Genomic DNA, 57,671 nt, shown 5'->3' on the forward strand with positions numbered 1-57,671 from the left:
GGGGCGGGCTTGCCGAGCTTCTCGGCCCAGTCGCGGGCGATGGGCAGCAGCCGAGGGTAGAACGCCTCACGCAACTCACGTACTACATCGGGGAGTTCATGGGTGAAGTAGCGGTACCGGCCGGAGCCGAAGCGGTAGCGGCCCATGTCGATGGTCGCGCGGAAGCGGTCGGCCTCGTCGTACAGGGCGGCGATGTCGCGGCAGACGCCGGGGGCCAGCAGCCGGCCGGTGAGGGCGTGGCCGTGCTCGTCGAGCTCGGCGGTCAGCGCGTCCCAGTTCCCGGCGGCGACGCGTTCGCCGACGCGGGTGTCCGCCACCTGAGTGGTGTCGATCATGATCAGGGCCCTTCGTGGTCGTGCGGGTCGCAGGAGGGCGGGTCGGGCGAGGGCGGGTCAGACGAGGGTGGGCTGCAGAGCGCCTTCGTGGGTGAGGAGTTGGACCTTGCGTTCCACGCCGCCCGCGTAGCCGCGCAGGGAGCCGTCCGCGCCGATCACGCGGTGACACGGGCGCACAAGGAGCAGCGGGTTCGCGCCGATCGCGGCGCCCAGGGCCTGGACCCGCGCACGGTCCACGCCGAGCCGCTCGGCGAGTGCGCCGTAGGTGGTCGCTGTGCCGTACGGGATCTCCTCAAGGGCACTCCAGACGTGCTGCTGAAAGTCGGTGCCGCTCGGGGTGAACTCCACGTCGAACTGGGTGAGTTCACTGGTGAAGTAGGCGGCAATCTGTCGGGCGACCTCCGAGAACCGGCCGGGATCGCGGACCCAACCGCGCCGCACAGCCGGTGTGTTCTTCTGGCCGGGCATGGACAGCGACGTCAGCGAGACGCCGTCCGGTGTCGGCTCTCCCACCAGAAGCAGCTCGCCGAGCGGGCTGGTGATGGTCGTGTAGGCGGTCATCGTGGTCTCCTCGTCCTGCCTTGTCCTGCTTTCCTTCCGCTTCCACCATGAGGTGTCGAGATCACGCGTGCTGGCGGCATTCGGACACGATCTTCTGTCGGCGGGTCATGCCGACTCCGACAAGTACGACCGCCATCCCCGCGGCCACCCGGAGGCTGAAGGCCTCGTCGAGCACGATGGCGCCCAGCGCCACGGAGACCACCGGCAGCAGATACCCGACGGTCGCCGCGTTGGTCGCGCCCTCGTCCGCGATGATCCGGTAGGTGAGGTGGAAGGTGACGCCGGTGGCGAAGATCCCCAGGATGACCACGGCGATCAGCGCGGTGCGATCCACGTGGATCGTCTCCAGGCCGCCGACCGGCAGGGCCAGTGCCGTCAGGCCCGTGGCCGCCATGAGCTGGGCGGCGGAGAGGGAAAGGGTGGGAATGCCCTTCCCGACGAGGTGGTGCCCCATGTACGCGAAACCGACGGCGTAGCTCGCCGCCGCACCCACGATGGCGAGCGCGCCCCAACTCGTCAGGCCTGACTGCTGCCATGGGGCGAAGATCAGCGACGTACCCGCGAAACCGATGAGGAGCCCTGCGAGGCGGATGGGGCGCAGTCCTCGTTCCGTGCCGATGGCGAGGCCGATCAGGACGGACCACAGCGGGGTCGTCGCGTTCAGGGCGCCCGCCACACCGGAGTCGACGGTCTGCTGGCCGACGCTGAAGAGGCCGAAGGGCAGGGCATTGCAGAAGACGGCGGCGACGAAGATGTGCTTCCACGTCGCACGGCCCCGGGGAAGGCGGCCACGCGTACTGAAGAGCAGGACCGTCAGGGTCGCCGCGCCGAGTGCGCAGCGAAGGAGGGTGACCTGCACGGGAGACAGGCCTTCCAGGGCCAGTTTGATCCAGAGGAAGGTCGATCCCCACAGGAGGGCGAGTACGCCCACTCTTGCCGCTGCCCAGGTTCTTCCGGGGACGCCATTCACTGTTCGCTCTCGCTCTCCTTGGCCGGGCCGTTGTCAGGGAACGATGCCGTCGCCGACCCGAAAGGACAAGCAACAAGTTTTGAACTTTCGTTAAGCTCAGCTACATCCGCATTCCTTGGCTGACCGCGTGCGCCTCAGGTCCGCTTCAGGACGCTGACGCCGTTCGCCGTCACGATCGCCGCGATGGCGAGCCACTCCACCCAGCCCAGGGACTGACCCAGGACGACCATGCCCACCAGCGCCGCGAGGACCGGGTTGACGCTCATGAAGATCCCGAAGAAGCGGGCGTCGACCCGGCGCAGGGCGAGCAGGTCGGCGAGGAACGGGATCGCGGAGGAGAGGATGCCCGCGGTGGCGGCGCAGGCAAGGGCGGTGGCCGTCGGCGGGTGGTGGGCGAGGACCACGATGCCGACCGGCAGATAGAGGAGCCCGGAGATCCCCGCGGCGGCGGCCGAGCCCTCGACACCCGGGAGGCGGGCTCCGACCGTACGGTTGAGCAGGATGTACGAGGCCCAGCAGGCCGCGGCGAGCAGGCCGAGCGCGATACCGACGTAATCCGTGCTGGGTCGGGGGCGGGCCAGGGCCACCACCGCCGCGCCCGCGACGACCGCACAGCCGAGGTCCACCGCACGGCGGGACGCGGCCAGCGCGACCGACAGCGGGCCCAGGAACTCAAGGGTCACCGCGAGACCGAGGCCCACGCGGTCGATCGCGGTGTAGAGGGAGAGGTTCATGGTGGCGAAGACCGCCGCCAGGCAGAGCAGCGGCCACCACTGACGCCAGGTGAAGGCGCGTATCTTGGGCCTGCCCACCGTCAGGAGCACGGCTCCGGCGACCCACTGCCGCACGGCCACGACACCGGCGGGGCCGATGACACCGAACGCCAAGGCGCCCGTGGCAGCGCCGACTTGGTTGGACAGGCCGCTGCCGAACATCATCGCCATGCCCGGCAGACGGCCTCGTGAACTCCCGCCCGCACTGGCCGGACCGCCCCGACCGGCCGGACCGCCCTGACCGGCCGGAACGACAGCGGGCGCGGCTTGGCTCTGAGACGTTCGCATGCATCGCAGGATGTGTCACTCACGCGCATACGAAAAATGCATGCACGCGCTCATCTATACGCTTTGGTTATCCATACGCCTCGGCTGTCTCTACGCTGTGGTCATGGATCTGGAACTGCGGCATCTGCGCTGCCTGGTCGCCATCGTCGACACGGGCGGCTTCACCGATGCCGCCGCCGAGTTGGGGGTCTCCCAAGCGGCCGTCTCGCGTACCCTCGGCGGGCTCGAGCAGGTGCTGGGGGTGCGCCTCCTGCACCGCACCAGCCGGAGCGTCACGCCCACGACCGCAGGAGTGCAGGTTCTCGCCCGGGCCCGGCACCTGCTCGCGGAGGCCGACGACCTCATCCGGGAGGCGACCACCGGACACACGCGGCTGCGCATCGGCCACGCCTGGTCGGCGATGGGCCGCCACACGGCGGAGTTCCAGCGCCGCTGGGCAGCCGGGCATCCCGACGTCGAGCTGTACTTGATCCGGACGAACTCCGCGACCGGCGGTCTCGCCGAGGGCCTGTGCGACCTCGCCGTCGTCCGCACCACCTTCAACGAGGCCCGCTTCGCCAGCGCCGTCGTCGGTCACGAGCGCCGCTTCTGCGCGCTGGCGAGCGACGACCCATGGGCCAGGCGGCGTTCCGTTCCACTGGCCGACATACAAGGCCGTACGCTCCTCATCGACCGGCGCACCGGCACCACCACCGCCGAGCTGTGGCCCGAAGAGGCCCGGCCCCCGGTGGAGTACACCCAGGACATCGACGACTGGCTCGCCGTCATCGCGTCGGGCCGCTGCGTCGGTCTCACCCCGGAGAGCACCGCCAATCAGTACCGCCGCGACGGCGTCGTGTTCCGCCCGCTGCGCGACGCCGACCCGATCGCCGTACATCTCATCTGGCGCCGCCACGACCCGCACCCCATGACGCACGCCGCCGTGGCACTCCTGACGGACCTCTACCGGAACTGAGGCGGCGGTTCGCCCGTGCCGAGCTGCAGGCCGGGCCGCCCCACGGTCGCGCCCACCGTCTCACCGCCGGGTCCCTTGGGCCCGGGACCCGCGAGGATCCGCTTCCCCGCGGCTCCGTACACGTGCTTGACGTGCAGCCGGATCACCAGGCGACGCTCCCTCACCATCGCCGCGCGGAACCCTTCCCAGTCGGGGTGCTCGCCCTGGAACCCCTGGAAGACCAGCGCCAGTTCATCCGCGACCTCGTCATGCGGATCGGTCGCGACCGGCGTCAGCTCGGCGTCGCCCTCGGCGATCATGTAGGAGAAGCCCGCGCCGTCGGTGACGAGGAAGCTCGCGCGCGGATCGCGGCGCAGATTGCGGGTCTTGGCGCGGCTGTCGGTGACCATGAGGCGGATGAGGCGGGCCTCGGGGTCGTAGGCATAGCCGACGTTGGAGAGTTGCGGGCGGCCGTCACGTTTGAGGGTGACGAGCGTGCCGATGCGCTGTTCCTGGAGCAGGTCGAGCAGGCTGCTTTCGTCGACTTTCCCTAAGTGCTCAGTCATGTGGTGAGAATACGAGAGGCAGGGGCCGTCCAGACAGCGCGGCCGGGGTGGGCGGCACAGAGCGATGCCCTCGTCGCCCGCGGGGGATTTAGGCTGACGAAGGCACCGCGTCCGCTGGGGGCGAGTTCCTGCGAAGTCGCCCCTTGTGGCTAGGGGGTCAGGTCGTGGCGAGCGCCTCCGTGGGAGGAAGCCGCGCCGCGCGGACCGCGGGGTAGAACCCGGCGAGACCGCCGATGACCAAGGTCGCGCCGACCCCGCCCGCCATCGCCCAGACCGGCACCACCGATGGCCAGCCCTGGTAGGTGGAGTAGCCGGAGGTGACGGCGATGCCGAGCAGGACTCCGCCCAGGCCTCCGAGCGCGGAGAGCAGCAGGGCCTCGCAGAGGAACTGCGTACGGATCTGGCCGCGGGTGGCGCCGAGGGAGCGGCGCAGCCCTATCTCGGAGCGGCGTTCAAGGACGGAGATGACCATGGTGTTGGCGACGCCGACCCCGCCGACGAGCAGGGCCACCGCGCCCAGGCCGAGGAGCAGACCGCTGAGGGTGTCGTCGGTGGCCTCCTTGGCCTCAAGGACGTCGGAGGGGCGCGAGACGTTGGCCTCGCTGGGGTTCTCCGGGTTGGCGGTGGCGCCGAGCACGGACTGGACGTCGCTCACGGCGGATTCCTCGGCGCGGGTGTAGACCGTCGTCGGGTGGCCGTCGAAGTCCAGCTCCTGCTCCGCGACGGGCCAGCCGACCAGCGCGGCCGAGTCCAGATCGGGTACGAGCTCGTTGGGCGCGAGGAGCCCCACCACGGTGAACCACTGCCCGCCGAGCCACACCTTGGTGTCGGGTCCTGCCTTGAAGACGCCCAGTTGCTCGGCGGCCTTGGGGCCGAGCACGACGGCCGGGTAGCGGCGGTTCGCGGCGTTGAGCCAGCGGCCGTCGACGATCTCCGTGCCCGCGGTCTTCGGCAGGTCGGTGCGGGACGCGTAGACGTTGAGTCCGCCGGTCTCCTCCTTCTTGATGTGGTCGTTGCGGTAGACCTTGGCGCTCGTCTTGCCGATGGCGGAGACCGAATCGACGTCCTTGATGTTGCCGATCATGTCGACGGATGAGTCGGGCAGATGGGCCGCGTCGCCGGCGAAGGACTGGCCCGGGGAGACGGTGAGCAGGTTGGTGCCGAGCGCCGCGAGACGCCGGTTGAGGTCCTCGCTGCTCGAGGTGGAGATGCCCACCACGCCGACCATCGCCGCGATGCCGATGGCGATGCCGAGAGCCGAGAGGAACACCCGCATGGGGCGCGAGCGCAGGCCCGAGCCGCCGACCCGCAGCACGTCGGCCGGGCCCATCCGGGCCGGTTTGGGGCGCGGCGGTGGTGCGGGGCGGGGCAGCTCGTGCGCCGTGCCCCGCTCCCCTGTCGTGCTCAACTCCTTGGTGGCGCTCATCGCAGGGCCTCCTCGGGGAGCAGGGCGGGCGCGTCTTCTTCCAGGTGGATCGCGTCTTCCTCGATGTGGCCGTCCTTGATCCGGACCTCGCGCGGCAGGGAGCCCGCGATGTCCCGGTCGTGGGTGATGACCACGACCGTGGTCCCCGCCCGGTGCAATTCGTGCAGGAGCTCGATCACCACCGCGCCGGAACGGGAGTCGAGGGCGCCGGTCGGCTCGTCCGCGAGGAGCAGCGGAGGGTCTCCCAGTACCGCGCGCGCGATGGCGACGCGCTGCTTCTCGCCGCCGGAGAGCTGATGCGGCTCGTGGTAGAGCCGGTGGCCGAGGCCGACCCGGCGCAGGGCCCGCTCGGCGAGTCTGCGCCGCTCGCCCCGCGGCCTGCCGCTGTAGAGCAGCCCGTTCGCGACGCTGTCCAATGCCGGTACGCCGGGGGCGAGATGGAACTGCTGGAAGACGAATCCGATCGTCCCGGCCCGCAGCGCGGAGAGCTCCCGGTCGCTGAGGCGGTCGATGTCGTGCCCGTCGATGTGCACGGTGCCGGTGGTGGGGCGGTCGAGGGTGCCCATGATGTTGAGCATGGTGGACTTGCCCGAGCCGGAGGGTCCGACGACGGCGAGCAGCTCCCCGCGCCGGATGACGAGATCGGCGCCTTTGAGCGCCGCGACCTCTCCGTACGTCTTGGAGACTCCGGCGAGTTCGACCACCGGGTGGGCCGCAGTGGTCACTTGGGGACCCCCACGACGGTGCCGTCGGTGATGCCGCTACCGGACACCTCGACCGTGCTGTCGGCGAACATGCCGACCTTGACCGTCCGCGTCCTCACGTCGCCGTTCGCCGCGACGACCTGCACGGCGTAGCCACCTCCGCGCTGCGCCACCAGGGCGTTGACGGGGACGACGAGCACGTCCTTCCGGGTCTCCGCCTTCAGGGAGACCTGCACGGCCGCCGCCTGGTAGCGGCCCAGGCCCTTCTGGTTGTCGACCTTCATCTCGACCGGCAGGGTGGGCTTGTCGTCGCCGCCCGACTGGCCGCCGCCCGAGCCGCCGGAGCCGCTGTCCTGGGAGGGCGTGGAGGGGGTACCGACGTCGGTCACCTCGGCCTGCACGGTGCTGTCGTCGGGAAGGGTGACCGTGGCCTTGGTGCCCTTGTCGACCATGTCCTCGAACTGCACGTCGAGGTCGACGGTGACGGTGCGCTCGGTGCCGGTCCAGGTGAGGACGGGCCCGTTCGACGGGGCTCCGGCCGTGGCCTTCACCTGGGCGACGCGCCTGGCGCCGGGGGCGACCACCGCGTCGGACGGCTGCACGGTCCCGGTCTCCGTGCGCCCCAGGTCGTCCTGCCAGTTCTGCACGGCCTCGGCGGTGCCCGCGTCGTACGTGTCGTCGACGGTGAAGCCGGTGTAGCCGAGCGCGGAGAGGTTCTTCTCCAGGATCTCCACGTCCCGGCCCTCGCTGCCCGTCTTCAGCGGGCGGTAGAAGGGTGTGGAGCCGTAGAGCAGCGGGACCTTCTGCTCCGCCACCTTGTAGGCGCTCTCGCCGCGCTTGACGGTGTCGCCGTCCGACGGCACCCAGGTGATGATCCCGGCGCCCGCTTTGGTGGCGGCCGGGGCCTGTACGGCCGTCGCGTCGCCGTAGCCGAGGTTTCCGTCCACGCTCTCCGTGCGCGTCAGCGTGGTCCGTTCCACCTTGGCGGTCTTCGGCGGCCCCGAGGGGGCGTCGGCGGCCGATCCGGAGCCGTCGTCACCGAAGACGCCGGTGGTGGCGGCGCCCGCGGCGACGACCACGGCGATCGCGGCGACGACGATCAGCGACATCCGCAGCGGGCGGCGCCTGCGGTGGGCCGCCGGTGGGGGCGCGGTCCCTTCCCCACCGTCTGAGCCGTCTCCGCCGTCCGCCTCGGGGACGGTCTCATCACGTTCGGGTGCGAGACCGCCGGGACTCCGCTCGGACACCGCCGCCGACTTGTGCACTTCCAGAGCGGCTCCGGAGCCGCGGGCAGGCTCCTCGGCGTGGGGCTCCTCGGTCCCGGGTTGCTCCGCATCGGGCTCCCGTAATCCGGGCTCCCTCTCCCGGGTCTCGTCCGGCGCGGTCATCAGGCGCCGCCGCCGGAGCCGGTGAGGCCGCCGCCGGGCCACTTGTCCTGGCAGGCGACCCTGGCCTTCTGGAACGCGTCACTGCCGGGGTCGATGCCGCTCGCCCCGAAGTCGAGCGACATGTTGCCGCCGTTGATCTCCGGGTCCGGCAGCTTGGGCAGGCCGTTCTCGCGCATGCACTTCGCCCAGGCCGAGACCTTGGCCGAGTCGAGGGCTTTGCCGCCGCCTCCTCCGCCGCCGAGCTGGCCGCCCTGGGGCATCTTGTCGCGGCAGGCCTCCGTCGCGCTCTGGAACTCCTGGGAGTTGGGGTCGACGTCGCCGCCCGGTGTGAGCGCGATGCCACCGCCCGCGTCCTTCTGCGGGTCGGGGAAGCCGGACACGCCGTTCTTGCGCATGCACTGGGAGAAGGCCAGGGCCTGGTCGAAGGGGCTGGTGGGCGAGGCGTCCGGCTTCTTCGGGTCGTCTTTCGACGCGGCCGAGGAGTCACCGGAGCAGCCGCTGAGGAAGACGCCGGCCATGAGCGCCGACGCCGCGAGCAGTGTCTGTGCGGTTCGCTTGTGTGTGGTGGACATGAGGCCAAGTTCTACGCGGGCACCGGTCACACGGCGGATACAACCGGTGGTGTCCGTACAGGCTCACCCGGCAGCCGGACGTCAGCGTGGACGGCACCCCAACTCGGCGTCTGCGACCGGCGCTTCACTCCGGGCGGCAGGAGAAGGCCTGTCCAGCTCCCCCACCCCGGCGGCACCGCGGTCGAGGAGGTCCACCAGGGTGTGCCTGCTCTTGCCGGACAGTTCCCTGCCCCGCTCGGGGTCGGCTAGGTCGTACAGGGCGGCGACGACGCTCGTGAGGTCCTCCTGGAGACGGGTGAGGATGTCGGCGACCGCCGCCGCGTTCGACTCGACGATGTCGCTCCACAGCCGGGAGTCGCCGCGGGCGATCCTGGTGGTGTCGCGCAGCCCCTGCCCCGCCAGCTGGGCCGCCTCCGCGGGCCCTTCGCGCAGGCGCGCCGCCATCAGGCTCGCGACCAGGTGCGGGGTGTGGGAGGTCAGTGCCACCGCGTCGTCGTGGGCGCGGGCCCGCATCACGCGCGGCACCGCGCCGCACAGCGCGATCAGGTCCAGGGCACGGCCGAAGGCGGCCCTGGAGGTGAGGCGGGTCGGGGTGAGCACCCAGGGCCTGTCCCGGAACAGTTCCGCGCGGGCCGCGAGGGGGCCCGACCGCTCGCGGCCCGCCAGAGGGTGGCCGCCGATGTAGCGGGACGGCTCGGGGGCGGTGTCCAGGATCTCCCGCTCGGCGTGCACCTTCACGCTCGCCACGTCGGTGTAGCTCAACGCGAGGCCCCGCGACTGGAGTTCGGCGAGGACCGGGGCGATCTGGCTGGGCGGGACGGCGAGCACGGCCAGGTCCACGGGAGATTGCGGGGCTTCGGGCCGTCCGGCACCGAGGACCGCCGCGGCCCGGACGGCTGACTCGTCGTGGTCCGAGAGGTAGACGGTCACACCGCGCAGGCGGGCCGCGAGGGCCACGGAGGTGCCGATCAGGCCGGTGCCGACAACAGCCATGGTGCGGATCGTCACGCGACCTCACCCGGCAATCGCTCCCCGGCCCCCTCCTGCGCCGAAGACGCGTCGAACTCCGCGAGCCGCTCGTCGATCAGCGCGGCCAGGCGGTCAAGGCCCTCTTCGATCCGCTCGTACGTCAACGTACTGATCGAGAGCCGGAGTTGGCGGAACCCGTCCGACGCGCCGTAGAAGTGGTGCATGGGCGTGAACAGGACGCCGTGGCGGCGCGCGGCATGTTCAAGGAGTGCGTCGTCGACGGTGAACGGCACGGTGAGCACGATGAAGAACCCGCCGGTCGGCGCGTTCCAGGTGACGTCGGCGCGCTCGCCGAGGCGCCGGTCGAGGCCGTCGAGCACCTGACGCAGATTGCGCTCGTAGACCTCCGTCTCCTGGCGGTTGGCGGCGACGAGGCTGCAGTCGTGCGCGAGGAGTTTGCCGCCGATCACCGCCTGCGCGATCGGTGAGGTGTTCACGGTGAGCATGCTCTTGAGCTTCGACAGCTCGTCGGCGAGCAGGCCCTCGCGGTCACAGTCGCTGCCGGTGCCGGTCACCCGTTGATCGGCGACCACGTAGCCCACGCGGGCGCCCGGCATCCCGGTCTTGGCGAACGAGCCGAGATATACGACGCGTCGGTGTCGGTCGAGGGCCTTGAGCGTGGGCGGCCGGTCGGCGGCGCTGTTCAGAAGGCCGTACGCGTTGTCCTCCAGGAGCAGGAGGTCCTCGTCGGCGGCGATGTCCAGGAGGCGGTGCCGGTCGGCGAGCGGCAGACTGACGCCCACTGGATTGGCGAAGTCGGGCGTCACGTAACAGGCGCGCACCCGCTTTCCTTCGGCGCGTGCCCGACGCAACTGGACCAGCAGGTCGTCGAGGTCGATGCCGTGCTCCCCGGTGCGCACCGGGAGCACGGGCATGTCGGTGAGCAGCGCGGCCCCTGTCAGGCCGACATAGGTCGGGCTCGGCGCGAGCACGGCATCGCTGCCGTCGGCGCGCAGCGCGCGAAGCAGCAGGAACATCGCCTCCTGGCAGCCGACCGTGACGACCACGGACGAAGGGTCGACGTCGATGCCCTCGTCCACGGCGAGGCTGCGCGCCACGAGGTCGCCGATGATCCCCTTCGTCGCGCCGTACTGGAACAGCGTGCGGGCGGTCTCCGCCTCGCTCAGGCCGCCGCGGGTGCGGAGGTGGTCGCAGAAGACCTGGAGGTACTCGTGGATCTGGGTCACGTCGTAGAAGCCCTCGTAGGGGCGTCCCGCCGCGAACGAGATCGCGTCCGGATAGGTGTCGGCGACCTGGTTGAGGAGGTTCATGGACTCCATCGACACATCGGCGAGCGACGCGTGCAGCGTGGCCGCCCTCAACTCGGCGACGGCGATTTCCGTTTGCAGGATTTCCATGACGTCAGCGTCTCCCGACCGCTGATCCACAGCAATGGCTTGACAGGTGCGGAACCCGCGAAGGCGGTCATATCATCGGGCCGCAACGAGTATTCAGCCTCGCGACCCGACGACAAGGTCCGGAGTATTCCGCGGCACATTCCGCGGTCCGGAATTCCGCGATCCGGCGCGACGGAGCCTATCCGCATTCTTCTTCCCACGAGGACTCTGATGACGGATTTACCCGCAACGGCCCAGAACAATGAACTCACGGATCTCGCGATCGACTATGTGGAGATGTACGTCGACGGCCTGGACGCGGCGGTGTTCGCGTGGGTCGACAAGTACGCCTTCACGGTCGTCGGCACCGGCGGATCCACCGATCACCGCAGCATCGCCCTGCGCCAGGGACGCATGACCCTGGTGCTCACCGAGGCGACCGCGGAGCGGCACCCCGCCACCACGTACGTCACCACGCACGGCAACGGCGTGGCCGACATCGCCCTGCGCACCGCCGACGTGCCGGCGGCCTTCGCCTCCGCCGTGGCGGGCGGCGCGCGGCCCGTACGCAGGCCGACGCGGCACGCGGGCGAAGGCCCCGCGGTCACGGCCGCCGTCTCGGGCTTCGGCGACGTGGTGCACACACTCGTCGAGCGGGCCCCGGGAGAAGGCCCCGGTCTTCCGCCCGGATTCGTTCCGGCGCTCGGCTCGCGCGAGGCGCGCACCAGTGAGGTGGGGCTCCTCGACATCGACCACATCGCGGTGTGCCTGAACGCCGGCGATCTCGAATCGACGGCCCTCTTCTATCAACAGGCCCTGGGTTTCCGTGAGGTCTTCGAGGAGCACATCGTCGTAGGCGCCCAGGCAATGGACTCCAAGGTCGTGCAGAGCGCGGCGACCGGAGCGGTCACACTGACGCTGATAGAGCCCGATCCGCTGGCACAGCCCGGTCAGATCGACGAATTCCTCAAGAGTCACCACGGTGCCGGTGTCCAGCATCTGGCTTTCTCCAGCAAAGACGCCGTCCGCTCGGTGCGCACGCTCTCCTCGCGTGGTGTCGCATTCCTCCAGACCCCGTCGACGTACTACGACCTGCTCGCCGAAAGGATCGGGCTCAAGTCCCACACCCTGGCCGAGCTGCGCGCGACGAATCTCCTCGTCGACGAGGACCACGACGGCCAGCTGTTCCAGATCTTCACCGCGTCGGCGCACCCGCGAGGGACGATCTTCTTCGAGGTCATCGAGCGCAAGGGCGCGCAGACCTTCGGCAGTTCCAACATCAAGGCGCTGTACGAGGCCGTGGAGCTGGAACGGACCGGGCAGCGTGCGGCCCGCTGACCCCACGGCCGTGCGCGATCTGGGCGACGTCGAGAGGGCCGCGGCCGCGGCCCTGCCACCCGAGGTGTGGGATTTCATCTCGGGTGGCAGCGGCCGTGAGCGGTCCCTCACCGCGAACCGGGAGGCGTTCGACCGCATCTACGTCGCGTCGCGGGTGCTCAGGGACGTCTCGCGCTGCACCACGGACGCGACGCTCCTGGGGCGTCCGGTGCGGATGCCGGTGGCGGTCGCCCCGGTCGCGTACCACCGACTCGTGCACCCGGAGGGCGAGTTGGCCACCGCGCGGGCGGCGAAGGCGGCGGGCGTGCCGTTCACGGTCGCCATGCTGAGCAGCGTCCCCGTCGAGGAGGTCACGGCCGTCGGCGGTGCCGTGTGGTTCCAGCTCTACTGGCTCCGCGAGCGGCGGCGCTCCCTGGACCTGGCGCGGCGGGCCGAGGACGCCGGCTGTGAGGCGTTGATGCTGACCGTGGACGTGCCCTGGATGGGCCGCCGCCTGCGGGATGTACGCAACGGCTTCGCTCTGCCGGGCCATGTGCGGGCGGCGCATCTGGACGGCGGTGCGGCCTCGGCGGCGCACCGCCCCGCGGGGAACGGCTCGGCGGTGGCCGCGCACACGGCCGAGGCGTTCTCGCCCGCGGTGACCTGGTCGTGCGTGCGGGAGCTGCGGGCGGCCACCCGGCTCCCCCTGGTGGTGAAGGGGATCCTCGCCCCCGAGGACGCGGTACGGGCGGCCGAACTCGGCGCGGACGCCGTCGTGGTGTCGAACCACGGCGGCCGCCAGCTCGACGGCGCACTGCCCGGCGTCGACGCCCTTCCCGAGGTCGTCGACGCGGTCGGCGGCGCGTGCGAGGTCATGGTGGACGGCGGCGTCCGCGGCGGAACGGACGTGCTCAAGGCACTGGCGTCGGGGGCCGACGGAGTCCTGGTGGGGCGACCGCCGGTGTGGGGGCTCGCCGCCGCCGGAGAGGCCGGTGTCCGGCAGGTGCTCGACCTGCTCGCCGACGAGCTCCACGACGCGCTGGGGCTCGCGGGCTGCGCCGATGTCGGGGCGGCCAGGGAGCTGCGTACGGTACGCATCGCCGAGCCCGCGCGGACGTGAGCGGGCGGCGGCGGGCGTCAGCGGGCGGCGGTGCCGTGTTCGTGCAGCGTGATCGCGCCGGACGGGCACCGCGCGGCCGCCGCGCGCACGGCCCCGGCCAGTTCGGGGCCGGGGTTCGGTGCGTTGAGCAGGACCTTGCCGTCTTCGTCCGACTGGTCGAAGACGGCGGGGACCTGGGCCATGCAGAGCCCGGAGCCCGCGCATCGTCGGCGGTCGACCCGTACGTCCATGTGTGCGTCCTCCGCGTTCTCATGCACCGGGTGAGGGCTCACCAGGTGACCGGCAGCCGGTCCACGCCGTGGGCGAGCGCGTGCACGCGGAACGGCACCTCGTGCTCGGGCACGGCCAGGCGCAGGCCGGGGAAGCGCTGTAGCAGCGCCGGGTAGGCGATCCGCAGTTCCATCCGGGCCAGTGCCGCGCCCAGGCAGTGGTGGATGCCGTGGCCGAAGGCGACGTGGGCGCCGGGCTCGCGCGTGATGTCGAACCGGTCGGGCTCGGCGAGCAGCGCGGGGTCGCGGTTGGCCATGGGCAGCGAGCACAGGACGTGTTCCCCCGCGCTGATGAGCTGCTCCCCGACGACGACGTCCTCCAGGGCGGTCCGGGGTGTCGGTGCGTGCGGCACCGACAGATGGCGCAGCAGCTCCTCGACGGCTCGGTCCACCGCCCCGGGATCGTCGCGCACCTCGGCGAGCTGCTCGGGGTGGCCGAGGAGAAGCAGGGTGCCGAGCCCCAGCATCCCCGAGATGTTGTCGAGGCCGGCGAGCACCAACAGGACGCAGACGCCCCGCAGTTCCTTGTCCGTGACCTGGTCGCCGTGGTCGCGGACCAGCATGCCCAGAAAGCCTTCGTCGGGGTCCGAGCGCTGCCGGGCGACCATCGCGGCGACGTACCGCGAGAGCAGTTCCCCGGCCGCCGCCCGGCGCTGGCGCCCCCGGCCGGGGTTGAGGAAGGCATGGCAGCGGCGCAGGAAGTCGCCGCGGTCGTCGCGGGGCACGCCGATCAGTTCGCACAGGGCGGCGCCGGGGACGGGCGACGCGAACGCCCCCACGAGTTCGGCGGGCGGACCCGTGCGCTCCATGGCGTCGAGGTGCTCGGTGACGATGGCGGTGATGCCCGGCTCGATCCTGCGCATCCGGCGCAGGGTGAACTCCGGCGTGAGGATCTGCCGGAGCCGGGTGTGTTCGGGCGGGTCGTAGTCCATGAGCTGCCCGATCAGCTCGTCGGGCCGCGGGCCCTCGTCCCGCCCCGCCGACGAGGGCGCCCCGAAGCGCCGCCGGGTGGAGAACCGGCGGTGATCGCCCAGGACCTGGCGCACCTCGGCGTGGCCCGTGACGAGCCAGACGGGCACCCCGTCGGTCCCCGGGCCCACGTCGATCCGGGTGACGGGCCGCCCCTCCGACAGCCCGCGCAGCTCCTCGGCCGGGCCGAAGCGTTCGCGCCGGGTGTGGACGAGGCCGGGCTCGGTCGTCGATGTCATCACTCCACCACTCCCTTACCAGGTGACCGGCAGTGTCTCCACGCCGTACGGCGCCTGCGTCCTGAAGCGGATCTCCTGGGGCGGCACGGCACAGCGCAGCCCGGGAAAGCGGCGCAGTACCGCCAGATAGGCGCTCCTGAGCTCCATCCGCACCAGCGAGGCGCCGATGCAGTAGTGGATGCCATGCCCGAGCCCGACATGGGCGGTGGCCTCACGGGTGATGTCAAGGACGTCCGGCGGCGCGCCGGGCGGCCTGACGCGGTTGGCCGCGAACAGCGAACAGGCCACCTGGTCACCGGCTTTGATCACCTTGCCCGCGAGGGGTACGTCCTCGCGGGCGGTGCGCGGCGACGCCGTCGGGATGATCGAGAGGTAGCGGATGAACTCCTCCACCGCCTGGTCGATCAGGTGCGGGCACTGCCGCAACAGGCCGAGCTGGTCGGGGTGTTCGAGCAGGGTGAGGATGCCGAGGCCCAGCATGCTGGCCATGTTCTCGACGCCGGAGCCCATGACGAACGCGGTGAGGCCGACCAGTTCGTCGTCGTCGATGTCGTCGCCGTGCCTGCGCACCAGCCTGCCGAGCAGATCGTCGCCGGGTGCGCGTCGGTTCCGGGCCACGAGTTGGTCGACGTACGCGAGATAGGCGGCGCCCGCGGTCATCTGCAGCTGCCTGCCGCGGAAGGCGGGGCGGCTGACCTTGAGCAGCCGGGCGAGCTCCGCCCGGTCGTCGCGGGGCACGCCGAACACCTCGCACATGACGAGGCCCGGCACGGACCAGGCGACGTGCCGCATGAAGTCGGCGGGCCGCCCGGCCTTCTCCAGGGAGTCGAGGCAGTCCGCCACGACGGATTCGACGGCGGGTTCCAGGCCGCGCATCCGGCGGACCGTGAACTCCGGTGTGAGCAGCAGCCGGAGCCGGGCGTGGTCGGGCGGGTCGTACTGGATGAGGTTGCCCGCCTGGACCGGCCGGCTGCCGCCCGCGGGCGGGGCCGTACTGAACCGCTCCGCGTCGCCGAGGACCGCGCGCACCTCGTCGTGGCCCGTGACGAGCCAGCCCGTGGACGAGCTGGGCCCGTCGCCGAGTTCGACCTCGGACAGCGGCGTTCGCGCGCTGAGTTCGCTGAGCTCGGGCAGCGGGTCGAGTCGGTCCCTGCGGTTGTGCATGGAGAGGTCTGACGGCCGCGCCATGCGCGGACCTCCTTCTCTGCTCGGCTGCTGCTCGGCCGCTACTCGGCCGGGCTCGGGGCGGACTGGGGCTGCTGCCAGAACATGCCGTCCGGTGAGGGCACCAGGCCACCGCTGAACAGGGGGGCCTCCGCTTCGGCGTCCTCCCCGAGCAGGGCGCGCATCTGGACCTGGCCGCCCTCCTGCATGACTTCGCGCACCACCGAGGACTTGAACAGCGGCACCATGCTGCCCTCCTCGCTGCCGGCCAGTTCGTCGACGGCGGCGGCAAACTCCGCGGAGTCCGAAGAGAAGCGCTTGGCGAGGACCTCGGCCTCCGTCAGGACCCGCTCGCCGGAGGAGACGCCGCCGATGAGCTCGACGAACGACTGGAGTTCGGGCCGCTCGGTCCTTGTGACCTTCTTGGCCCGCCAGAAGTAGGAGTCCTCGTCGTGGTGCATCTCGTAGAAGGACAGGAGGAATTCGTAGAAGACGCCGTACTCGCGCCGGTAGCGGTCCTCGAACTCCTTCAACGCCCTCTCCTCGTCGACGCGTTCGGACAGGACACTGTTGATGGAACGTGCCGCGAGCAGCGCGCTGTACGTCGCCAGGTGCACGCCCGACGAGAACACCGGGTCGACGAAGCACGCCGCGTCGCCGATGAGGACGAGCCCGGGGCGGGAGAAGGTCGTCTGGTGGTACGAGTAGTCCTTGCGGACGCGCAGCTCCCCGTACTGCCCGGTGGTGACCCGCGTGGCGTCCGCGAGGTACTCGCCGATCAGGGGGCACTCGTCGACGAGCGCCATGAGCGCCTTCTCCCGGTCACCCTGGATCTTCTCGGCCATCTCGCGCCGCACCACGACGCCGACGCTCGTCAGCGTGTCGCTCAGGGGGATGTACCAGAACCAGCCGCTCGGGAACGCGACCGACAGGATGTTGCCCGAGTACGGTTCCGGCAGCCGCTTGCCGCCTTCGAAGTAGCCGAACAGGGCGAGGCTGCGGAAGAACTCCGAGTACTCACGCGTGCCTCCCACCCGCTGGTACACGCGGCTCTTGTTGCCCGAAGCGTCCACGACGAACGTGGCGAGCGCCCGGCGTTCGTTGCCGTCGGCGTCGGTGTACGTGACGCCCCGGACCCGCTCGTCGTCGTCGATGACGTCGAGCACCGCGCAGCCTTCGCGCACCTCGGCGCCCACCTTGCGGGCGTGCTTGAGCAGGATGTCGTCGAACTTGGACCGCTCCACCTGATAGGCGTACGACGTGGGGCCGCTCATGCGCGGGGAGACCGCGAAGGAGAAGGTCCAGGGATCCGGGTTGGCCCCCCACCGGAACGTGCCGCCGCGCTTGCGCGGGAACCCCGCCTTCGCCAGTTCGTCCGCGACACCGGTCAGCCTGCACACGCCGTGCACGGTGGACGGAAGCAGCGACTCGCCGATCTGGTGACGCGGAAAGAACTCCTTCTCCAGGACAAGGACCCGCCGCCCCTGCATGGCCACCAGTGCGGCGAGCGTCGATCCGGCGGGCCCTCCGCCGACCACCACCACGTCGTATTCCTCGGATTCCGGCAAGGTCATCCCTCTTCCCCTTTTCTCCCGGGCGGGAACCGAATAGTCCGGCACCCGCCCAGGGAGCCCCATTTCTCGATCCCCATTGCTCAATTGATTCTGAAATCGCCCTTCCTGGGCGTCAAGGTTGTCCATCCGCCAGCGCGGGAACGACCTTCTTCTTCGGACCGCGCGGGGTTTCCCGCTCGCGCCTGCGCCCTATCAGAGAAAGCAGAGGCCCCGTCATGAAGGTGGTGACCAATGCCATGAGTACGAGAACGGTGAAAAGCGCAGGGCCGATGATTCCCGCGTCGAGGGCGACGTTCAGGACGATCAGCTCCGTGAGCCCGCGGGTGTTCACCAGCGCGGCGACGGTCGCCGACCGGTGCGGGTCCATGCCGCTGATCCGCGATGCCGCATACGCGGGACCGAATTTGCCCAGGGTGGCGATGGCGAGGATCAACAGCAGCAGGAGGCCGCCGTTCCCGTCCAACGAGCCGATGTTGAAGGAGAGTCCGGTCGTCACGAAGAACAGCGGGAGCAGCAGGTCGGAGGTCTGCTCCATCGGCCGCAGCACGTCGGCGTCCGGCACACCGTCCCTGCGGGGCATCGCCAGGCCCGCGAGCAGACCGCCGAACACAGGGTGCAGACCGAGCTCCGCGGTCACCCAGGCGCTGCCCAGGGCGAGGCCGAGCGCGATCGTGAGCTGGTGGGACATCACCACCCTGGACCGCCGCATCCACCACGCGAGCACCGGACGCACCACCAGGAACAGGGCCGCCACGAACAGGGAGATCAGAAGCAGCGTCAGCTGCCACGCATGCCCGGTGGCGTGACCGGTGCCGGCCAGCGCGGCGGCGAGGACCAGCCACGCCACCACATCCATGAGCCCGGCGGCGGTCGTGGCCACGGTGCCCTCGGGGCTGCCCGCGAGCCCTCGCTCGCGGACGATCGCCGCGAGCACGGGCAGCGCGGTGACGGAGACCGCCACTGCCATGAACAGCCAGAACGTCCTGCCGTCCGCGTGCCCCGGCTGGACCGCGTCGAACGCCCCGTGGAACACCCCCACCGCGCCCATGCCGAGTCCCGCGGGGACCAGGAACGCGCACAGGGCGACCGTGGCCGAGGCTCTGCCGCCCTGGCGCAGCTGCCGCCAGTCCATCTCGTACCCCACGACGAACATGAAGATCACGATGGCGATCTGCGAGAGCACGGTCAGGAACGGCAGCACCTCCGACGGGAAGAGCCGCGAGGTCGGATCGCCGGGCAGGCGGCCGAGCAGTGTCGGGCCGAGCGCGATTCCGGCGACGATCTGGCCGATGACCACGGGCTGCCCGCAGCGGCGGGCGAGGGCTCCGAGGAGGCGAGAGGCGATGACGATGAGGGCCACATCGCCGATCGCCACGGTCACCAGTGATTCCGTGTCCACCTAGGGAACCGCCGTCTCGTTCCTGCTCATCTCCGCGACGAGGCTCTTGGGGCGCATGTCCGTCCAGTTCTCCTCGATGTACGCGAGGCATTCCTGCCGGGTGCCTTCGCCGTGCGCGGTGGTCCAGCCTTCCGGGATCTCGGCGAACGCGGGCCACAGGGAATGCTGTCCCTCGTCGTTGACGAGAACCAGGAAGGTGCCGTCTTCGTTGTCGAACGGGTTGGTCATCGTTCAGTCCTTTTCGGTCGCTGTCCGCTGTTCCGGATTCTTTTCCTTCGCCTTGCCCGTCGTCGCGCCGAGTTTGCGCGCGACAACGCGCGAGATGCGCGAGAGGGCTTCGGGCTTGAGCATGTCGTAATGACCGACGGGCACTTCGTGCGATTCGATGTCGCCCTCGATGAAGGGCTCCCAGCTCGCGACGGAATCCGCCACGGACTGTTCCTCGGTCCGGTCGGCCGCCGCCACGAAGAGCAGCAGGTCGCCGTGGGAGACGCCGGGCGTGTGGTCCGGCGCGAACCCGGACATGTTGCGAACGACCGTCTCCAGGTTCGACAGGGCCTGTTCGCTCATGCCCGACGAGCGGTAGAGGTCGGCCACATCGGCGCCCTGCCTCTGTTCCAGTACGCCATATCCCTCCGCCGCCTGTCCTTCCTCGCCGCGGAACCGCGACTTGGCGGCGCCGCTGCCGGGATAGGCGTCGAGCAGCGCGAGGAGCGCCACCTCTTCGCCCAGTTCCTCGAGGCGGACGGCGACGGCTTGAGCGATGGTTCCGCCGATGGACCAGCCCAGGAGGTGGTAGGGGCCGACGGGCTGGACGGCGCGGATCTCGTCCGCGTAGTCGGCCGCCAGGTCCGCGATGCTGCCGGGCAGTTGACCGGGGTGCAGTTGCGCGATGCCGCGTGCCTGCACGCCGTACACCGGCTGATCCTGCGGGAGGTACGGCAGGAGAGCCGCGTACGTCCAGCTCAGGCCCATGCCGGTGTGCAGGCAGAACAGCGGGGGGCGGCTGCCTTCCGGCCGCAGGGGCAGGATGACTCCCAAGTCGCCGCGGTTCCTGCCCATCCGCCGCCCCGCGCCGGCGCCCCGCTTCCGCTCCTCGGGCTGCATGGCGATGCGGCCCGTGTTCGTCAGCTTCGCGCGTTCGCCGGTACGGAACATGCGCTCTCCCGCGGGGCCGAAGGGGTACGCGACGAACCGCTCACCGGTACGCCCGGAGCCGCCCGCGTAGCCGCGCGCCAGCGTGGTGCCCGCCAGGTAGAGGTCACCCGTGACGCCCGGCGGCACCGGACGCAGGCGCTCGTCGAGCACGAAGGCGCGGGTGTCCAGGACGGGGGCGCCGGTGCGGGGCTCCCAGGCGCCGGTCTCCTCGGGGCCGGGCCCGTGCTCCGGCTCCGGGCCTGTCCGGTGTTCCAGCCACACTCCGCCCATCTCCGGCGCTCCGTAGCCGCTCACCAGCGGGGTCGAGGGGTGCCGCTCCTGCCATCCGTGCAACTGGTCCACGGCCCGCGGTGCGCCCGCCAGGTCCACGACCAGGGCCTCGGGGGCGGCGTCAAGGAACTCGGGGGTGGTGACCACCAGTGTCCCGGCCTCCCTTGCCGCGAGGTCCTTGCCGGGTACGCCGAGCCGCACGCTCCCTCCCGCACAGAGCCCCGCGAGCAGTGGCGTCACGAGCGCCGCGGACGGAGCCCGGGCGTCAAGGAGTGGCGCCGCGCCCAACGCCGGGGAGGCATGCATGCGGTACGTCGTGTGGGAGGCGAGCGTGCGGTGTTCGATGACGGCGCCCGCGAGGACGAGCGCCGGGTGCCCCAGGAGGGCGTAACGGGCCTTCGCGGCAGACCTGTTGGTCGTGTCCTGCACAGAGTCTTCGAGTTCCACCACCGGAATCCCGGCGCTGTCGGCCACCGAAGCGACGGACGCATCGGAGCAGACCAGGATCCCGCCGTCCGGGAGGTCGACGCCCTCCAGCGGGCGTGCGGGATCCTCGGCGAGGCAGCAGGCCGCACCGGACTTCAGCACCCCGAGCAGCGCGACGACCAGGCCGTTACTGACGGGCTGCGCCACGACGACGACGCTCTCCGGGCCCGCCCCCTGCTCGGTCAGCCGCCCGGCAAGCCGCTCCGCCGCGGCGTCCAACGCCTCGTACGTCAAGGAGCCGTGGAGATCCGTGACGGCGATCGTCTCTGGTGTACGTGCCGCCTGCGCGTCCAGCATCTCCACCACGGTGCGCGTGACGGGCTGCGCCGCCGTGTCGTTCGCGCTCGTCACGAGCCGCCGGGCTTCGTCGGTGTCGAGCAGCACGTCGAGCGCGCTCAGGCGCTGCTCCGGATCGGTCGTCACCTGCTCGAGCACGCGGACGAACCGCTGCGCGAGTGTCTGGGCGGTCCGCCGGTCGAACAGCTCGGTCGCGTAGCGGAGTTGTCCTTCGATGCCTCCGAGATCGCCGTCGGGCTCGTACCGTTCGGTGAGGCTGAACGACAGATCGAGCTCGGTGGCTTCCGTACCGAGGTCCAGGCGCGTGGTGCGCAGTCCTGGCAGCTCCCACGGATCCCACGGCTCGTCGACGCTGTCGTCGACCTCCAGGAGTACCTGGAACACCGGGTGGCGTGCGAGGGACGGCGGCAGCTCCAGGGCGTCCACCAGACGTTCGAACGGTACGTCCCTGTGCTCGCGCGCCTCCTGGTTCGCCGCGAGGACCCTGCCGAGCAGCTCGCGGAACGTGGGGTCGCCGGACGCGTCCGTACGCAGGGCGAGCGCCCCCGCGAAGGGGCCCACCAGTGTTTCGAGACCGGACTCGTCCCGGCGCGGGACCCGCGTGCCGATCGTGACGTCGGTGCCCGCGCCGAGCCGGGCGAGCAGCATCACGAGAGCCGCCTGCACCACCATGAACGTCGTCGTCGCGTCGTCCTCGGTCAGATCGGCGAGACGCCCGTGCGCCTCGGCGTCGAGGCGCAGCGGGACGCTGTCCGCCCGGTGCGACGCGACGGACGGCCGCGGCCGGTCGGCGGGCAGCTCGATCTCGGCGTCGATGCCCGCCAAGGCGTCGTGCCAGTAGACGAGTTGATCGTTGACCAGGCTCTCCGGTTCCCGCTCGCCCTGGAGCAGGGCCTGTTCCCAGAGCGCGTAGTCGGCGAACTGGAGGGGCAGCGGGGCCCGTTCCGGCACCCGCCCCTCGCGACGCGCGCCGTACGCGGTGGCCAGGTCACGGACCAGAACGTCGAGGGAGGTGTCGTCGGCGGCGATCCGGTGCACCACCAGAAGCAGTACGTACTCGGTGTCCGAGAGGCGCAGGAGCGTCTGCGTCCACGGCGTCCGGCTGCTGCCGAGGTCGAACGCGTGCCCGGCGCGGGCGGCCAGCAGGTGCGGCAGCTCCGCCTCGGCCGCTTGCACCACGTCCGGCGCCGGACGGGACTCGGCGGCGTCCAGGACGCGCTGCCGCATGGCGCCGCCCCGCGCTCCGTCGAAGGTGGTGCGCAGGATCTCGTGCCGTGCGGCCACATCGCCGAGGGCCGCCCGCAGCGCCTCCTGGTCGAGAGCGCCGCTCAGCCGCAGCGCCACCGGGATGCGGTCGATTCCCGACTCTTCGTCGAGCCGTGACAGCAGCCAGGTGCGGAACTGGCCTGCTGTGACGGGGACTTCGTCCCGGTGCTCGACGGGTTGCAGCACGGGCCGCGCCTTCGTGGCGAGCAGCCGGGCCACCCCGACCGGTGTCGGCGAGCCGAAGAACTGCCGGATGCCTATCTCGGCGTCGAACTCCTCGCGGATCCGTCCCGCGAGGCGCATCGCGAGGCCCGAGTCGCCTCCCAGGTCGAAGAAGCTGTCGTCGGGCCCGACCCGCTCCAGGTCGAGCACCTCGGCGAACAGACGGCACAGCGTCTCCTCGGCGGCGGTCTGGGGCCCCCGTCCCGAGACGCGCTGGGCGAAGTCCGGGGCGGGCAGTGCCTTGCGGTCGACCTTGCCGTTGCGGGTCACGGGCAGGGCGCCCAGGGCCAGTACGGCGGCCGGGACCATGTAGTCGGGCAGGCTCTCGGCGACGTGGGCGCGGACGAGTTGGGGGTCGATGGCCTCCGTCCCCTCGGGGACGACGTAGCCGACGAGGCGGCGCTCGCCCGGTCCGTCCTCGCGGGCGACGACGACCGCCTGGGCCACGTCGGGATGAGCGGCCAGGGCCGCCTCCACCTCGCCCAGCTCCACCCGGAAGCCCCGGATCTTGACCTGCGCGTCCGCACGGCCGACGAAGAGCAGGCCATCCTTCTCGGACCTGCGCACCAGATCCCCGGTGCGGTACATCCGCTCTCCCGGTACGTACGGGCAGGCCACGAAGCGTTCAGCGGTCAGGCCTTGGCCGTTCCAGTAGCCCTGCGCCAAGCCGGCGCCCGCGATGTACAGCTCACCGGTCACGCCCGGCGGTACCGGCTGCAAGAACGCGTCCAGGACGAAAGCCCGCCGGTGGGGCAGCGGGCTCCCGATCGGGAGTACGGGGCCCATCTCGTCACCCGGCTCCAGTACATGCCAGGTCGCGCACAGGGTCGTCTCGGTCGGCCCGTACATGTGCCGGACCGACACATCCGGGCAGACCTCACGCACACGGGTGACCGAGGCGGCCGGAACCACGTCCCCGCCGGTCAGCACCTCACGCAGCCCGGTGAAGCAGTCGGGGGACTCCTCGGCAAGCACGCGGAACGACCCGGCGGTCAGATGCACCGCCGTCACGCCGCCCTTCACGTGCCCGCGCACCTGCTGGGCATCCACCACGCCGGGATCGGCCATCACCACACGGCCTCCCGCGACCAACGGGACCCACATCTCGAAGAGCGACGCGTCGAAGGCGTGCGGGGCGTGCATGAGGACCACGTCCGCCGGGCCGACCGACCAGCCCCGCTCCCCCACCAGGGCCGCCACACTCCCGTGCGGCACCGCGACTCCCTTGGGCACGCCGGTCGAGCCCGACGTGTACATCACGTAGGCCACGTCCTGCGCCGCCAACGGAACGATCGGCTTGTCGGTTCCGCACGCCTCGAGCGCCACCCGCACCCGCGGGTCGTCGAGGACCACAAGGCGGGTGGCAGCTCCCTCCGGCACCACGCCCCGGCTCTCCGCCGTGCACACCACCCTCGCCGGAGCCGAGTCCTCCAGGACGAACGCGACCCGCTCCGCCGGCCACCCCACATCCACGGGTACGTAGGCGGCGCCCGCCCGCCAGATCCCCAGCAGGAGCTTCACCAGGTCCGGCGACCGCTCCATGAGCACCGCGACACGGTCACCCCGCCGCACGCCCATGCCCGCCAGGTACTGGGCCCAGCGACCGGACTCCGCCCACAACTCCCCGTACGAGCAGGCACGTTCACCTTGGACGGCCACGGCGCCCGGAGACGACACCACCCGCCCGGCGATCAGCTCGGGCACCATCTCGCGCGGCGGCACGGCAGCAGGACCACGCTCGACCGCCGCCATCGCCCCGACGCGCCCCACCACCACGGCGGGGTCGCTCACCACCCGCTCCAGAACCCGCATCAGCGATTCGAGCGCCGCTACGGCGACGACGCCCCGGTCGAACAGATCCGGCCGGTACTCGAGCTTCAGGTGCATGCGTTCGCCGGGGCCGACCACCAGCGTCAGCGGATAGTGCGCCGCCTCACGCGTGAACCCCGCCGGCCTGAGCGAGAGGCTCTCGCGGTCCGGTGCGGGGGAGGCGGCCGGAGGCTGGGGGAAGCTTTCGTACACCAGGAGCGTGTCGAATCCCGCTCCCGGGCCCGCGGCCTTCTGGATCTGCGGGAGGCCAAGGTGCTGATGGGCCATCAGCGCCGACTGGCGCTCCTGAAGTGCACGGAACATGTCCAGTACCGGCTGTGCTCCGTCGATTCGGACCCGGACCGGCAGCGTGTTGATGAGAAGTCCCACCATCGATTCCACGCCCGGCAGCTCAGGAGGCCGTCCCGCCACCGTCGCGCCGAACACCACGTCCGTGCGCCCCGCGAGCCGGGCGAGGACCAGTGCCCAGGCGCCCTGCACCACGGTGTTCACCGTCAGTCCATGGGTGCGGGCCAGTTCGACCACATCTCGTGTGACCTTCTCGGGGAGGTCCACGCTCACGTTCTCGGGGAAGACGGGGAGCCGGTCGGGGACGGCCGGTGCCACGAGGGTCGGCTCGTCCGTGCCCGCGAGTTCCGCCTGCCAGGCGGCCTGCGCCGCTTCCCTGTCCTGCCGGGCGAGCCACTTCAGGTACTCGCTGTACGAGGTGGTGCGCCCCAGCCGGGACGCGTCGCCTCCCGCCGCGTAGATCTCGGCGAGTTCACCGATCAGGACCGGGGCCGACCAGCCGTCCATGAGGATGTGGTGGCTGGTGATGACGAGGCGGTGGCGGTGCGCGCCGCGGCGGATCAGGAGGAGGCGCAGCAGCGGTGGCGCCGCCAGGTCGAAGGGCTCGGCCCGTTCGCTCTCCGCCAGGTGTTCCAGGGCGGCGGGCTCATCGGATGCGGCCAGACCCGACACGTCCTCCGTACGCCAGGGCAGCACCACGTCCCGCGCGATGACCTGCACCATCTGTGCCCCGCTCACCTGCCGGAAGCAGGCGCGCAGCGCGGCGTGCCGGGTGAGGAGCGCCTCCCACGATGCCCGCAGCCTCGCCGGGTCCACGGGTCCTTCGATGTCGAGCGCGGACTGCACGGTGTACACGTCCGGACCCTGGTCGTCGAAAGCGGCGTGGAAGAGCATCCCTTCCTGCAGCGGCGACAGCGGCCACACGTCCTCGACCGGTGATCGGGTCATCACGTCTCTCCTCGGAGCCTCGGAGCCTCAGGGCTTCAGAGCGGGTTGAATCCGGCTTCGAGATCCTCGATCTGGCTCTGTGCGAGGCCGAGGAGGGGGAAGTCGGAAGGTGTGTGTCCACCGGCCGTCGGATCGGTGGTGTGGGCGGCGAGGCCGCCGAGCATGTCCAGCCAGAGTCGGCCGATGCGCTGTGCCGAGGCACCGTCGATGACCTGGCCCGCCCAGCTGAGCGAGAGGGTCAGCTCGGGCCCGTCAGCAGTGTCCACGATGGCCGCGCCCGCTTCCAGGGCGTGCGTGGACGGCATGTCCGGGTCGGCCGAACCGCCGATCGCCGTGTCCGTCGCCAGCTGCCAGGCCGCGACCGTACGGCTTTCGGACGGGTCACCGGCGGTGAACCGGCCCAGGTAGTTGAAGCCGATCTGCGGGCGTGGCAGGGCGGCCAGCACCGGGCCCGTCTCGGGGTTCAGGTGCCGCAGCAGTCCGTATCCGAGTCCGTCGCCCGGCACCGCCCGCGCCTGTTCCTTGACCGCCTTCAGGAGCGAGCCGGCCGCCGGACCGCCGTCCGCCACTTCGGTCAGGGCCACGTCGGCGACGGCGAGGCGCAGTGGGTGGGTGTTGGTGAACCAGCCCAGCGTGCGCGAGAGTTCAGCGCCTTCGACCGGTTCACGGCCGTGGCCCTCCACGTCGAGCAGTACGTGATCCAGCGGTGCCTGATCGAGCAGTGCGTGCCCGCCCTCGCCGCGCCAGTGCGTGACGGCGCCCGCGAGCGTCGCCAGGAGCACCTCGTGCACCCCGCAGTGGAACAGCGCGGGGGTCTGACCCGCCAGCGTGGCCGCCTCTTCCCGTGGGACCTGCCAGGACGCGCGGTGTGTGGTCGCGGCGGTGTCGAGCGCCGGGTCCAGCGGACGCCGGCCGAGGAGCGGTTCCGCGCCGCCGAGCACGTCACTCCACGCGTCGAGTTCCGCCACCCGGTCCGGTGCTGCGGCCTGCGCGGACAAGAGTTCTGACCAGCGCCTGAACGATGTCCCCACAGGGTCGAGCACGGGTTCCTGTCCCGTCGCTGCGGCCTCGCAGGCGAGGGCCAGGTCGGGCACCAGGATCCGCCAGGACACTCCGTCCACGGCCAGGTGATGGACCATGAGGACCAGTCGGCCTACTCGCTCCGGACCCGCGTCCACCCACACGACCTGGAGCATCGCGCCCCGCGCGGGGTCGAGGCGTTCGACGGCCTCCTTCGCCGCGCGTTCCGCTGTCTCGTCAAGGGATTCGTCCGTCGTGTCCTCGGCGGCCACTCGGCTGACCAGGTCCGCGGGGTCCACGGTTCCTTGTTCGCCGACGACGAGACGCGGCTCGGTGCCGCCGTCGCCCTCATCCGCCGTGACCACGCGGGCGCGCAACATGTCGTGTGTGTCGAGGACGGCGGACAGACCGGTCAGGAGTACGTCTTGTCCGAGGCCGGCCGGAGCACCGATCACGGCCCACTGCGCGAACCTCGGGCGGCGTGCGGGCTCACCCAACTCGCGCATCACCGGGGTCCAGGGCACCTCGCCGACGCCGATGTCCTCGACGCCTCGCTGCCCGGCGCCGTCGGCCGCCTCCGCCACCGTCGCGAGGCGCTCGGGGGTCTTCTCCTCGAAGATCTGCCGGGGTGTCACCACGAGTCCCGAGCGACGGGCGCGGGAGGCCAGCTGCATCGAGGAGATCGAGTCGCCGCCCAGCACGAAGAAGCTGTCCGTGACGCCGACCCGTTCCAGGCCGAGCACCTCGGCGAACAGGCCGCACAGCAGCGCCTCGGTCTCCGTGCGCGGCTCCCGTCCCGACACCTTCCCCGCGAAGTCGGGGGCGGGCAGCGCGTGCCTGTCCACCTTCCCGTTCGCGGTGAGGGGCAGGCGGTCCAGCGGGACGAACGCCGACGGGACCATGTAGGCGGGAAGCCGCTCCGCCGCGATGTCCCGGACAGAGGTGAGGAGTTGATCGGTGCGCCAAGCCTCCGACGGATCGGCGACAACGTACGCGACCAACTGGTGCTCGCCGGCCCGCCGGTCGTCACGCGCCACGACCACCACTTGGGCGACCCCGGTGTGCGCGGCGACGACCGCTTCGACCTCGCCAGGTTCGATCCGGTGGCCCCGCACCTTCACCTGAGCGTCCGCGCGGCCGACGAAGACGAGTTCGCCGTCGTCCGTCCAGCGCCCCAGGTCCCCGGTCCGGTACATCCGCTCCCCGGGCACGTAGGGGCACGCCACGAAACGCTCGGCGGTCAGGCCTGGCCGCGCCCAGTATCCGCGGGCCACCCCCGCCCCCGCGACGTACAGCTCACCGGGCGTTCCCGGCGGGACCGGCTGGAGGAACCGGTCCAGGACGAACACCTTCACGTTGGCCATCGGGCGGCCGATCGGCACCGCGTCCCGGCCTGTTTCCCCGCACGGTGACAGGGGCGCGCTCATGGCCGCGCACACCGTCAGCTCGGTGGGTCCGTACGCGTTCACCATCCGCCGCCCACCGGACCACCGGTCCACGAGCGCCGGGGGGCACGTCTCTCCGGCCACCACCAGCGTCCTGAGCGCCGGGGGGAGTTCCTCTTCCACGGCGAGAACGCTCGGGGGCACGGTGACGTGGGTGGCGCCCAGGTCACGGAGCGCCTGCCCGAGGGGTACCTGTGGCGGCAGTGCGTCCGCCCCGGCCACCACGAGCGATCCGCCCGAGAGCAACGCCATGCACAGTTCGGAGACCGCGGCGTCGAAGCTCAGCGAGGCGAACTGGAGCACCCGTGCGTCAGGTCCCACCGCGAACCGTTCGATCTGGGCCCGTGCGAGGTTGGCGAGCCCCGCGTGCGGCACGACCACACCCTTCGGGGTCCCCGTCGACCCCGAGGTGTAGATCACGTACGCCGCGTTGGCCGCGCCGAGCGGCCCGGTCAGCTCTTCGGGGCCGATGGGTCCCGCCGCCTGGCCTGCGACGGCCTCGGCGGTGTCCGGATCATCGAGGACGATCAGACGGCCCGCGAACCCCGTCGGTACCGAGGCCCGCGTCTGACGCGTGCACAGCACCACGGCCGGGTCCGCGTCGGCGAGCACGAACGCCACCCGCTCCGGCGGGTATCCCGGATCCACCGGCACGAACACCCCGCCCGCCATGGACACGGCGAGTACGCAGACCACCGTCTCCACCGATCCCGGCGCGAGGACGGCCACCCGGCGCTCCGGCCCCACACCGGCCTCGATCAGGCAGCGGGCCCAGCGTCCGGCCTCGTCCTCCAGTTCTCCGTACGTCAGCGAGCGCTCGCCCGAATCCAGGGCGACGGCGTCCGGCGACCGCCGCACCTGGCGCCGCAGCAGCGCGGGCAGCGTCTCCGCGGCCACCGGCACCTGAGTGCGGTTCCATTCGCCCACGACGAGTTCGCGCCGCGCCCCGCCCAGTACGCCCACCCGTGCCACGGGCGCCGACGGATCGGCGGCCATTCCTTCGAGCACGCAGCCGAGCGCCGCCACCATCTCCTCGGCCCACGCGCGGTGGAACACGCCGGGCCGGTAGATGAACTCGCCGTGCAGGCGCTTGCCCGGCACCGCGATCAGCGTCAGCGGGTAGTGGCCGGTGTCCTCCGGTGTGCCGCCGGGGCGGATCGACAGGGTGTCGGGCTCGGAGTCGCGGAGAGGCGGGCGCGGGTAGTTCTCGTACACGACGAGCGTGTCGAAGGCTGCGCCGGGACCCGCGGACTTGCGGATCTCGGAGAGGCCGATGTGCTGGTGGGACATGAGCGCGACCTGTCGCTCCTGGAGACTGGTCAGCATCGCGCTCACCGACTGCTCCGCCGACAGTTCGACCCGTACGGGCAGCGTGTTGATGAACAGGCCGACCATCGACTCCACGCGCGGCAGCTCGGCGGGCCGTCCCGCGGCCGTCGCGCCGAACACCACGTCCGTACGCCCGACGAGCCGGGAGAGGAGCAGCGCCCAGGCGCCCTGCACGACCGTGTTCACCGTCAGGCCGTGACCGCGCGCCAAGTCGACGACGCCCCGGGTGAGTTCTTCGCCGAACCCGAAGGGAACGCGTTCCGGTACGGCGGGCACGGCGGACGGGTCCTCCGGCACCGTGAGGGTCGGCTCGTCCGCGCCCGCGAACTCCGTGCGCCAAGCGCTCCGTGCGGCTTCCCTGTCCTGGCGTTCCAGCCAGGACAGGTACTCCCGGTACGAGGTCGCGGCGGGCAGGGCATGTCCGTCGCCGCCCGCCGCGTAGATCGTGGACATCTCGGCGATCAGGACCGGCAGCGACCAGCCGTCCGTGACGATGTGGTGGTTGATGACCACCTGGGCATGACGGTTCTCGCCGAGCCGGATCAGCAGCAGGCGCAGCAGCGGGGCCGCCGTCACGTCGAGTCGGCGGTTGCGCTCGTCCTCGACGATCCGGTCCATTTCGGTGCGAGCATCGGCGGCCGGGAGTCCTGACAAGTCCGCCTCACGCCAGGGCAGTTCCACGTGCCGTGAGATGACCTGCACCGCCTGGCCCGACGTACGTCGGTGGAAGCCGGCCCGCAGAATCGGGTGCCGGGCGAGGATCGCCTCCCACGAGGCCCGCAGCCGGTCCACGTCCAGTGGCCCGTCGAGGTCGAGTACGCGCAGCCCTTCGTAGAGGTCCGGCCCCTGCTCGTCGAAGCCCGCGTGGAACAGCAGCCCATCCTGCAACGGCGAGAGCGGCCATATGTCCACCAACTCCGGGACAGCTGATTCGAGTTCGTCGACCTCGTGCTGCGTGAGGTCGAGGAGGGAGAAGTCGGACGGGGTGTGTCCGCCCGCCGTGGTGCCCGTGGCGGCGTCGGCGGCGGGGGCCGGGTCGGTGGTGTGCGCGGCCAGACCCGCGAGCTGGTCGAGCCACATCCGGGCGAGGTGTTCCGCGTCGGCCTCGTCCACCACTCCGGTGGGCCATGTCAGCGTGACGGTCAGTTCCGGCCCTTCAGGGGTGTCCCGCACCGCGGCGCCCGCTTCCAGGGCGTGCAGGGCGGGCATGTCCGGGTCGACGGAGCCGCCGATCGCCTCACCACCGGCGAGCTGCCAGGGAGCGACAGGTCCGGCCGCCGTGTCCGTCGCGAACCTGCCCAGGTAGTTGAAGCCGATCTGCGGGGTCGGCAGCGCCGCCAGGGCCGGTGCGGTGGCCGGGTTGAGATGGCGCAGGAGGCCGAAGCCGAGCCCGTCGGCGGGTATCGCCCGCGCCTGCTCCTTGACCGACTTCAGCAGTGCTCCGGCCGCGGGGCCACCGGCGCCTGCTTCGTCCAGGTCGATACCGGCCGCGTCCAGGCGGACCGGGTGCGTGGTGGTGAACCAGCCGACCGTGCGCGACAGTTCGGCGCCCGCGAGCGGGTCCCTGCCGTGGCCCTCTACGTCGAGGAGTACGTGACCGCCCTCGCCGCGCCTCCAGTGCGTGACCGCGCCGGCGAGTGTCGAAAGAAGCACGTCGTGCACCCCGCAGTGGAACAGCGCGGGGGTACGGCCCGCCAGCGTGGCCGCGAGGTGCGTCGGCACGGTCCAGGAGCGGCGGCGCATGGTGGCCGCGGTGTCCAGGGCCGGATCGAGGTCCCGCTTGCCGAGCGGGGGTTCGGGTGCTCCGAGCAGCGCGGTCCAGTCCGCGAGCTCGGCGGTTCGGCTCTCGCTGGTGGACTGCTCGGCCAGGACGTCCGACCACTGTTTGAACGACGTCCCGACCGGGTCGAGCTCCGGCTCCCGACCGGCCGCCGACGCCTCGCACGCGGCCCGCAGATCCGGGACGAGGATGCGCCACGACAACCCGTCGACCACCAAGTGATGTACGGCGACGGCCAGTCGACCGGTCCGCTCCGGTCCGGCGTCCACCCAGACGGCCTGGAGCATCACACCCGCCGACGGATCGAGGCGCTTCGTGGCCTCACGGGCCGACTCCTCCGCAAGGCCGTCCAGGGAGTCGTCCGGCACGTCCGCCGCGTCGACGCGCGTGACCAAGTCCGCGGCATCGACGGAACCGCGCTGCCCTACGGACAGCTTGAGGCCGTCCCCGCCTTCCCCGCCGTTCGTGGCGCGGGCCCGCAGCATGTCGTGTGTGTCGAGAACGGCGGCCACACCCCTCACAAGGACGTCACGGCCGAGACCCGCCGGAGCGCCGACGATCGTCCACTGCGCGAACCGGCCCCGCAGACCCCGCTCGCCGAGCGCCCGCATCACTGGCGTCCCGGGCACGTTCCCGATGCCGGAATCCGACGTGGCCGTCTCAGCACCCACGTGCCCGGCCACGGCCGCGAGGCCCGCGGGTGTCTCGTGCTCGAAGACGTCCTGCGCCTTGAGGATCAGGTTCGCGCGGCGGGCGCGGGCCACCAGTTGCATCGACATGATCGAGTCGCCGCCGAGCTCGAAGAAGCTGTCGTCGGGCCCGACCCGCTCCAGGCCGAGGAGTTCGGCGATCAGCGTGCACAGGATCGCTTCGGTCTCCGTGCGCGGCGCGCGCTCGGTGACCTTACCGGCGAAGTCGGGGGCGGGCAGGGCGTCGCGGTCGACCTTGCCGTTGCGGGTCACCGGGAGGGTGTCCAGGGTGAGTACCGCCGTGGGGACCATGTACTCGGGCAGGGCCTTCGCCACGTGGGCGCGGATGGCTTCCGGGTCGGGCGACGTACCGTGCGTGACCACGTAGCCGACGAGGCGGCGTTCCGCCTGCCGGTCCTCGCGGGCGACGACGACCGCCTGGGCCACGGAGGGGTGGGCGGCCAGAGCCGCCTCGACCTCGCCAAGCTCCACCCGGTAGCCACGGATCTTGACCTGCGCGTCCGCACGGCCGACGAAGAGGAGCTCGCCGTCCTCGGACCACCGCACCAGGTCACCGGTGCGGTACATCCGCTCTCCCGGTACGTACGGGCAGGCCACGAACCGCTCGGCGGTCAGGCCCGCACGACTCCAGTAGCCCTGCGCCAACCCGGCGCCCGCGACATACAGTTCGCCGGTCACACCCGGTGCCACAGGGTGCAAGAACGCGTCCAGGACGAAGGTCCGTCGGTTGCTCATCGGGCGCCCGACGGGGAGTACGGGGCCAAGCGCGACGCCCGGCTCCAGGACATGCCAGGTCGCGCACAGGGTCACCTCGGTCGGCCCGTACATGTGCCGCACCGTGACGTCCGGGCAGGCCTCCCGCAGCCGGGCGACCGACGCGCGCGGAACGACGTCTCCGCCCGTCAGCACCTCACGCAGCCCGGTGAAGCACTCGGGTGTCTCCTCGGTGAGCGCCCGGAACGACCCGGCGGTCAGATGCACCGCCGTCACGCCACCCACCACGTGCTCACGCACCTGCTGAGCGTCCACCACACCCGCCCCGGCCATCACCACACGCCCACCGGCGGCCAGCGGAACCCACAACTCGTAAAGCGATACGTCAAAGGCGTGCGGAGCGTGCATCAACACGGCGTCCCCCACACCCACCTCCCAGCCCCGCTCCCCCACCAGCGCCGCCACACTCCCATGCGGCACCGCCACCCCCTTGGGCACACCCGTCGAACCCGACGTATACATCACATACGCCACATCCAGCGCCGCCACCGGCACAAACTGCCGCCCGCTCTCCCGACCGGCCAGCGCCGCCCGCACCAGAGGGTCGTCGATGACCACGACGTGGGCGGCAGCCCCCTCCGGCACCACGCCCCGGCTGCCCGACGTGCACACCACGGCCACCGGAGCCGCGTCCTCCACGACGAAGGCGACCCGCTCGACCGGCCATCCCACATCCACCGGCACATAGGCGGCGCCCGCTCGCCAGATCCCCAGGAGCAGCGTCGGCAGGTCCGGCGACCGCTCCATGACCACCGCGACACGGTCACCCCGCCGCACCCCTACGCCCGCCAAGTACTGGGCCCAGCGACCGGACTGTGCCCACAACTCCCCGTAGAGCAGCGCCCGTTCTCCCTCGACCGCCACCATGTCCGGCGCCGAGGCCACCCGCCGGGCGATCAGTTCAGGCACGGTTCCGTCGAAGGCCCGCACCCCTGTGGCGTTCCACTCCTCCACGACCGACACGCGATCCGCGGCGTCCAGCCCGTCCACCCGCGCCACAAGCACCGAGGGGTCCGCCACCAGTTGTTCAAGGACCCGGATGACCTGACGGGCCGTCCGGAGAGAGCTCTCCCGATCGATCAGATCGGGCCTGTAGGTCACGAGAACACGGAGCCGGTCGGCGGGGACGACTCCGACCGCGAGCGGGTAGTGGGTTCCGGCCAGGGTGCTCAGCTGGGTGATCGTGATCTCGTCGCCATCGGCCGGTCCGGGCAGGGTGGCCGAGTTCCGCGGGTAGTTCTCGAACATCAGCATGGTGTCGAAGGTCGCGCCGGGACCGGCGAGTTGCTGGATCTCCGACAGGCCCAGGTGCTGGTGGGCGATCAGCGCCGACTGGTGCTCCTGGAGCTCGGCGAGCATCTTCAGGACCGGCTGGCCGGCGTCGAGCCGCACGCGTACGGGCAGGGTGTTGATGAAGAGGCCGATCATCGACTCGGCGTCGGGCAGCTCCGGGGGGCGCCCTGCCACGGTGCCGCCGAACACGACGTCCGTGCGCCCGGCGAGGCGCGCGAGGACCAGCGCCCAGGCGCCCTGCACGACGGTGTTCACCGTAAGACCGTGCGTGCGGGCCAGCTCGGTCAGCGCACGGGTCTTCTCCGGGGAGAGCTCCGCCGAGCTGACCTCGGGCACGACAGGCGGTCGGCCCGGGTCCACGGGTGCCACCAGTGTCGGTTCGTCCGCGCCGGTCAGCTCCGCCTGCCAGGCGGTACGAGCGGCATCCTTGTCCTGCTGCTCCAGCCATGCCAGGTAATCGCGGTAGGAGGCGGTCGGCTTCAGGTGCGCCGCGTGATCGCTCGACGCGTCGCCGCTCGCCGCGTACAGCGCGGACACCTCATTGAGGATGACCGGCATCGACCAGCCGTCCACCAGGATGTGGTGGCTTGTGACGGCGAGACGGTGCCGGTTCTCGCCGAAGCGGATGAGCAGCAGGCGCAGCAGAGGTCCCCTCGTCAGATCGAAGCGCTCAGCCATCTCGCGTTCGGCCAGGCGCTCGGCCTCGGCGTGCGCGTCGGCGTCCGCGAGCTGCGACACATCGGCCTCGCGCCAGGGGAGTTCCACTCGCCGCGCGACGACCTGTACCGCCTGGCCCGACTCGGGCCGGTGGAAGCTGGCCCGCAGTGCCGCGTGCCGGGCGAGGAGGGCCTCCCAGGACGCGCGCAACCTGTCCACGTCCAGCGGCCCGTCCAGTGCCATGAGCCGCTGGCTCTGATAGACGTCCGGCCCTTCCTCGTCGAATGTGGCGTGGAACAGCATCCCCTCCTGCAACGGCGACAACGGCCATACGTCACCCAACTCGCCTGACGCTGACTCCAGTTCTGTGACGTTCTGCTGTGTGAGGTCGAGGAGAGGGAAGTCGGACGGGGTGTGTCCGCCTGCGCCGGGGTCGGTGGCGTGGACGGCCAGACCGCCGAGCACCTGCTCCCAGACGCGGCCGAGCTCTGCCGCCTCTGCGTCGTCGAGAAGCCCGGTGGGCCAGCTCAACGTGACGGTCAGCTCCGGCCCGTCAGGCGTGTCCTGTACGGCAGCGCTCGCTTCCAGGGTGTGCAAGGCCGGGGTTTCCGGGTCGATCGCGCCCCCGATGGCCTCGCTTCCGGACAGCTGCCAGGGAGCTGCCCCGCGGTTCGCCGTGTCCGTGGTGAAGCGGCCCAGGTAGTTGAAGCCGATCTGCGGGTGCGGCAAGGCCGCAAGCACCGGTGCGGTCTCGGGATGGAGATGACGCAGAAGCCCGAAACCGAGCCCGTCACCCGGTATCGCCCGAGCCTGCTCCTTGACCGACTTCAGCAGCGCCCCGGCCGCCGGACCACCCGCCACCACCTGGCTCACGTCGATGGCACCGACATCCAGCCTGACGGGGTGCGAGCTGGTGAACCAGCCCACCGTGCGCGACAGGTCCGCGCTGCCGAGCGACCCGCGCCCATGTCCCTCCACGTCCACCAACACCGAGGTAGCGGACTGACGCCGCCAGTGGGCGACCGCACCGGCCAGAGACGCGAGAAGCACCTCGTGCACACCGCAGTGAAAGACCGTCGGCGCCCTGCCCACCAGAGTGGCGGCGCGTTCCGCCGTCACGGTCCACGAACGGCGGCGCATGGTCGCCGCGGTGTCTTGACTCGGCTCCAACTCACGTACGCCTAAAGGTGGTTCGGCCTCACCGAGCAGCTCCGACCATTCCGCCAGTTCGGCCGTCCGCCCCTCGCCCCTCGCCTCTTCGACCAGCGCTTCGGCCCACTGCTTGAACGGTGTTCCCACCGGGTCCAGCTGCGGCTCCCGCCCTGCCGCCACCGACTCGCAGGCGGCTTTCAAGTCCGGCAGAAGAATCCGCCACGACACGCCGTCCACCACCAAGTGATGCACCACAAAGGCCAGTCGACCGATACGCCCCGGTCCCGCATCCACCCACACCACCTGGACCATCACGCCTGCGCCGGGGTCAAGCCTCCCCACCGCCTCGCGTGCAGCCCTCGCCGCAACGTCATCCAGCGAATCGGCGGGCGCGTCCTGAGCATCGACACGGACGACCAGAGCCTCGGCAGCCACCGAACCCCGTTGCCCAGCCGACAACTTGGGCTCGGACCCACCGTCCGTCACGCGCGCCCGCAGCATGTCGTGGGCATCGAGCAGGGCACCCACACCACCCACCAGCACATCCCGGCCGAGGCTTTCCGGAGCGCCGACGATCATCCACTGCGCGAACCCGGCGCGCAGACCTCGCTCGCCCAGCTCCCGCATCACCGGTGTCCAGGGCACCTCGCCCACACCCGCGTCCCGCGAGGATTCGACGCTGTGTCCCCGCTGCCCGGTCTGTCCGGCGACAAGCGCGAGCCGCTCCGGGGTCTTCTCGTCGAAGACCTGCCGCGGCGTGAGGACCAGACCGGCGCGGCGTGCTCGCGCGACCAATTGCATCGACATGATCGAGTCGCCGCCGAGCTCGAAGAAGCTGTCCTCTGCGCCGACCCGCTCAAGACCGAGCAGTTCGGTGAACAGGCCGCACAGGATCGACTCGGCCTCCGTGCGCGGCGCGCGCCCGGTCGCCCTTGCCGCGAAGTCGGGGGCGGGCAGGGCCCTGTGGTCGACCTTGCCGTTGCGGGTGACGGGGAGTTCGTCCAGGGGGAGCACCGCGGTCGGCACCATGTAGTCGGGCAGCGTCCTGGCCACGTGCGCGCGGACCAGGGCAGGGTCCACGCCCTCTGGACTCCTGGGTACGACGTAGCCGACCAGACGGCGCTCGCCCGGACCGTCCTCGCGGGCGACCACCACCGCCTGCGCCACGGCGGGATGCGCGGCCAGCGCGGCCTCCACCTCGCCCAGCTCCACCCGGAAGCCGCGCACCTTGACCTGCGCGTCCGCGCGCCCGACGAAGAGCAGTTCGCCGGTGTCGGACCACCGCACCAGGTCACCGGTGCGATACATCCGCCCGCCCGGCACGAACGGGCAGGCCACAAAGCGTTCCGCCGTCAGTTCCGCCCGGCCCCAGTACCCCTGCGCCAGGCCCTCGCCCGCCACGTACAGCTCCCCGGTCACGCCCGAAGGCACGGGCTGGAGGAACGCGTCCAGGACGAAGACACGCCGGTTCTCCAAGGGGCGCCCGATGGGCAGTACCGACCCCACCGCGTCACGCGGACCCCAGACCCGCCAGGTCGCGCACAGGGTCACCTCGGTCGGCCCGTACAGATGCCGTACGACCACGTCGGGGCAGGCCTCACGCACCCGTGCCACCGACGCGACCGGGACCACGTCCCCGCCCGTCAGGACCTCGCGCAGCCCGGCGAAGCAGTCCGGCGACTCCCCTGCCAGAACACGGAACGAACCGGCGGTCAGATGCACCGAGGTGACCCCGTGCGCCGCGTGCTCCCGCACCTGCTCGGCGTCCACCGCACCCGGTCCCGCGACCACCACACGGGCACCCGCGGCCAGCGGGACCCACACCTCGAAGAGCGATACGTCGAAGGCGTGCGGAGCGTGCATGAGGACCGCGTCGTCCGGGCCGACCGACCAGCCACGCTCCCCCACCAGCGCGACGACACTGCCGTGCGACACCGCCACGCCCTTCGGCACCCCCGTGGAACCCGACGTGTACATCACGTACGCCACGTCGTCCGCGCCCACGAGCACAGGGGAGTCGCCGGCGGCGGGCGCGGCCAGCGCCTCCCGCACGCGCGGGTCATCGATCACGACCAGTTCGGCGCCGCCCTCCGGCACAGCGGCCCGGGTCTTCTCCGTGCACAGCACGACGACCGGAGCCGAGTCCTCAAGGACGAAGCCCACGCGCTCCAGCGGAGAGCCCGCGTCGACCGGCACATAGGCCGCGCCCGCCCGCCACACCCCAAGGAGCAGCGGAAGGAGATCGGCCGACCGCTCCATCACGACCGCCACGCGGTCTCCGCGTCGCACGCCCGCATCCGCCAAGCAGCGAGCCCAGCGACCGGACTCCGTCCACAACTCCGCGTACGACAGAGTCCGTTCACCCTCGACCGCCACCGCGCCGGGCGACGACTCCACACGCCCCGCTATCAGCTCCGGCACCAGGCCGCCCGGCAGCTCGCCCGACGTCCCGCCCCACCCCTCCACGACCAGGCCGCGCTCGGGCACCGCGAGCACCTCGACGCGTCCCACGAGGACCGCCGGATCCGCCACCAGTTGGTCGAGCACCCGCACCAGCCACGCGAACACCGACTCCGCGGTCTCCCGGTCGAAAAGGTCGGGCCGGTAGTCGAGCTTGCAGAGCATCCGTTCGCCGACGGGCGCCACCACCAGCGTGAACGGATAGTGCGCGGTCTCCTGACCAGCGGCGACGCGCACAGTGAAAGCGTCCTGCGCCGGGGGCCGTGCGGGCGGGACCGGGTAGTTCTCGTACACCACGAGCGTGTCGAAGACCGCGCCGCCCGATTCGGCGAGCCCTTGCACCTCGGGCAGGCCCAGGTGCTGATGCGCCATCAGCGACGACTGACGTTCCTGGAGTTCGGCCAGCATCCGCGCGACCGGCTGCTCGGCGTCGAGCCGGACGCGTACGGGGAGTGTGTTGATGAACAGGCCGACCATCGACTCGACGCCCGCCAGTTCCATGGGCCGCCCCGCCACGGTGGCGCCGAACACCACGTCCGTGCGTCCGGCTAGCCGCGCCAGGACCAGAGCCCACGCTCCCTGCACCACCGTGTTGACGGTCAGACCATGGCCTCGGGCGAACCGCGTCAGGCCCTCCGTCAGCTCCTCGGGGATCTCGTTGATCAGGCTCTCCGGGGGCATGGGCGACCGGCCCGAGTCCGCCGGTGCCACCAGCGTCGGCTCGTCCGTCCCCGCCAGTTCCGCCTGCCAGGCGGCCCGTGCCGCGTCCTTGTCCTGGCGCGACAGCCAGGCCAGGTACTCCCGGTAGGACGTGACGGGCGGCAGCCCGGAGGGGTCGCCGCCCGCCGCATAGGTGGCCGAGAGTTCGCCCATGAGCACCGGCATGGACCAGCCGTCCATCAGGACGTGGTGGCTCGTGACCACCAGGCGGTGCCGCTCCGCGCCGATCCGGATCAGCAGGAGTCGCAGCAGCGGCGCAGCAGTGAGGTCGAAGCGCTCGGCCCGCTCCCGGCCCGCGAGCCGGTCCGCCTCGGCCGACGCGTCCTCTTCCGCGAGCCCGGAGAGATCGGCCGCGCGCCACGGCAGCTCCACGTCCCGTGCGATGACCTGCACCGCCTCCCCCGTCTTGCGCCTGCGGAAGCTCGCCCGCAGTGCGGCGTGCCGGGCGAGGAGCGCCTGCCATGAGGCCCGCAGCCGGTCCGCGTCCAGAGGGCCGGTCAGTTCGAGCAGCCGCTGCCCTTGGTAGACGTCGGGACCCTCACTGTCGAAGGCGGCGTGGAAGAGCAGCCCTTCCTGCAGTGGCGACAGCGGCCACACGTCCTCGACAAGGGATCGGGTCATCGCTTCTCTCCTCAGAGCGAGTTGCTTCGAGCGGGCTCGGGGCCGGGGCGGGCCGGATGGGTCGGGCCGGATGGCTGATGACGGCTGGCGGCTGGCGGCTGGCGGCTGGCGGCTGGCGACTACGGGATGCCGTCGGCGAAACCGGCTTCGAGCTCGTCGACTTCGTCCTGCGCGAGGTCGAGCAGCGGGAAGTCGGAGGACGTGTGTCCGCCCGCCGTGGGATCGTCGGTGTGGGCGGCCAGACCGCCGAGCAGGTCGATCCAGAGCTGGCCGAGGCGTTCCGCCGCCGCCTCGGCCAACAGCGCGGCGGCCCAGCTCAGCGTGAGGGTCAGCCTGGGTCCACCGGCCGTGTCGACGATCACCGCGCCCGCCTCGACGGTGTGGAGGGCGGGCATGGCCGGGTCGAGCGAGCCGCCGATCGTGATGCTCGCCGTGTCCGCCGTGAAGCGGCCCAGGTAGTTGAAGCCGATCTGCGGGCGCGGCAGCGCCGCAAGCACCGGTGCGGTCTCGGGATTGAGATGACGCAGAAGCCCGAAACCGAGCCCGTCACCCGGAATCGCCCGCGCCTGCTCCTTGACCGACTTCAGCAACGCTCCGGCCGCCGGACCACCCGCCACCACCTGACGCACGTCGATGGCACCGACATCCAGCCTGACGGGGTGCGAGCTGGTGAACCAGCCCACCGTGCGCGACAAGTCCGTGCTGCCGACCGGCACCCGGCCATGTCCCTCCACGTCCACCAACACCGCGGACGCAGCACCCCGCCGCCATTGGGCGACCGCACCGGCCAGAGACGCGAGAAGCACCTCGTGCACACCGCAGTGAAAGACCGTCGGTGTCCGGCTCGTCAACGTCTCGGCTTGCCGGGTCGGCACGGTCCACGAACGATGGCGCACGGTCGCCGCGGTGTCGAGCTCGGGGTCCAACTCCCGCTCACCAAGGGAGGGTTCCCGCCGACCCAGCAGAGCGGACCACTCCGCGAGTTCGGCGACCCGCGTCTCCCCGGCGGCCTGCTCGACCAGCAGTCGCGACCAGTGCCTGAAGGTCGTGCCCACCGGGTCGAGCCGCGGCTCACGACCGGCCGCCGCCGCTTCGCACGCGGACTTCAGGTCCGGTACCAGGATGCGCCACGAGACGCCGTCGACCGCCAAGTGGTGGGCCACGAAGACCAGTCGGCCCACCCGCCCCGGACCGGCGTCCACCCAGACCACCTGAAGCATCACGCCCGCCGAGGGGTCGAGGCGCTCCACGGCCTCCTGTGCAGCCTCGTCCGCGATGTCGTCGAGGGTGCCGGCCACCGCATAGGTCGCGTTCACGCGGGTGACCAGAGCCCCGGCATCGACCGTCCCCTGCTCGCGGACGAGCAGCCGCGGCCCCGCCGCACTCCCTGCCACCACCGAGCGGAGCACGTCATGGGTGTCCACGACCGCGCTCAACGCGGCGACCAGGACCTGCCGGTCGAGCCTGGTGGGCGCGCTGACGATCGTCCACTGGGCGAACTTCGGGCGGACGGCGGCACGTTCGCCAAGCTCCCGCATCACGGGTGTCCAGGGCACCTCGCCCACACCCACGTCCGGCGGAGCCGACGTCTCGTCGGCGAGGCGGCCGACGGCAGCGAGCCCGGCGGGGGTCTCGTGCTCGAAGACGTCCTGCGCCTTGAAGAGCAGGTTCGCGCGGCGGGCGCGCGCGGCCAGCTGCATCGACATGATCGAGTCGCCGCCCAGCTCGAAGAAGCTGTCCTCGACGCCCACCCGCTCAAGACCGAGCACCTCGGCGAAGAGACGGCACAGCGTCTCCTCGGCCTCGGTCCGGGGCTCACGGCCGACGACGCGTTCCGCGAAGTCGGGCGCGGGCAGAGCCGCGCGGTCGACCTTGCCGTTGCGGGTCACCGGCAGAGCGTCAAGAACGAGCACGACGCTGGGCACCATGTAGTCGGGCAGCGCCTGAGCGACGTCGTCGCGTACGCGCTGCGGATCGAGCGCCTGGCCGTCCGGGACGGCGTAGCCGACGAGGCGGCGCTCGCCGGGGCCGTCCTCGCGGGCGACGACGACCGCCTGGGCCACGGCGGGGTGGGCGGCCAGAGCCGCCTCCACCTCGCCAAGCTCCACCCGGTAGCCACGGATCTTGACCTGCGCGTCCGCACGGCCGACGAAGAGCAGTTCGCCGTCCTGGGACCGGCGCACCAGGTCTCCGGTGCGGTACATCCGCTGCCCGGGCGCGTACGGGCAGGCCACGAACCGCTCAGCGGTCAGACCTTGGCCGTTCCAGTAGCCCTGCGCCAACCCGGCGCCCGCCACATACAGCTCACCGGCCACGCCCGGCGGAACGGCCTTGAGGAACGCGTCCAGAACGAAGGTCCGGCGTTGCGGCAGCGGGCTCCCGATCGGCAGTGCGGGGCCCATCTCGTCGCCCGGCTCCAGCACATGCCAGGTCGCGCACAAGGTCGTCTCCGTCGGCCCGTACATGTGCCGGACGGAAACATCCGGGCACGCCTCGCGCACACGAGCGACCGAGGCGGCCGGAACGACGTCCCCGCCGGTCAGCACCTCCCGCAGCCCCACAAGGCATTCCGGGGACTCCTCCGCAAGCACCCGGAACGACCCGGCGGTCAGATGCACCGCCGTCACGCCACCCACCACGTGCTCACGCACCTGCTGGGCATCCACCACACCCGCCCCGGCCATCACCACACGCCCACCGGCGGCCAGCGGAACCCACAACTCGTAAAGCGATACGTCAAAGGCGTGCGGAGCGTGCATCAGGACGGCGTCCCCCGGACCCACCTCCCAGCCCCGCTCCCCCACCAGCGCCGCCACACTCCCATGCGGCACCGCCACCCCCTTGGGCACACCCGTCGAACCCGACGTGTACATCACATACGCCACATCCAGCGCCGCCACCGGCCCGGCGAACCCGCCGCCGCCGTCAACAGCAGCCAGCGCCCCCACGACCCGCGGGTCATCCGCGATCAACACCCGCTCGACAACGCCCTCCGGCACCACACCCCGACTCGCCGGCGCGCACACCACCGCCACCGGAGCCGCGTCCCGCAGCACGAAGGCCACCCGCTCCATCGGCGAACCCACATCCACCGGCACATATGCGGCGCCCGCCCGCCACACGCCGAGGAGCACGGCCACCAGCTCCGGCGACCGCTCCATCACCACCGCGACACGGTCACCCCGTGTCACGCCGAGTGAGGTCAGATGCGCCGCCCAGCGCCCCGACCGATCCCACAACTCCCCGTACGACTGGTCCCGTTCACCCTGGAGGGCCACCGCACCCGGTGACGCCTCCACCCGCCTCGCGATCAGCTGCGGCACCGTCTCACCCGCCGCCGAAGTGGCCGCCTGTGCCCCGGACTCGGGCAGCGCGCCTGCGACACCGACGCGCCCGACCGCCACCGCCGGATCCACCACCATGCGTTCCAGCACGCCCGTGAGCAGCCCGGCCAGCGCCTCGCCCACCCCCTCGTCGACCATATCGGGCTGGTAGGTCACATCCACCCTCAGACGCTCGCCGGGGGCGACGCCGATCGACAGCGGATAGTGGGTCGCCTGGCGCGACTCGACCGTCGTCAAGGAGATCGTGTCGGGTGTGGGCGCGTCTCCGGGCGGCCGAGGGTAGTTCTCGTACACCAGGAGGCTGTCGAACCCCGCGCCGGGGCCGGCCAGTTGCTGGATCTCCGAGAGGCCCAGGTGCTGGTGGGCAAGGAGCGCGGACTGACGTTCCTGAAGCTCCCGGAGCAGGTCGAGCAGCGGCTGCGATCCGTCGAGCCGTACCCGTACCGGCAGTGTGTTGATGAAGAGACCGATCATGGAATCGGCGCCGGGCAGCTCCGGGGGGCGTCCGGCCACCGTCGCTCCGAAGACCACGTCCCCGCGTCCGGCGAGACGGGCGAGCACCAGTGCCCACGCGCCCTGCACCACGGTGTTCACCGTCAGGCCGTTGGCGCGGGCCAGAGCGGCGAGCGCCACGGTCGTCGTCTCGGTGAGGGAGGCGGAGCGTTTCTTCGGAGGCGTGTCGCCGCGTGCCGGGTTCGCGGGGCCCACGACCAGCGTCGGTTCCTCGGCTCCGGCCAGCTCCGCCTTCCAGGCGGCTCGCGCGGCCTCCTTGTCCTGGCGGGAGAGCCAGGCCAGGTACTCCCGGTAGGAGGTCACCGGCGTGAGTCCCGAGGCGTCGCCGCCTGCCGCGTAGATCGCGGAGAGTTCGTTCAGGAGGATCGGGGCCGACCAGCCGTCCATGAGGATGTGATGGCTGGTCATCACCAGGCTGTGCCGGTGCTCGCCGACGCGGATCAGGAGCAGACGCATCAGTGGCGCCGCCGCAGGATCGATCCTGTGTGCGCGTTCGCGTGCGGCCAGGCGTTCCGTCTCGGCCGTCGCTTCGGGCCCGGTGAGGTCCGTGACGTCGGCCTCGCTCCACGGCAGGACGACCTCGCGGGTGATGAGCTGCACGGCCTCGCCCGTCTTGCGCCGCTGGAAGCTCGCCCGCAGCGCCGCGTGCCGGGCGAGCAGCGCCTCCCAGGAGGCTCGGAAGCGGTCCGCGTCCAGGCGCCCTTCGACCGCCAGGATGTTCTGCACGGTGTAGACGTCGGGTCCCTGTCCGTTGAAGTCGGCGTGGAACAGGAGTCCTTCCTGCAGGGGCGACAGCGGCCAGACCTCCGCGAGCGCCGAACCCTTGGCCTGGGGCACCGGCCGGTGGGCGGCGGGTGTGTGTCCCCTGGCGGGGATGGGGGTCTTCACAGCGAACGCCCTCCTTCGAGCTCTGCCGCTATCGCTTCGAACTGCTCGACCTCGTCCTGGGCGAGCTCGATGAGGGGGAAGTCGGACGGGGTGTGGCCGCCCGCCGTCGGGTCCGTGGTGTGGGCGGCGAGGCCCGCGAGAAGTTCCAGCCAGCGGCGGCCGACGCGTTCCACGAACGCTTCGTCGACGACCGCGCTGTGCCAGCTCAGCGAGACGGTCAGCTCCGGCCCTTCGGCCGCGTCGCGGATGGTCGCACCGGCCTCAAGGGTGTGCGTGGCGGGCATGGCATCGGCGGTGGAGCTTCCTATCGCCTCTTCACCGGCCATCTGCCAGGGCTCCACGGCGCCTGTTCCGGTGACGGCGGGGAAGCGGCCCATGTAGTTGAAGCCGATCTGCGGGCGCGGCAGCGCGGCGAGCACCGGGCCCGTCTCGGGGTTCAGGTGCCGCAGCAGCCCGTATCCGAGTCCGTCGCCCGGCACCGCCCGCGCCTGTTCCTTGACCGCCTTCAGGAGCGAGCCGGTGTCCGGGGCACCGGCTGCCGTTTCCGCGGTGTCGATGCCGGACAGATCGATGCCGGACAGATCCAGGCGGATGGGATGGACGCTGGTGAACCAGCCGACGGTGCGCAGCAGATCCGCGTCGCCGACGGGCTTGCGTCCATGTCCCTCGACGTCGATGAGGACCGTTCCGTGCGTGCCTCGCCGCTCTTGGACGACCGCCCCGGCCAGCGTGGCGAGCAGCACCTCGTGCACGCCACAGTGGAAGAGCGCCGGTGTCGGTCCCGCGAGCGTGGCCGCCTGCCGGGCCGGCACCGTCCAGGACCGGTGGCGCATGCCTGCCGCCGTGTCCCGCGCCGGGTCGAGGGCCCGGTCGCCGAGGAGTGGTTCCGCCCGGCTGCCGAGGAGGGCGGTCCAGTCTTCGAGTTCCGCGACGCGATTCCTGCCGGTCGCCTCCTCGACGAGGAGCCGTGACCAGCGCCGGAAGGACGTTCCCACCGGGTCGAGCCCCGGCTCCTGCCCGGCGGCTGCCGCCTCGCACGCGGCGCGCAGGTCGGGGGCCAGGATCCGCCACGAGACGCCGTCAACCGCCAAGTGGTGCACCACCAGGACGAGTCGGCCGACTCGCTCCGGGCCCGCGTCAAGCCACACCACCTGGACCATCACTCCGGTGAAGGGGTCGAGCCGCAGGACCGCGTCCCGCGCGGCGCGGCCCGCGAGCGCGTCCAGATCGTCCGTCGGTACGTTCGCCGCGTCGACCCGGGTGATCAGGCGGGCGGCGTCCACGGATCCGCGTTCGCCCGCCACCAGGCGCGGCCCGGTGTCGCCGTCCGCCACGGCCCGCGCGCGCAGCATGTCGTGGGTGTCGAGTACGGCGCCCACACCGGCCGTGAGGACTTCGCCGCCGAGGCCCGCGGGAGTGCCCATCACCACCCACTGGGTGAAACCGCCGCCGAGGGCCTGCTCGCCCAGGGCCCGCATCACGGGCGTCCAGGCCACCTCGCCCTCGCCGACGTCGGGTTCCGACCGGTGCCCGGCGCCGAGCCTGACGACCCGTGCGAGGCCCTCCGGTGATCCGTGCTCGAAGACGTCCTGGGCGCTGAAGAAGGCCCCTGCCCTGCGGGCGCGGCTCACCAGTTGCATCGAGCTGATCGAGTCCCCGCCGAGCCGGAAGAAATTGTCGTCGGCGCCGACCCGCTCAAGGCCGAGGACCTCGGCGAACAGGACACAGAGGATCTTCTCCGCCTCGCTCTCCGGCGCCCGGCCCACCGCGTGGTCGGCGAAGTCGGGAGCGGGCAGCGCGGGGACGTCGACCTTGCCGTTCGGGGTGACCGGCAGTGCGTCGAGGCCGATCACGGCCGCGGGCACCATGTAGTCGGGCAGAGACTTCACGGCGTACTCGCGTACCGACGGCCCGTCCACGGTCCGCGTGTCGGTCCGGGCGTCGGCCCCCACCACGTACCCGACCAGGCGGCGCTCCCCTTTCCTGTCCTGCTTGAGGATCACCACGGCCCGGTCGACGGCGGGATGCCCGGTGAGGGCCGCCTCGATCTCGCCGAGCTCCACGCGGAACCCGCGCACCTTCACCTGGGCGTCGGCCCGACCGGCGTAGACGAGATCGCCGGTGCCGGTCCTGCGCACCAGGTCCCCGGTCCGGTACATCCGCTCGCCGTGCTCGAACGGGCTGGCCACGAAACGCCGCGCCGTCAGCCTCGTCCGGCGCAGGTAGCCGCGCGCCAGGCCCGCGCCCGCCACATACAGCTCGCCCACCGTGCCCGCGGGCACCGGATGCAGGAACGCGTCAAGGACGTGGGCGGAGGTGTGGGCGACCGGGCGGCCGATCGACGGCTCGTCGTGCGCGCCGAGCGGGCGGCTCACCGTCGAGGCGACCGTCGCCTCGGTGACTCCGTACTCGCTGTAGATCTCGCGGTTCGCCGACCACTGACGGCGCAGTTCGTCGGAGACGGGTTCGCCGCCGATGACCAGGACGCGCAGTGCGGGCAGTTCCTCCGGGGGCAGCTGCGCCAGGAGGGTCGGTGTCATCGCGACGTGCGTCACCCGCTCCGCGCGCAGCAGGTGGACCAGTTCCTCGCCGGTCGCGTGCCGTCGCGCGGGCGGCGCGAGAACCAGTCGGCCGCCCGCGCAGAGCACCGGCCAGATGTCCGACATGGAGACGTCGAAACTCGGCGAGACGAGTTGGAGCACCGCGCTGTCCGCGTCGATCCGGTAGCGCTCGACGCGGTCGTCGACGAGGTTGCGCAGGCCTCGGTGGGGAACGACCGCGCCCTTGGGGGTGCCGGTCGAACCGGATGTGTAGATGATGTACGCCGCATTGGACGCGGTCAGCGGTGTGTGCCGCTCCGTGTCCTTCATGCAGCCGTCCGGGTACTCGGCCATGGTTCGGGAGGTCAACGGGTCGTCCAGTACGACCAGTTGGCCGGTGAACTCAGCCGGTACCGCGTCGCGGCTCTCCCGCACGCAGATCAGGACCGATGGGGCCACGTCGGCGAGGAGCACGCGCAGTCGCGCCGACGGAAGTCCCGGGTCCAGGGGGACGTAGACGCCGCCCGCCGTCGAGACCGCGAGGAGGGCGGTCACCAGTTCCGTCGAGCGGTCCACCATGACAGCCACCCGTGTCTCCGGCCTCACCCCCCTGTCCGTCAAGTACCGGGCGAGGCCGCTTGCTCGGGCGGCCAGTTCGCCGTACGTCAGGACACGCCGGCCGTCCACCACCGCCACCGCGTCGGGCGTGGCCGCGGCCTGTTCGGCGAAGAGGTCCGGTGCCGTCATCTCGGGCACGGGCAGCGCCGACGCGTTCCGTTCCGGCGCCGCGAGCGCGCGTTCAGCGGCCGGAAGGATGTCGAGCCGCCCCACGGGCGCCGACGGGTCAGCCACCATCTGCTCAAGCACGCGGATCAGCGAGGAGATCACAGCCTGGGCCCGTGCGCGTCCCACCACGTCCGGGCGGTGCACGAGCAGCCCGCGCAGCCGGACGTCGGGGACAACGATCAGCGCCATCGGGTAGTGCCCCCTGTCCTCGGGCTCCCCGACGGGGCGGATGGCCAGGTGGGCTTCGGCGCGCGGCCCCTCGGGTGTCCGCGGGAGGTTCTCGAACACCACGAGGGTGTCGAACGCCGCACCGGGACCTGCCAGTTGGCGGATCTCGCGGAGGCCCAGGTGCTGCCCGGCCATCATCCCGATCTGCCGCTCCCGCAGGTCCGCGAGCATCCCGGCGACCGACTGATCCGCCGCCAGACTCACCCGCACGGGAACGGTGTTGATGAACAGGCCGACCGCCGACTCCACCCCCGGCAGGTCCGCGGGCCTGCCCGCCACGGGAGTGCCGAACACGACGTCCGTGCGCCCCACGAGCCGGGCGAGGATCTGAGCCCACGCTCCCTGCACGACGGTGTTGACGGTCACTCCTTGGGAGCGGGCCAACTCCACCACATCGCGGGTGAGTTCCTCGGTCAGTTCGAACGGCACCGGCTCCGGAACGACCTGCGCCCCGGTCAGCTCCTCGGGCACCACCAGCGTCGGCTCGTCCGCACCGGCGAACTCCGCGCGCCATGCCTCACGCGCCGCTTCCTTGTCCTGTCGGTCGAGCCAGGCCAGGTACGTCCGGTACGACGTCGTCGTGGGCAGCGTCCGGCCATCACCGCCCGCCGCGTACACCTCGGACAGTTCCCCGAAGACGACGTCGGTGGACCAGCCGTCCACCAGGGAGTGGTGGACGGTGATGATCTGGCGATGGCGCTCGGCACCGAGGCGTACCAGCAACAGCCGCAGCAGCGGTGGCGACCCGAGATCGAACCTCTCGGCCCGCTCGGCCCGGGCGAGGCGCGCCATTTCGGCGGGCACCTCGCCCTCCGGCAGCTCCGAAAGGTCCGCCTCGCGCCAGGGCAACTCCGCCCCGGCCGTGACGACTTGCACCGTCCGTCCGGAGTCGCGCTGATGGAAGCTCGCGCGCAGCACGGCGTGTCGGGCCAGCAGCGTCTTCCACGACGTCCGCAGGCGGTCGGCGTCAAGGGGGCCGTCCAGTGCGAGCGTCCGCTGGCTCGCGTACACGTCGGGGCCGTCGTCCCCGTCGTCCCCGTCGTCCCCGCCGTCCCCGCCGTCCCCGCCGTCCTGGAAGGTGGCGTGGAAGAGGATCCCTTCCTGCAGCGGCGACAGCGGCCACACGTCCACCATGCCGGGCACCGCGGCCCGCAGCCGGTCGGCCTCGTCCTGCCGGAGGTCGGCCATGAGCGAACCGGCGAAGGCGTCGCGCACGGCGGGTTCCTGGTGTTCCCCGGATCGCGCGATCGCGGCAAGGGCCGCCGGTGTCGCGTACTCGAAGACGTCCTCCGCCTTGAAGAACAGCTTCGCGCGGCGGGCGCGTGCGGCCAGTTGCATCGACATGATCGAGTCGCCGCCCAGCTCGAAGAAGCTGTCCTCGACGCCGACGCGCTCCAGACCGAGCAGCCCCGCCATCAGCGCACACAGGATCGCCTCGACCTCGGTGCGGGGCGCGCGTCCGGTGACCATCCCGGCGAAGTCGGGAGCGGGCAGGGCGTCGCGGTCGACCTTGCCGTTGCGGGTCACGGGGAGAGCGGGGAGGGGCAGTACCGCGGTGGGGACCATGTAGTCGGGCAGGGTCCTGGCGACGCCGTCGCGGACGAGTCGGGGGTCGAGACCGTCCGGCTCCTCGGGGACGACGTACCCGACCAGGCGGCGCTCGCCCTGTCGGTCCTCGCGGGCGACGACGACCGCCTGGGCCACGGCGGGGTGGGCGGCCAGAGCCGCCTCCACCTCGCCAAGCTCCACGCGGAAGCCGCGCACTTTGACCTGGTCGTCCGCGCGGCCGACGAAGAGGAGGTCACCGGCGTCGGTCTCGCGCACCAGGTCGCCGGTGCGGTACATCCGCTCGCCCGGTGCGTACGGGCAGGCCACGAAGCGTTCGGCGGTCTGTCCCGGCCGGTTCCAGTAACCCCGGGCCAGGCTCGATCCCGCCACGTACAGCTCCCCGACCGTGTCGGCGGGCAGCCGCCGGAGAGCCGCGTCCAGGACGAAGGTCCGCCTGTGGGACAGGGGGCGGCCGATCGGGAGTACGGAACCCTGATCGTCGCCCGGCCTCAGCACGTGCCAGGTCGCGCACAGGGTCGTCTCGGTCGGCCCGTACAGATGCCGGACCGTCACGTCAGGGCAGGCCTCGCGCACCCTGGCCACCGCACCGGGCGGCACGACGTCCCCGCCGGTGAGCACCTCACGCAATCCGGTGAAGCAGTCCGGCGACTCTTCGGCGAGCACGCGGAACGACCCCGCGGTCACATGCACGGCGCTCACCCCGCCCCGCACCTGCTCGCGCACCCGCCGGCCGTCCACCACGCCCGGCTCGGCGATCACCACGCGGGCTCCCGCGGCGAGCGGCACCCACACCTCGAAGAGCGTGACGTCGAAGGCGTGCGGGGCGTGCATCAGGACCGCGTCGCCCTGGCCGACCGGCCATCCGTCCTCGCCCACCAGTGCCGCCACGCTCGCGTGCGGCACCGCGACGCCTTTCGGTACCCCGGTCGAACCCGACGTGTACATCACGTACGCCACGTCCTGTCCGCCGACCGGTGCGTGGACGTCCGCGCCGTCGCAGGCGGCGACCGCCGCCCGCACCCGCGGGTCGTCGACCACCTGCACGGCGGCGCTCCGCGGCACCACACCCTGGCTCCGCGCGGTGCACAGCACCATGGCTGGAGCCGAGTCCTCGATGACGAAGGCGATGCGCTCCGCCGGGGAGCCCGCGTCGACGGGGACGTAGGCGGCGCCCGCCCGCCATATGCCCAGGAGCAGCGCCACCAGGTCCGGCGACCGCTCCATCACCACCGCGACGCGCTCACCCCGGCCCACGCCCAGCGCGGCCAGGTAGGCCGCCCACTGCCCGGACTCCGCCCACAACTCCCCGTACGACAGGGCCCGTTCGCCCTCGACCGCCACCGCACCGGGCGTTGACTCCACCCGCGCGGCGATCAGCTCCGCCACCACCGACGACTCCACTACTTCCCCCTTCAGGCAGGCGCTCAGCGCTCGTCCGGTTCGCCACCGAGGCGCAGGATGTGCTCCCCGCCGACTCCTGGCGGCGGACCGCCGCCGCCGAGCACGGGTCCGCTCCCGCCCAGGACGGGGCCGCCCCCGAGGACCGGTCCCCGCAGTGCCGGCTCCTTGTGGCCGTTCGGGCCCGCTCCGTTGGTGCCCGGGCGGTTGAACTGCGTGTGGTAGAGCTCGGCGTAGAGACCTCCTGCCGCGAGGAGTTCCTCGTGCGTCCCGCTCTCGCGGACCTCGCCCTCGTCGATGACGAGGATCTGGTCCGCCTCGCGGATGGTGGACAGACGGTGCGCGATGACCAGCGAGGTCCTGTCCCGTAGCGCGGTGGTCAGCGCCAGTTGGATGGCCGCCTCGGACTCGGAGTCCAGGTGCGCGGTGGCCTCGTCGAGCACGACGACGGAAGGCGCCTTGAGGAGCAGCCTGGCGAGGGCGAGGCGTTGTTTCTCGCCGCCGGAGAGGCGGTGGCCGCGGTCGCCGACCACGGTGTCGAGGCCGCTCGGCAGTGAGCGGATCAGGTCCCCGATCTGGGCCGCGTCGCAGGCTCGGAGCAGATCGCGCTGCGTGGCGTCGGGGCGTGCGTAGGACAGGTTGACGCGGATCGTGTCGTGGTAGAAGTGCGCGTCCTGGCTGACCACGCCGACGACGTCGCGCAGCGAGTCGAGGCTGACGTCGCGCAGGTCGTGGCCGTCGATGCGGACGCTTCCCGACGTCGGGTCGTAGAGACGGGACACGAGATGGGTGGTGGTGGTCTTGCCGCCGCCCGACGGGCCGACGAGGGCGGTGAGTTTGCCGGCCGGCACCCGGAAGGTCATCCCGTGGAGCACCTCCGCCGTCTCCTTGGCCCGTTCGACCGCGGACAGGGCGTTGGACTCCAGGGAGGCGAGGGACACCTCGCTGGCGCGCGGATAACGGAAGGACACCTGGTCGAACTCGATCGCCGGCGCGGGGCCGCCGCCCGGCGCGGGGAGAGCGACCGGGTCCGGCTTCTCCTCGATGAGGGGTTTGAGGTCGAGGACCTCGAAGATCCGGTCGAAGCTGACGATCGCGGTCAGCGCGTTGGACTGCAGGGCGGACAGTTGCGTGATCGGCCCGTAGAGCCGGCCGAGCAGCGCGGCCAGGGCCACCAGCGTGCCGATGCGGAACACGTCGTCGAGCACCAGGCGGCCGCCGACGCCGTAGACGAGGGCGGTCGTCAGTGACGCGAGGAGCGCCATGAAGATGAAGGAGAGCCTGCTGTACACCGTCCAGACGACGCCGATCTGGCGCACGTCGCCCGCTCGGGCCTCGAACGCGGCGGCCTCCTCGCGCGGGCGCCCGAAGAGCTTGGCGAGCATCGCGCCGCCCACGTTGAACCGCTCGTTGATGATGCCGCCCAGCTCGCCGTTCGCCTGCATCTGCGCCCTGGAGTAGTGCTGCAGGCGCCGCCCCACATAGATGCCGGGCGCGATGAACAGCGGCAGCATGACGATGGCGATCAGACTGATGAGCCAGGACAGATAGAACATCTCGGTGAGTACGAGCAGGACGGTCAGCACGCTGGTCGCGGAGACCAGCATCGTGGTGAGTGCCTGCTGGGCCAGCATGACGTCGCCGTTGAGGCGGCTGGCGAGCAGCCCCGTCTGCGTCCGGGTGAAGAACGCCATCGGTTGCCGCTGCACGTGCTTGAAGGCCTCCACCCGCAGATCGCGGCTGACTCCCTGCCCGATACGCCCCGAGAAGTAGCTCTGCACGAGCTGCGCCACCGCGTCGACGAGGGCGAGTCCGGCAACGACGAGGGCCACGGTCGTGATGACTCCCGCATCGTCCTTGAGTATTCCGTCGTCGATGATCTTTTTCAGCAACAAGGGGGTCGACACGACGACGACGGAATCCACCACGGTAGTCAGCAGCAGAAAGAAGAACGCGGTTTTGTGCGGCTTCATGTAGGACATCGCGCGGCGCACTGACCCCGGCCGGAGCGATTGCTTCTGGGCCCCGGATTGCGGCCCTCCGACGGTAGGCCCACCAGGCCCTTGGGTGATCAACACTCGACGGAATCCTCCTGCCTCGGCATTACAGAACAGGGCTCGCTGATATGGCGTGCAATTCACTCACCCGCAGGACGATACCTTTCTGCATTCCAGCCATCCAGGCCCGGAATTTGGCACGGCAATGCACCCGAGCAGAAATAACAACACGCGTGATTGCGCAGGGCGAACCGGCCCAGCAGAGAGAAGTGGCTGAGCAGGTAGAAGCGGTGGAGCAGGGCAGTGCTCACCTGGAGATGTCGACGGTCGTGGACATTCCGATGATTTACGAGACCCGGCGTCCAACCGGGCAATCTGCCCACTTGGACGCCCACGACGCCCTACGCCGTCTCGGCGACCTTGCGCTGGACGCGGACCGCGACCTCCGCCCACATGTCGGCGCACTCGTTGGCCAGGTGGGCCACGATCCGGCCGCAGTGCGGCGGCGTCTTGTCGATGATCTCGTCCCATTCCTCCGCGCTGATCGAGTGGAAGTTCAGCAGCCGCAGCAAGGTGCGGCCGGTCTCGCTGAAGCGCAGCGCCGGGTCCGCGTTGAGGCGTTTGATGACCGCGGCACGGTCCTGGACCGCGTCACGGACCGGTACGACGGTGGGTCCCGTGCCGCTCCTCGGGGCGCTCGTGAGGCCTTCGCCGCTGCCCCGTTTCCCGCGCTGCGGCAGCGGGTCCTCCCCGCGCATCATCCGGTTGCGTACGTCGCGGACCGTCTCCGGGGAGATGGACGCGACCCGCGCGACCTGACGCAGGGACAACTGGGGGTTCTGCGCGATGAGTTCGCTCGCCACCCTGCGCCCCTCGGCGCCGTTGACCGGGCGCACCCGCCCGTCGTGGCCGATCCTGCTCGCTTCGCCGGCCTGCTCGGCCGGGGCCTGTCTGCGGATCTCCGCGACGGTGCCCGGCGCGATGCCGCTCACCGAGGCGATCATCCGGTCCGACCACTGCGGGTGCGAGGCGATGATGCGCCCTGCGGCACGCTTGCGATCCGCCGTGGTCAGCGGCAGACCGTGCGTGACGTTGGACTCGACGGCCAGGACGAAGGCGTCGGCCGTACCCCCCTCGAAGAACTTCACCGCGATCTTGCGTTGCCCCCGCAACTCGGCGGCCCGCAAGCGGTGCAGTCCGTCGATGACGCGCATGGTCGAGCGGTGCACCGTGATGGGCGGCAGCGGACTCTGCACCACTGCCAACGCTTCCACGTGTTCCTGGTCTATTCCGGAGATGCGCGGTGAGTCGGCCGTCGACAGCGAACTGATCTCGATTTCGACGACCATAAGATGGTCTAACTGCTCATGCCCGAGTATTGCCAACTCAAATCCCCCTAGCGATCTGATTCCACCCGTGCGCGCATGACCACCCGCCGGTCAGAATCGGCGCGGCATACGGGAGAGACCGACCATGAAGGGAAAATTGACGCACACCCGGAATGCCGGTGCCCCCGGTGTCCGGGTGACGAACGAGGTGCATGGAAATACATCACCGCCACCGCGGTGATGAGCCCGATCCGCACACCCCTCGTCGATTCGCGGAACTACACCCGCACTCGACGCTGCTTCCCCTCCGTTGGGATTTTTCTCCGGTCCTGAACAAGAGCGGAATCCCACTGGTCGAACCACGCTCACCCTAACAACGCGCTTACAGGCCTGGTACCCCTCACTAGCAGTATTGATCTAGAGCTGGAAACCCCTATTCACCCCTATCGGGCGCCCAGTGCGGCCCCGGCTCGTGCCGGAGGCTGCGTCAGCGTGCGGCCCATCAGCGGCGACAGGACCGTGGCGATGTTCGCGAGCTCGCCGATCTCCGCCCGGGACACGGCCTGATCGCCGTCGCAGAGCGCCGTACCGGGGTCGGGATGTACGTCGATGATGACGCCGTCCGCGCCGACGGCGACGGCGGCACGGGTGAGGGGGACCACGAGGTCGCGGCGGCCGCCCGAGTGCGAGGGGTCCACGATCACCGGCAGGTGGGAGAGACGCTGGGCCACCGGAACCGCGCTGATGTCCAGGGTGTTGCGGGTGGCGGTCTCGAACGTACGGATGCCGCGCTCGCAGAGCACGATGTCGAGGTTGCCCCGCTGCGCGATGTACTCCGCCGCCATCAGCCACTCCTCGATCGTCGCGCCGAAGCCACGCTTGAGCAGCACGGGCCGCCCGGCCGCGCCGACCGCCTGAAGGAGCGCGAAGTTGTGCATGTTGCGGGTGCCGATCTGCAGCATGTCCGCGTAGGGGGCGACCAGTTCGACGCCGGCCGGGTCGATGACCTCGGTGACCACCGGGAGCCCCGTCTCGTCCCTGACGTCGGCGAGGATCCGCAGCCCCCTCTCGCCGAGGCCCTGGTAGGCGTACGGGGACGTGCGCGGTTTGAAGGCCCCGCCGCGCAGCAGCGAGGCCCCGGCCGCCTTGGCCAAGTGCGCTGCCGCCAGCGCCTGTTCGGGGCTCTCCACCGCGCACGGCCCCGCGATCACGGTCAGGGTGTCAGGCCCGATGGGTACGCCTCCCACCCTGACCACGGACCGGTCGGGGTGGTGCTCCCTGCTGACCAGCTTGTACGGCACCGAGATCCGCACGACGTCGAGGACACCGCGCCGGTTGGACAGATTGAGGGAGTCAAAGGCGTCCACGTCTCCCACGAGACCGACGATGGTGCGCGTCACGCCGCGGCTGACGAAGGCGTCACCGCCCGCCGCTCGCACCAGTTCGACGACCGCGTCCACGTCCTGCTGTGTGGCCTCGGGGGCCATCACGACCACCATGTCGGTTCCTCCCGTTGTCTGGTACGGCTTCGCCGTGTCCGGTGGCGCCTGCGGACGGGGGGATCCGTCAAGCGCCGTGACAACGCTAAGAGTTCGCGGCCGGACCCTCAACGGATTGCCGGGTCATCGTCCAACTGCGCAATGTCCCGGCCGCGTTGGAGCGGGACCGTCCGCGGCGGGAAGGAGACCTCGATCACGAGTCCGCCACCGGGGCGGGCGTGTGCGCTGATCACGGCGTCGTGAGCGGTGGCGATGGCGCGGACGATGGAGAGGCCGAGCCCGTGATGGCCGTCGCCCGCGGTGCGGCCGAGCCGCTGGAACGGTTCGAAGAGCTGCTCCACCTGGTCGGGCGGCACCTCGGGCCCGGTGTTGGCCACGGCGACGACCGCCCGCCCGGCATCGGTGCGCGTGGTGATCTCCACCCGCCCGCCGGGGGTGTTGTAGCCCATCGCGTTGTCCACCAGATTGGCCACGAGGCGTTGGACGAGCGCCGTGTCACCCGACGCTTCGGCGGGCCCGATGGTCGTCTCGATGCGCACGCTCCGTCGCCCCGCCTCCGGGCGCGAGGCCTCCACGACCTCCTCGGCGACGGCCGCGAGGTCGAGCGGTTCGCGGTGGTCGAGGCCGCGCTCGCTGCTGGACAGGGTGAGCAGCGACTCCAGGAGGCGGGCCTGCTGCTCGCTGATCGCAAGGAGCCGTTCGAAGTTCGACCGGAACGATTCACGGGTGGCGTCGCGGTCGATGAGGGACTCCTCGAGGAGCGCGTGCTCCAGGGTGAGCGGCGTACGCAGCTCGTGCGCGGCGTTGGCGACGAAGCGTTTGTGGGAGTCGAGAGCCGTCTCCAGGCGGCCGAGGAGTCCGTCGACGGTGTCGGCGAGGTCCTTCAGCTCGTCGGCCGGACCGACGACGGCAAGCCGCTCGTGCACGTTGCGGGCCGAGATGCGCTGGATGCTGCCCGTCATCGTGCGCAGGGGACGCAGGACGCGCCCGGCGACCAGCCAGCCGAGGACGATCGCGATCACGGCCATGATCGCCAGCGCGATGCCCGACTGGACAAGGAGGTGGTCCATCTCGATCTCGTGCTGCCGCAGCGCCTGGTCGCGCAGTTGCTGCGTGATGTCGTTCAGCTGGACGGAGGAGTTGGCCTCGGGATAGCCGAGGTAGAGCCGCCCGTCCGCGCCCGGCGAGAGCACGGGTTGGCCGCCCCGGTTCTTGACGAGGACGAGGTTGGCAGGGGTGCGGGCGACGAGCAGATTGGTGATGGCGAGCAGCACCACGCCCGAGGCGACGAACAGCACCCCGTACAGGAGGGTCAGGCGGACGCGGACGCGCCGTGGCAGCAGTCGGCGGACCAGTCCCTGTGACACGGTGACGAGCGAGCGCAGGCGCATGGGCATCTCAAATCCGGTAGCCGCCCCGGGGAACGGTCTCGATCACGGGCGGGTCGCCGAGCTTCGGGCGCAGACGGTTGATGGTCGCCTTGACCGTCGTGGTGAACGGATCGGCCGCCTCGTCCCACACCCGCTCGAGGAGTTCCTCCGCCGGTACCACTCGGCCCTGGGCGGCTAGCAGGTACTCGAGTACCGCGAATTCCTTGGGTGTCAGCGCGAGGCGCACTCCGGCACGCGACGCGATCCGCTGGGCCGGGTCGAGCCGCAGGTCGCCCTGTTCGAGGATCGGCGGCAGCGCGGGCTGCGAGCGCCGGGCGAGCGCGCGGATGCGGGCGACGAGTTCGGCGTACGCGAAGGGCTTGGGGAGGTAGTCGTCCGCTCCGAGGCTGAAGCCCTCCACCCGGTGGGCGATCGTGCCGGACGCGGTGAGCATCAGGACCCGGGCGTGCATCGGCTGGGTGGCGAGCGCGCTGCACACCTGGTCGCCGTGGACTCCGGGGAGGTCCCGGTCGAGTACGACCACGTCGTAC

The 57,671-nt window shown here is 71.4% G+C and carries 29 protein-coding genes (2 of these 29 only partly in view); 3 read left to right on the forward strand and 26 right to left on the reverse strand.

Translation table 11 applies throughout. The features are described from left to right. From ACZ5CR_RS15365 to ACZ5CR_RS15380, 4 genes are all read right to left on the reverse strand, one after another. Window positions 1-335, reverse strand: partial view of a 2OG-Fe(II) oxygenase gene (locus tag ACZ5CR_RS15365; protein ID WP_468857569.1) — the start only. Its footprint begins 400 nt before the window's first position; the window shows 335 of its 735 coding nt (coding positions 1-335); the start codon lies at window positions 333-335; the stop codon falls past the left edge of the window. 57 nt (window positions 336-392) lie between these two features. Further along, window positions 393-896, reverse strand: a complete 504-nt coding sequence (locus ACZ5CR_RS15370; protein ID WP_468857571.1) for a methylated-DNA--[protein]-cysteine S-methyltransferase — start codon at window positions 894-896, stop codon at window positions 393-395. 61 nt (window positions 897-957) lie between these two features. Continuing rightward, window positions 958-1,827 carry a DMT family transporter gene (locus ACZ5CR_RS15375; protein WP_468857572.1) on the reverse strand — a complete coding sequence of 290 codons (870 nt, stop codon included), beginning with the start codon at window positions 1,825-1,827 and terminating at the stop codon, window positions 958-960. Between the two features lie 173 nt (window positions 1,828-2,000). Beyond that, window positions 2,001-2,927, reverse strand: a complete 927-nt coding sequence (locus ACZ5CR_RS15380; RefSeq protein ID WP_468857574.1) for an EamA family transporter — start codon at window positions 2,925-2,927, stop codon at window positions 2,001-2,003. 103 nt (window positions 2,928-3,030) lie between these two features. On the opposite strand from ACZ5CR_RS15380, the gene ACZ5CR_RS15385 reads away from it, so the two are divergent. Beyond that, the gene (locus ACZ5CR_RS15385; RefSeq protein WP_468857576.1) at window positions 3,031-3,882 is read left to right on the forward strand and encodes a LysR family transcriptional regulator; all 852 of its coding nucleotides are present in this window, start codon (window positions 3,031-3,033) and stop codon (window positions 3,880-3,882) included. On the opposite strand, the gene ACZ5CR_RS15390 is transcribed toward ACZ5CR_RS15385, so the two are convergent. The 7 genes from ACZ5CR_RS15390 to ACZ5CR_RS15420 form a co-directional block, all read right to left on the reverse strand. Then, window positions 3,870-4,427 carry a PPOX class F420-dependent oxidoreductase gene (locus ACZ5CR_RS15390; protein WP_468857577.1) on the reverse strand — a complete coding sequence of 186 codons (558 nt, stop codon included), beginning with the start codon at window positions 4,425-4,427 and terminating at the stop codon, window positions 3,870-3,872. The genes ACZ5CR_RS15385 and ACZ5CR_RS15390 overlap by 13 nt on opposite strands. 157 nt (window positions 4,428-4,584) lie before the next feature. Beyond that, the gene (locus ACZ5CR_RS15395; protein ID WP_468857802.1) at window positions 4,585-5,757 is read right to left on the reverse strand and encodes an ABC transporter permease; all 1,173 of its coding nucleotides are present in this window, start codon (window positions 5,755-5,757) and stop codon (window positions 4,585-4,587) included. A gap of 92 nt (window positions 5,758-5,849) precedes the next feature. Further along, complete coding sequence (locus ACZ5CR_RS15400) at window positions 5,850-6,578, reverse strand: ABC transporter ATP-binding protein (RefSeq protein WP_468857578.1); 729 nt, start codon at window positions 6,576-6,578, stop codon at window positions 5,850-5,852. Continuing rightward, a complete protein-coding gene (locus ACZ5CR_RS15405) occupies window positions 6,575-7,945 on the reverse strand; it encodes a peptidoglycan-binding protein (protein WP_468857579.1) in 1,371 nt (456 codons plus the stop codon). Before ACZ5CR_RS15405 ends, ACZ5CR_RS15400 begins: the two co-directional genes overlap by 4 nt. After that, window positions 7,945-8,517 (reverse strand): hypothetical protein, encoded by a 573-nt coding sequence (locus ACZ5CR_RS15410; RefSeq protein ID WP_468857581.1) that lies wholly within the window; start codon window positions 8,515-8,517, stop codon window positions 7,945-7,947. Before ACZ5CR_RS15410 ends, ACZ5CR_RS15405 begins: the two co-directional genes overlap by 1 nt. A gap of 81 nt (window positions 8,518-8,598) precedes the next feature. Next, entirely contained in the window at window positions 8,599-9,510 is a 912-nt protein-coding gene (locus ACZ5CR_RS15415; protein ID WP_468857582.1) for a prephenate dehydrogenase, read from the reverse strand. Window positions 9,511-9,521: 11 nt separating this feature from the next. Beyond that, entirely contained in the window at window positions 9,522-10,904 is a 1,383-nt protein-coding gene (locus tag ACZ5CR_RS15420; protein ID WP_468857583.1) for an aminotransferase-like domain-containing protein, read from the reverse strand. Between the two features lie 210 nt (window positions 10,905-11,114). Between ACZ5CR_RS15420 and hppD the strand changes: the two genes are divergently transcribed. Both hppD and ACZ5CR_RS15430 read left to right on the forward strand, forming a co-directional pair. Then, the gene (hppD, locus tag ACZ5CR_RS15425) at window positions 11,115-12,221 is read left to right on the forward strand and encodes a 4-hydroxyphenylpyruvate dioxygenase (RefSeq protein ID WP_468857585.1); all 1,107 of its coding nucleotides are present in this window, start codon (window positions 11,115-11,117) and stop codon (window positions 12,219-12,221) included. Further along, window positions 12,208-13,320, forward strand: coding sequence for an alpha-hydroxy acid oxidase (locus ACZ5CR_RS15430; protein WP_468857587.1), 1,113 nt, complete (start codon window positions 12,208-12,210; stop codon window positions 13,318-13,320). The genes hppD and ACZ5CR_RS15430 overlap by 14 nt, the downstream gene beginning before the upstream one ends. Before the next feature lie 17 nt (window positions 13,321-13,337). Here the strand turns inward: ACZ5CR_RS15430 and ACZ5CR_RS15435 are convergent, their stop codons facing one another. From ACZ5CR_RS15435 to ACZ5CR_RS15505, 15 genes are all read right to left on the reverse strand, one after another. Then, window positions 13,338-13,550, reverse strand: a complete 213-nt coding sequence (locus tag ACZ5CR_RS15435) for a ferredoxin (protein ID WP_468857589.1) — start codon at window positions 13,548-13,550, stop codon at window positions 13,338-13,340. 38 nt (window positions 13,551-13,588) lie between these two features. Beyond that, entirely contained in the window at window positions 13,589-14,797 is a 1,209-nt protein-coding gene (locus tag ACZ5CR_RS15440) for a cytochrome P450 (RefSeq protein ID WP_468857590.1), read from the reverse strand. Window positions 14,798-14,812: 15 nt separating this feature from the next. After that, a complete protein-coding gene (locus ACZ5CR_RS15445; protein ID WP_468857591.1) occupies window positions 14,813-15,985 on the reverse strand; it encodes a cytochrome P450 in 1,173 nt (390 codons plus the stop codon). A 38-nt stretch (window positions 15,986-16,023) separates the two neighbouring features. Next, on the reverse strand, window positions 16,024-17,535 hold the full coding sequence (locus ACZ5CR_RS15450) for a tryptophan 7-halogenase (protein WP_468857592.1): 1,512 nt from the start codon (window positions 17,533-17,535) through the stop codon (window positions 16,024-16,026). 112 nt (window positions 17,536-17,647) lie between these two features. After that, the gene (locus ACZ5CR_RS15455) at window positions 17,648-18,934 is read right to left on the reverse strand and encodes a cation:proton antiporter (protein WP_468857594.1); all 1,287 of its coding nucleotides are present in this window, start codon (window positions 18,932-18,934) and stop codon (window positions 17,648-17,650) included. Then, window positions 18,935-19,162, reverse strand: a complete 228-nt coding sequence (locus ACZ5CR_RS15460) for an MbtH family protein (RefSeq protein ID WP_389913916.1) — start codon at window positions 19,160-19,162, stop codon at window positions 18,935-18,937. 3 nt (window positions 19,163-19,165) lie between these two features. Then, window positions 19,166-25,699 (reverse strand): amino acid adenylation domain-containing protein, encoded by a 6,534-nt coding sequence (locus tag ACZ5CR_RS15465; RefSeq protein WP_468857596.1) that lies wholly within the window; start codon window positions 25,697-25,699, stop codon window positions 19,166-19,168. 35 nt (window positions 25,700-25,734) lie between these two features. Then, window positions 25,735-39,660: an amino acid adenylation domain-containing protein gene (locus tag ACZ5CR_RS15470; RefSeq protein WP_468857597.1), complete on the reverse strand. Its 13,926-nt coding sequence runs from the start codon at window positions 39,658-39,660 to the stop codon at window positions 25,735-25,737. 119 nt (window positions 39,661-39,779) lie between these two features. Then, the gene (locus ACZ5CR_RS15475) at window positions 39,780-44,405 is read right to left on the reverse strand and encodes an amino acid adenylation domain-containing protein (RefSeq protein ID WP_468857598.1); all 4,626 of its coding nucleotides are present in this window, start codon (window positions 44,403-44,405) and stop codon (window positions 39,780-39,782) included. Next, window positions 44,402-50,929, reverse strand: coding sequence for an amino acid adenylation domain-containing protein (locus tag ACZ5CR_RS15480; RefSeq protein WP_468857600.1), 6,528 nt, complete (start codon window positions 50,927-50,929; stop codon window positions 44,402-44,404). Before ACZ5CR_RS15480 ends, ACZ5CR_RS15475 begins: the two co-directional genes overlap by 4 nt. A gap of 23 nt (window positions 50,930-50,952) precedes the next feature. After that, window positions 50,953-52,899: an ABC transporter ATP-binding protein gene (locus ACZ5CR_RS15485; protein ID WP_468857601.1), complete on the reverse strand. Its 1,947-nt coding sequence runs from the start codon at window positions 52,897-52,899 to the stop codon at window positions 50,953-50,955. A gap of 425 nt (window positions 52,900-53,324) precedes the next feature. Next, window positions 53,325-54,272 (reverse strand): streptomycin biosynthesis protein, encoded by a 948-nt coding sequence (locus ACZ5CR_RS15490; protein ID WP_468857603.1) that lies wholly within the window; start codon window positions 54,270-54,272, stop codon window positions 53,325-53,327. A gap of 422 nt (window positions 54,273-54,694) precedes the next feature. Next, complete coding sequence (gene aroF / locus ACZ5CR_RS15495; RefSeq protein WP_468857605.1) at window positions 54,695-55,750, reverse strand: 3-deoxy-7-phosphoheptulonate synthase; 1,056 nt, start codon at window positions 55,748-55,750, stop codon at window positions 54,695-54,697. 107 nt (window positions 55,751-55,857) lie between these two features. Further along, complete coding sequence (locus ACZ5CR_RS15500; protein ID WP_468857607.1) at window positions 55,858-57,147, reverse strand: sensor histidine kinase; 1,290 nt, start codon at window positions 57,145-57,147, stop codon at window positions 55,858-55,860. Between the two features lies 1 nt (window position 57,148). Further along, window positions 57,149-57,671 carry the 3' portion of a response regulator transcription factor gene (locus ACZ5CR_RS15505; protein ID WP_468857610.1) on the reverse strand. It continues 131 nt past the right edge of the window, so the window shows 523 of its 654 coding nt (coding positions 132-654); its start codon lies beyond the right edge, outside the window; its stop codon occupies window positions 57,149-57,151.

This window comes from Streptomyces sp. NPDC031274 (genome assembly GCF_055570235.1).

Coding starts and splice junctions, on each gene's coding strand:
- ACZ5CR_RS15405 (WP_468857579.1), bottom strand. CDS start 7,945: ATGACCGCGCCGGACGAGACCCGGGAGAGGGAGCCCGGATTACGGGAG.
- ACZ5CR_RS15470 (WP_468857597.1), bottom strand. CDS start 39,660: ATGACCCGATCCCTTGTCGAGGACGTGTGGCCGCTGTCGCCACTGCAG.
- ACZ5CR_RS15385 (WP_468857576.1), top strand. CDS start 3,031: ATGGATCTGGAACTGCGGCATCTGCGCTGCCTGGTCGCCATCGTCGAC.
- ACZ5CR_RS15440 (WP_468857590.1), bottom strand. CDS start 14,797: ATGACATCGACGACCGAGCCCGGCCTCGTCCACACCCGGCGCGAACGC.
- ACZ5CR_RS15460 (WP_389913916.1), bottom strand. CDS start 19,162: ATGACCAACCCGTTCGACAACGAAGACGGCACCTTCCTGGTTCTCGTC.
- ACZ5CR_RS15435 (WP_468857589.1), bottom strand. CDS start 13,550: ATGGACGTACGGGTCGACCGCCGACGATGCGCGGGCTCCGGGCTCTGC.
- ACZ5CR_RS15390 (WP_468857577.1), bottom strand. CDS start 4,427: ATGACTGAGCACTTAGGGAAAGTCGACGAAAGCAGCCTGCTCGACCTG.
- ACZ5CR_RS15410 (WP_468857581.1), bottom strand. CDS start 8,517: ATGTCCACCACACACAAGCGAACCGCACAGACACTGCTCGCGGCGTCG.
- ACZ5CR_RS15485 (WP_468857601.1), bottom strand. CDS start 52,899: ATGAAGCCGCACAAAACCGCGTTCTTCTTTCTGCTGCTGACTACCGTG.
- ACZ5CR_RS15420 (WP_468857583.1), bottom strand. CDS start 10,904: ATGGAAATCCTGCAAACGGAAATCGCCGTCGCCGAGTTGAGGGCGGCC.
- ACZ5CR_RS15395 (WP_468857802.1), bottom strand. CDS start 5,757: ATGGGCCCGGCCGACGTGCTGCGGGTCGGCGGCTCGGGCCTGCGCTCG.
- ACZ5CR_RS15415 (WP_468857582.1), bottom strand. CDS start 9,510: ATGGCTGTTGTCGGCACCGGCCTGATCGGCACCTCCGTGGCCCTCGCG.
- ACZ5CR_RS15490 (WP_468857603.1), bottom strand. CDS start 54,272: ATGGTCGTCGAAATCGAGATCAGTTCGCTGTCGACGGCCGACTCACCG.
- hppD (WP_468857585.1), top strand. CDS start 11,115: ATGACGGATTTACCCGCAACGGCCCAGAACAATGAACTCACGGATCTC.
- ACZ5CR_RS15500 (WP_468857607.1), bottom strand. CDS start 57,147: ATGCCCATGCGCCTGCGCTCGCTCGTCACCGTGTCACAGGGACTGGTC.
- ACZ5CR_RS15380 (WP_468857574.1), bottom strand. CDS start 2,927: ATGCGAACGTCTCAGAGCCAAGCCGCGCCCGCTGTCGTTCCGGCCGGT.
- aroF (WP_468857605.1), bottom strand. CDS start 55,750: ATGGTGGTCGTGATGGCCCCCGAGGCCACACAGCAGGACGTGGACGCG.
- ACZ5CR_RS15465 (WP_468857596.1), bottom strand. CDS start 25,699: ATGACCCGATCACCGGTCGAGGACGTGTGGCCGCTGTCGCCGCTGCAG.
- ACZ5CR_RS15370 (WP_468857571.1), bottom strand. CDS start 896: ATGACCGCCTACACGACCATCACCAGCCCGCTCGGCGAGCTGCTTCTG.
- ACZ5CR_RS15445 (WP_468857591.1), bottom strand. CDS start 15,985: ATGGCGCGGCCGTCAGACCTCTCCATGCACAACCGCAGGGACCGACTC.
- ACZ5CR_RS15450 (WP_468857592.1), bottom strand. CDS start 17,535: ATGACCTTGCCGGAATCCGAGGAATACGACGTGGTGGTGGTCGGCGGA.